Source organism: Pedobacter lusitanus (assembly GCF_040026395.1).
Classification (GTDB): domain Bacteria; phylum Bacteroidota; class Bacteroidia; order Sphingobacteriales; family Sphingobacteriaceae; genus Pedobacter; species Pedobacter lusitanus.
This window is the reverse complement of sequence record NZ_CP157278.1, coordinates 2595214-2652884: the sequence shown is the minus strand read 5'-3', so window position 1 is coordinate 2652884 and position 57671 is coordinate 2595214. Positions and strand designations below refer to the sequence as shown.

Genomic DNA, 57671 nt, shown 5'->3' with positions numbered 1-57671 from the left:
GGTATTGGAGCAAGGATATTTTTACCGATATTTGGTATGCTTGGAATTGATTACGGATTTCCGTTTGATAACATTCCTGGTGCAAATAACGGAGGTAAACAAAACTTCACATTTAGTATTGCTCAGCAATTGGGTGGATTTAATTAATAGAGAAATGAAAAAAGTTATTTTAATCGGGTTTTTAGTTTTTGCAGGATTTGGTGCATTTGCACAGAAGTTTGCTTATGTTGATACAGAATATATTCTTAAAAATTTACCTGAATATAAGTCTTCGCAAAATCAGCTGAACGTATTATCCCAGCAATGGCAAAAAGAGGTTGATGCTAATTTTACGGCAATTGATAAGATGTATAAAGCTTATCAGGCAGATCAGGTATTACTGACTGACGATATGCGTAAACGCAGAGAGAATGACATCATTGAAAAGGAAAAAGCAGCTAAAGAATTTCAGCGTCAGAAATTCGGACCTGAAGGAGAGCTTTTCCAGACCAGAGCAAAATTGCTTAAACCAATTCAGGATAAAGTAACTGGTGTGATTGCTGATCTGGCTAAAACCAAGTTCCTTGATTTTATCTTTGATAAAAGCAGTGAAGCAACAATGATGATTTATGCGAGTAGCAATTATGACCTGAGTAATGACGTTATTATCAGATTGGGTTATAAACCAAACACCGTAAAATAGGACACACCAAAATAAATTTTAAAAACAAATATTAAGAACAATAAAAATGAGAAAGTTAATTAACGTATTTTTTGTGGCAGCCGGTCTTGTGTTTACTGCTAATGTTGCTAGTGCTCAACAAAAAATTGCACATCTGGATTCTGAAGCTATTTTTGCTACTATGCCTGAAGCAAAAACTGCATCAGCTACATTAGAAACTCTTCAAAAACAAAAACAAGCTGAGATTGAGAAAATGAGAAGTGAGTATACTGTGAAGTATGAAGCTGCAGTTGCTAAAAACAAAACTCTAAGTGAGGCTAACAAAGAAACTGTAGGTAAAGAATTACAGGCTATGGGTGTTGAATTACAGGATATGGAAAAACGTATCGGTGAAGCAAGCCAGAAAGCTCAACAAGATATCGCTACTAAACAAGGTGAATTATTAGCTCCTTTAAACGCTAAATTCCAGACTGCAGTTAAAGCTGTAGCAAGAGAAAAAGGTTTAGCTTATGTTTTTGACAGCTCTGCACAAAATGGTGCAAACAACCTGTTAGCATGGGAAGGTGGTGACGATGTTACTGCTTTGGTTAAAGCTAAATTAGGTATTTCTGCATCAGCTACTGCTGCTCCTAAAAAATAGTATTTAAAAAATATTTAAATTGCGGCATCGGGTATTTCCCCGGTGCCGCTTTTTTTTGTCATGATAAATAAGAAATCTATAGGTGTTTTTGATTCGGGTTATGGTGGTTTAACGGTTTTTGAATCGATCGCTAAACAGTTGCCGGATTATAATTATATCTATTTTGGGGATAACGCCCGCGCTCCTTATGGAGATCATTCTTTTGAGACGATTTACGAGTATACACTGGATTGTGTGGAGTGGTTATTTGCTCAGGGCTGCCCGCTGGTTATCCTGGCTTGTAATACGGCTTCTGCAAAAGCATTGCGTACTATTCAGCAAAAGGTATTGCCGGTAAAGTATCCGGGTTATAGGGTGCTTGGGGTAATCAGACCTACTGCAGAGGTGATTGGTTCTTATACGGATACGGGCACGATCGGAGTCATGGGAACGCGTGGAACGGTTAACTCAGAGTCTTATCCGATAGAGATTCATCATCAGTATCCGCAGCTGAATGTAATTCAGCAAAGCTGCCCGATGTGGGTTCCTCTGATTGAAAATAATGAGCATGTCAATGAAGGGGCTGATTATTTTGTGAAGAAGTATATTGATAAGTTACTGGCACAGTCTGCTGATATAGATGCAATCTTACTGGCTTGTACGCATTACCCGCTTTTAGTGCCTAAGATGAAAAATTACCTTCCCGAAGGGATATCACTGGTTGCTCAGGGAGATATAGTCGCAGACAGTCTGGTTAGTTATCTGAACAGACATCCTGAAATAGAAAACCAGCTGACCAAAAATGGTGAAATGAGTTTTTACACTTCGGGTGATCATGTGGTATTTGATCATAATGCTTCTATATTCTTTTCTAAAAAAGTGGTTTCAACTCAGGTTCATCTGAATTGTAATCCTTAAGGGAATAAAAAACAGGAACAGCATAGTTACAAGCTACGCCCATCTGAAGGGATGGCCAATGCTTGTGACTATGCTGTTCCTGTTTTTATTCCTCCCAGCCTGTTTAACCTTTGAGTTGAAGCAGGCTTGGTTTATATTTCTATTGCTTACAGAATCAGGTTAAGGAGCATGTTTTGATTTTGATCAGCACGCTGATTTGCCCTGAGCAGATATAGTTGCTGACTTCTATGATGATCTTCTATGATGATCTTCCTGTTCGATTATGCCTGCTTGCTTCTTCAGGATGATGTTCTTTTCAGTCTTTAGATTCACATCTGGTCTGGCAATAGATCATATCCTTGCGCAGCTACCGATTCTGCTCTTGTTTAACTATAGTTTACCTTGTCTGACTATAGTTTACATGTTGCAGACTCTATTTTGCCTGATTCAGGAAAACGACCTCTGGTATTATAAGTTATACTCTAATGTATTCAGATAGTATTCCAATGTTCTGAACCTGGTTGTAGTTGCGCCAACTATGACTTTTTCATAATCAACAACCTGAGGGAAGCTATAGGCTAACTGATCCAGGACGTAAACTGTGCTTGACGGCTTATAAGGTTTGTTATAATCTGAGCGTGTCTTGTCTGGTGCCCAGCCGGTATTAACAAATTCCAGGTGTATATTATTAGCAGGGTCCAGCATGTAAGGCTCCCAGAAAGTCATAGTATTGGGAATACTGACATTGATTGTATTTGTCTTATTCAGCAAATCAGTTCCTGCTGCCGGTCCTTCATATAAGGAGACTGCTCTAAGGACTCTGGCATAGAAATAAAGATTATAGGCATGATAGGCAAATGCGTCTCTGTTTACATAGTCTTCAGTTTTTCCACCGGCAAACAGATTTACATTGAGTTGTGTGGTATATGCTTTTTTTACATGTGTAAGAATAGTCGCATCATTTAAGATATAACCTATATCGTACAAGAGATTCAGTCTGATGGTTTCCCAGTTATTCTTTCTGCTGGTATAACCTGAGGCATTGGTTATATAGTAGTTCGCAGTCTTTTTTAACCAGGCATCGATGGTAGTTTTACTGGCGTCAGGCACATTGGCTCTGATGATAGAGTAGGCTTCGAATATTTCGATAAAGGCAGCTTCAGTCGGGGTACTGGATGAAGGGGTGTTGACCGCGGCCCAGGCCAGTAAATTTGTTTTTGCCTTGTCCAGATATTTGGATGCGGTATCACGTCCGGGTGAGACTGCCCATTGTAAAGCAAGACATTTCAGTTCTGTACCCTGTGTACCAACTGCAGTAGTATTCGTTGTTTTGGTCAGTGCTGCATAGGCGGTATTAGTAATTAGTTTTTGGATTTGCACCTGGTTTGTACCCGCTAAATCTGTGCTGATTTTGTTTAGTCCGGCCGCACTGAAGACCAGATTTTTTGAATAGGTAAGGGTATCCCCGATACCTTGTGTTTTTGCAGATTGATCTGGAATTCCATTTTCATGAGCTGCTTCTTTTTTGCAGCCGGTAGCGCATACCGCTAATCCGATAACTGCAGAGTAAATTAATTTTTTCATCGTTCTTTTATTGTTAATTTGATACTGCAAAATCGCTGCATTTTAATTAGCTGAGAGGATGAAATTCTAATTAAAGAGGGGTGAAAATCTAAATATAGATGTTCTGCCGGCAACAAATAAAGCAGGACATGGGAACTGAGTTTTATGATTTCTCCGGATTTCGATTTTTTCCGGGTAAATTGCATAATCAGTAGTATAAATAATAAGAAGAAATTATGGCAAATGAAACCGGGAAACCGGAATTTTGGGAATCAGCTTTTGGCGAGAAACGGGAGATGTGGGGTCTTGAGCCATCAAAGTCTGCTGTATTGACAAAGGATTTTTTCGTTCAGCAATCAGTAAAAAATATCCTTATACCTGGAATTGGTTACGGACGGAATGCACAGATTTTTAAAGACAGCGGAATTACGGTTACCGGGATTGAGATTTCAAAAACTGCGATTGAAATGGCAGCGAGACATTATGGAACGGATATGGTTATTCATCATGGTTCTGTAACTGATATGCCCTTTGATAAGGATCGGTATGACGGGGTATTTTGTTATGCCTTAATTCATTTACTGGACAGTGAAGAAAGGAAAAAATTAATTCTTGACTGCTACAATCATTTGTCTGAAAACGGTTATATGGTTTTTACAGCTATTTCCAAAGAAGCCCATACTTATGGACAGGGCAAATTGATCAGCAAGGATCGTTACGAAATATTTGATGGGGTAAAGATGTTCTTTTATGACAGAGAATCAATAGAATCGGAGTTTAATAAGGCCGGATTATTTGAAATTATAGAAATCAGTGAAAGTCAGCCATTCTTTCTGATTAAGTGTAAAAAAAGGAATAAGAAAGGTTAAGGTGCCAACTAACAGATGTCCGCAGAATAAAAGATAGAGACCGTCTTTAAAGGTACAATCTTTGATTACCGTCATGTATGTTTTGAAATTTACCTGATGGAATCGGGAAAAAAATAAAATATATTAATGCGAAGAGCCTAGCGTTGCGTTGCCCTTTTCGGGCATAAGTAAATGCAGCTCGGGCATAATATGTTTTATTTTTTTTTCGATCCCTTACAGTACCCCCAAAAAACATACATTTCGCTGATGAAAGAATGTATTTTTAGCTAGGTTCTGATTTTTATTAAAGGTAAATTTGCGGCTCAAACCACAAAATAATGAGTGACCAGATAAAACACGAGTGCGGAATTGCTTTTATCCGTCTTTTAAAACCTCTCTCATACTATCAGGAAAAGTACGGAACAGCCCTTTACGGCCTGAACAAACTGTATCTTTTGATGGAGAAACAACACAACAGAGGGCAGGACGGCGCAGGAATTGCAACAATCAAATTAGATGTAAAACCAGGTCACCGGTACATTAGCCGTTACAGGTCGATGGCACAGAATGCTGTTGCAGATATCTTCGGTTATGTCCAGGGGAAATTCGCAGACATTCAGCATGAGACACCAGAACTGATGCAGGATGCGGAATGGCTGAAACAAAATGTAAGTTTCATAGGCGAGGTATTGTTAGGACACCTTCGTTACGGAACACACGGTCAGAACAGTATAGAAAACTGTCACCCTTTTCTTCGTCAGAACAACTGGATGACACGTAATCTTGTGATTGCTGGTAACTTCAACATGACTAATGTTGACGAACTGCTTGAGCAGCTATACGAACTGGGACAGCATCCAAAAGAACAGGCTGATACGGTTACTGTATTGGAAAAAATCGGTCACTTCCTTGATGATGAAAATCAGGAGCTTTTTGATACCTACAAAAAAGAAGGACTATCAAATGTGGAGATTACCGCTAAAATATCTCAAAACTTAAATATCGCAAATATTCTTACCCGTTCTGCTAAAAACTGGGATGGTGGTTATGCCATATCAGGAATTGTTGGGAACGGAGATGCATTTGTTCTGCGTGATCCTTCAGGAATCCGTCCGGCATTTTTCTACCAGGATGATGAAATTGTTGTGGCTGCTTCTGAGCGTCCGGCAATCCAGACTGCATTTAATGTAGGTATTAACAGTGTTCAGGAAATTAAACCGGGACATGCACTGATCGTTAAAAAAGATGGTACTGTAACACAAGAGGTTTTCAGAGAACCTCAGGAAAAAAGAGCATGTTCATTTGAACGTATTTATTTCTCCCGTGGTAGTGATGCAGATATCTATAAAGAAAGAAAACAACTGGGAAGATTACTGATTGACCAGATTTTGAAATCAGTTAATTCAGATCTGAAAAATACGGTTTTCTCTTTTATCCCGAATACAGCTGAAATCTCATTCTACGGTTTGGTAGAAGGATTACATAAACATATTAAAAAGATCCAGAAGGAGACGCTTATCGGGCGTAAAGAAACACTGACGGATACTGAACTGGATGAGTTATTATCTCTTGCACCACGTGTAGAGAAACTGGCTATTAAAGACGTTAAACTTCGTACATTCATTACCGCTGATGCTGACCGTAAAGAAATGGTTGCTCACGTTTATGATACTACGTATGGCGTGATCAAGAATCAGACAGATACTTTGGTGGCTGTGGATGACTCTATTGTAAGGGGAACTACACTGAAGCAAAGTATCATCAAGATTATTGACAGGTTACATCCTAAGAAAATCATTATTGTTTCTTCTGCTCCCCAGATCCGTTATCCGGACTGTTACGGAATTGACATGTCTAAATTAGGTCAGTTCGTAGCTTTTGAAGCAGCCATACAGTTGCTAAAAGAACGCGGATTAGCACATATTATTGAAGAAGTATATCAGAAATGTAAAGCTTCTCTGGCATTGCCTAAGGAAGAAATTGTAAATCATGTGAAAGATATTTACAGACCTTTCAAACAGGAAGAGATTTCTGCACAGATTACAAAAATCATTACACCTAAAGATACGGTTGCAGAGGTTGAAGTAATTTATCAGACACTGGATAATTTACATATCGCTTGTCCTAATCATACTGGTGACTGGTATTTCTCAGGTAACTACCCAACTCCAGGTGGAAACAAAGTTGTGAACAAAGCTTTTGTAAACTGGAAAGAAGGAAATAACCAGAGAGCATACTAACCGAGGTCAAAATATAGAAAAGCCGGTGCTGTTTGAGTACCGGCTTTTTTGTGGGGTTATTTCTCAGGACGTTCTTTTAAAACAGTTTCTAGGAGTCGATTTTAAAAGAGGAAAAACGTTTACTTTTGGTGAAAATGAAGAACCATTAGGCGGAGGAATTATAGATGAAGCTCTAATATAACTTTTATTGGGTTTTTAATTTGAGATGATGAACAAAGAAGAATTAAAGCAGAAGTTGGTTGAACTTAATATTAAATCAGAGTTTTATTCATTGGATGGTGAATCTTTGCCAGACCGGATAGTTATGAGTCAAAATTATGACAAATGGGATGTGTTTTATTTTGATGAAAGAGGGAATCGGGACGGTGAGAAAATTTTCTCTTCTGAAAGCGTTGCCTGTAACTATGTCTATGATCTTTTGATGAGACAGAAGGAGATTGAAAAGAAATATAACTAGCAAGCCCAGGCTTATTACTGAGGAGAAACTGAATAATTCATATTTAATAATTATACAAAAGCCGGTGCTATTTGAGTACCGGCTTTTGTATGGGGTAATAGTTTAATTGCTTTAGCGTTAGAGTAGTAATTATTTTAATTAAAATTTACCAATGAAACTAAAATATCTTTTACTTACAATTTGCTGTCTGTTGTTATTAACAGCAGTCAAAGCACAGGATGTGGCGAAGCCAGCCAGGACAATCCTTCAGGAAGCTTATCAGCAGGCCGCAAAAGAAAAAAAGAATGTATTTGTGATTTTCCATGCCTCGTGGTGTGGCTGGTGTCATAAGATGGACACAGCAATGAATGATTCAAGCTGTAAAAAGTTATTTAATGATAACTATGTGATCCGCCATCTTACAGTAATGGAACAAGACAAAAATAAAAGTCTTGAAAATGCAGGAGCTAAAGAACTACTGATCAAATATGGCGGAGATAAGTCGGGTATCCCTTTCTGGTTAGTACTTGATAAGGACGGTAAACTGTTAGCCGACTCTCAGATCAGACCTGATGGCGCATCTTTAGAGACAAAAGGATCGAATATTGGGTATCCGGGATCAGATGATGAAGTGGCTGCATTTCAGAGGGTCTTAAAAAAGACTTCTACACTAAGTGATGTGCAGTTGAATCTAATAGGAAAGCGTTTTCAGGAATTAAAAGGGAAATAAAAATTTATAACCCTTAAAAAAATAGTCCATAAAAAAGCCGGTACTGAAACAGCACCGGCTTTTTTATGGAATGATATTTCTCTCCCGGAGATTAGGTAATGATTATCGTTGGATCCCATTGGAAATAACCGTAAATCTGCTGTTTCTCTCCAGTCGAATCCAATTCATACAAGGCAAACTGAATCACATAAAGTTCACTTCCTTGTTCTCGTACTGTAGAATTATAAGAATAGAAGCTTACTCTTGTTGGAATGGCAGGAAGGCCATTGGGGATCTTTTCGTTAGGAACTACAGCACCAGATCTGATTACTTTATCGTAATTGAAGGTGTTGAATAAGTCAGGTTGATCTGAACCATAAGGTTTAATACCGTAGACAATTACAGCATCATCTGAGTTGTTATATGCTGACACACCTCTGAAGCAGACTCTGTCGTTAGGTGCAGCACTAAATGTAATATCTGCGGTCCCCTGTCCTCTGGTACCATTAGCACCTGTAGCTATTACATATTCTGACAAATGATCGATGGGAAATGGATTACTCTGTCTGTCGTTACGGGCATAATGTGATTTTACATAATCGGTATCGATGACAACAAGAACGTCAATAATGGTGGCAGATGATTTTAATTTTGACATGGTAAATGTTTTATGAATTGTTACCTACTCTGTATGGTTTTCGGCTTTCCCATTCATCTGCTATGATGCTTTCAGATGACGATGTAAAGGAAAAAAGAACAGGGAAAATAACAAAGAGTGCAAATACCGTCTTTTAAGATTAAGTATATTTACGTTTAAGATTATATTTTTCTTGAAAATACGCTTTGAAGAAGGCTCAGAGCCTGTGGGAATAGGGTGAAATCACCCTGTAATACTAACTGTAATATTTGATGGCTACTTCGATAAACAATCTGATCGCGAAAATGATGATGACACCACCGGCTATCCTGTTCAGGATTTTGATGTTTTTCTCCTTGATGCGGTATCTTAATTTGGCAGCATAATAGGTTTTGATAAAATCTACAAAGAGCTGTGTACACATCGCAACTACAAAGAATACTATTTTCTCAGCCATTTCGTAATGCAGCTGACCTGATACAATTCCACCTACCATAATCCAGAACATGAGTGTGGTTGGGGAGAGCAGACACATTAAGAATCCTTTGATAATATATCCGCGTTTGCGAACCTTGACAATTTCTGAGGTATCGTAATTGACCGTTACCTTATTAATCAGGTAATACAAACCAACACCTAAAAGAAAAAGACCTCCGATAATCCCGATGTACTGATTATAATCTGCATTATAATCCACAAACTGGGAACTGAAGATCGTTAGACTGATAAATATAATGTCACTTAGAATAACGCCGATAGCCAGAGAAAAACCAGCTTTAAAGCCCTTTTCAATACTGGTTTTAATCATGGAAAAGAAGACAGGGCCCGTTAAAAACGAAAACAAAATACCCGCACCAATCCCCTGTAATATTGCTTCAATCATTCAACTCACATATATTTGGCGCTAATATCTGATTTTAATTATAATACCCGCCTATTTTTTTTGCTTCATTTATTGTGTACACTATACACAATATTTTAATTATGTTTATGCCTTGTATTGTCGACACTAAGTATTGATAATATTGAAGACTATAATTACATGCAACAATCCTAAACACAGGAAAGTTTCAGACAACCAAAAAAAACTTGTATAATCAATGGAAAACCAAAAACAAAAAAACTATGGAACGGCGTTGTATTCCATCATCACCGTGTTCTTTTTCTGGGGCTTTGTGGCCGCATCGAATGGTATTTTTATACCTTTCTGTAAGTCGCATTTTAACCTCACACAATTTGAATCTCAACTGATTGACTTCACGTTCTATGGCGGGTATTTTATTGGTTCATTAATTCTATATTTTGCTTCTCAGGCAAGTAAAGTCGATATTCTTAATAAGATAGGCTACAAAAAGGGAATTATCCTGGGACTGATTATTTCTGCTGGTGGTGCTTTACTGATGGTGCCGGCAGTTCATTCGGGATCATTCCTGTTTATTTTAGTAGCATTTTTTGTTATTGCAATAGGCTTCTCTTTACAGCAGACTGCTGCGCAGCCATTTGTGGTAGCCCTGGGTGCTCCTGAGAGCGGCACACACCGCTTAAACCTTGCTGGTGGAGTAAATAACTTTGGTGGTTTAATGGGACCGGTTATTGTAAGTCTTGTCCTTTTTGGCTCTGCGAGTGATGCAGTAGCTAAAACGGTTGAAATCTCATCAATTACTACTTTATACTATGCTTTATCGGGATTGTTCTTATTGGTGGCCGGTTTTTATGCCATCACTAAATTACCGGAAGTAACCAGTAAAGAAACTATGGAAGCGAGTCCAAAATCTAACGGGCCTCTTTTAATAATCATTCTTGGATTCTTAATGGTACTTGCTGCAAAACCTTTAGCTGGTTTAACCAGTCTGCCGGAAGCAAATTTTGTATATTCTTCTCTGGCCATTATTGTAGGGGCATTGATTTTTGTACTGCTTAAAAAGAAAGAGAACGGAAATCAATGGGGTGCAATGCAGTATCCTCAGCTGATTATGGGTATGATCGCGATTTTTACCTATGTAGGGGTTGAGGTAACTATTCAGAGTAACCTGGGTGCTTTACTTCATTTGAAGGAATTTGGCGGTTTTCCGGAATCTGCTATTAAACCTTATATCGCTTTATATTGGGGAAGTATGATGATTGGCCGCTGGACAGGTGCTGTCAGTGCTTTCAATCTGTCAAAAATGGCTAAAAACATATTAACTGTTATTGTTCCTTTTGTTGCTTTCGGAGTAATCCTTTTAGTGAATCACTTTACAGGTACAGATGTTGGTAATTTATATATCTATGGTGTTTGTGTCGCGATACTGATTGTTGGATTTTTCCTTGGTCAGGAGAAGCCAGCCAAAACACTGGCTATTTTTGCCACTTTAGGTGTACTTTGTATGCTGGTTGGTTTGATGACGACAGGTGAGGTAGCTACGTTTGCATTTATCAGTGGTGGTCTGTGCTGCTCAATTATGTGGCCTTCTATTTTCGCATTATCTATTACCGGATTGGGAAAATATACAAGCCAGGGGTCATCATTCCTGATTATGATGATTTTAGGTGGTGCTATTCTGCCACCGGTACAGGGACAATTAGCGGATACACATGGTATCCATCATTCTTATATTATCCCGCTGTTTGGATTTGTTTATCTGATATTCTTTGCATGGAAAGTGAGTTCGGTATTGAAGAGACAGGGAATCGACGTAGAACATATCGAAGCAGAAGGAGGCCATTAATTTTATGACAGTTAAACCTGGTTTTAATGATATTTATATGAATCTGGCAGTAGATCTTGCTGCCAGATCTCATTGTGTAAGGGCACAGGTAGGTGCAGTGCTGACAAAGGATACCCGGATCATTTCGATCGGATACAACGGGCCACCGTCCGGTACCCATAATTGTGACGAAGAATGGCCTGATCACGGTTGTGAAAAAGACTCCAGAGGCAGCTGCTCGCTGGCACTTCATGCTGAAGAAAATGCAATCCTTTATGCGTCCAGAAACGGATCTAAAATTGAAGGGGCTACGTTATATACTACGCTTTCTCCGTGTATTGCATGTGCGCGTTTAATCTTGTCGTCAGGGATAAAAATTGTTTACTTTAAAGATTCATATGCAGCTTATAAAGGGCTGCCAAGTGATGAGGGTGTGGATTTCTTAAAAAGATTCGGTGTTGAAGTGAATAAATACTAACTTTGGCCATGCTAGAAAAAATCATCATTATCGATTTTGGATCTCAATTCACACAATTGATAGCCCGCAGGGTGCGTGAGCTAAATGTTTATTGCGAAATACATCCATTTAATAACATTCCGGAAACCTTATCAGATGTTAAAGGTATTATCTTTTCAGGTAGCCCGTATTCTGTGCGTCAGGAAGATGCACCTCAAATAGATTTAACACGTTTTCATCAGAAATTTCCGGTGCTGGCTGTTTGTTATGGTGCACAATATCTTGCGCAGCATTCAGGTGGTGAAGTTCAGGCTTCTTCAACCCGTGAATATGGCAGAGCGAATCTGAATTTTGTTCAGTCGGATAATAAATTATTAAAAAATATAGGTTTAAATTCTCAGGTTTGGATGTCACATGGTGATACGATCACTGTTGTTCCTGAAACTTTTGAGATCATAGCAAGTACTGATAGTGTAAAAGTTGCCGGTTTCCATGTGAAAAATTCGGATACTTACGCAATTCAGTTCCACCCTGAAGTAACACACAGTACTGACGGAAAACAATTACTGGAAAACTTCCTGGTAGATATTTGTGGTTGCAGTCAGAACTGGACACCAGATGCTTTTGTTGAAACTACGATTGCAGAACTGAAAGCAAAACTGGGTGACGATAAAGTTGTTCTGGGGCTTTCCGGCGGTGTGGATTCGAGTGTTGCAGCGATCTTACTGCATAAAGCTATCGGTACTAATCTTCACTGTATTTTTGTAGATAACGGCTTACTGCGTAAAGATGAGTATGAAGCTGTTCTGGAGCAATACAAACATTTAGGTTTAAATATTAAAGGTGTTGATGCCAAGGATCGTTTCTTAAGCCAGCTTGCTGGTATTAAAGATCCTGAACTGAAACGTAAAGCTATAGGCCGTGTATTCATCGAAGTATTTGATGATGCAGCGCATGAAGTACAGGATGTAAAATGGCTGGCACAGGGTACTATTTACCCTGATGTAATTGAATCAGTTTCTGTAAAAGGCCCTTCGGCAACAATCAAGTCTCACCATAATGTGGGCGGATTACCGGATTTCATGAAACTTAAAGTAGTGGAACCTCTGAATACTTTATTTAAGGATGAAGTGAGAAGAGTAGGTAAGTCATTAGGTCTGGAAGACTTTATCTTAGGCCGTCACCCTTTCCCGGGACCAGGTTTAGCGATTCGTATTCTGGGTGATGTCACTGCAGAAAAAGTAGCGATCCTTCAGGAAGCTGATGCGATCTATATTAATAATCTTAAAGAAGCTGGTTTATACGACAAAGTATGGCAGGCAGGAGCAATATTCCTTCCGGTGCAATCTGTTGGTGTAATGGGAGATGAGCGTACTTACGAAAATGTAATCTGTCTGCGTGCTGTTGAGTCCGTTGATGGAATGACTGCTGACTGGTGTCATTTACCTTATCCGGTTCTTGCGAAAATTTCTAATGAAATAATCAATAAAGTAAAAGGCATTAATAGGGTTGTATATGATATTAGTTCAAAACCACCTGCAACGATTGAGTGGGAATAGATTCTGGTGTCTGATATTTATTTGTTTTTGTCTGGCAGCCTGTTCGCCAAAGACAAGAACAAATAAGTCACCTAAAAAAGAAACAGGAAAAAAAGAAGACAAAAAAGATTTGGCATCAGAGAAGAAATTCACTGAAGCCAATATCTCTTTGCTGATTCCGCTTAACCTGAATAGTGCAAAAATTAAGTCTGGCAGTAAAGCTGAACTTGAAAAATCTGCTATGGCCATTGATTTTTATCAGGGCTTTAAAATGGGAGTCGATTCTGCGGCTGCAACGGGTATGAACTTTAAAGTTAAAGTGCTGGATACCCGTGATAATAATGTTCAGATTACTTCTTTAATCAAATCAGGACAGATTACCGGTACCAATTTAATTATCGGTCCTGTATTTCCTGATGGTGTTAAGTTTATTACCAATTATTCTATAGCGAATAACGTTCCGATAGTATCGCCGCTGGCTGCTACACATCCCAATGAATTTAATAATCCCAATCTGATTTCTGTTGTCAATAATATTGACCTGCATGCGGATAAAATCGGGGACTATATCAGAAGGGAGTATGATCCGGGAAAAACTATTGTCGTTTTAATTGATCCTAAAAAGACTGGTGATGAAGTATTGGGTAATCCTTTACGTGATTACTTCCAGAAGGGCAGGGGAACACGTTATACTTTTCAGGAGTATAGTTCTGTATTTACCCTGGAAACTAAAATGATTCCGGGCAAACAATATGCAGTAATGATCTCTTCTTCGGACAGAGCTTTTGTTGTAGGAAGTCTGGACAAGCTTGCCAAAATGAAAAGTGCTGGTAATGCGATTGAACTATTTGGCCATCCTAATTGGGTTAAACAGAATTACAATACTGAAAAGCTGCAATTATTACGTACCAAAATTACTTCTTCGTATTGGGTAGATTATAAAAGCAGGGCGGTAATCAATTTCGTGAGAAAGTATCGTCAGCTTAATAAATTCGAACCTGGTGAATATTCTTTTAAAGGTTTCGATATCGGCTTTTTCTTTGGTCAGCTTTTCGCTGAACATGGGGCCGGTTATCTTAAACATCTGACCACAGAAAGGTATGATGGCCTGGGGAATTCTTTCCGTTTTGTAAAAGATGAGAAATTGGGCTATATTAATAATAGCTTATTCCTTTTGGAATATAAAAACTACACTTTAGATCCAATTGAGTAAGTTGTATCTGCCGAAAATCAACAGACACTAAATGAAATTAGAATATCAGATACGTTCCTTTGAGGATGTCTTTAAGCAATATGATGGGGTTTTACCTTTGCACAGATTTCTGTTTACTTATTTCAAACAGCACAAGCAAATGGGCTCTTCAGACAGACGCTGGGCAACCAGGTATCTGTATAGCTATTTCCGTTTAGGCCAGGCGTTAAAAAAGGAAAAACAATTATTGCGTCTTGCTATTGCAGATTTCCTGTGTAATCAAACTGAAAGTCTGGTTATCAATGAATATCTGCCGCAGTTTAAAGAGCAGATGCTTTTACCTGTACAGGCAAAATTAAAACTGATTGAGGATGCTTTTCCTAAATTTAAGCTGACTGATGTTTTTTCTTTTGGTGCTGAGTTGTCGGAAGGGATAGATCTGACGGAGTTTCTCCAGTCTTTTTTTATTCAGCCTGATTTATTCCTGCGGATTAAACCTGCACATCACCAAAAGATCTTTGATCTGCTGGTTGCAGCTGAAGTTGCGGTCAGGGAAATCAGTGATCAAACGCTGGCCCTGCCTAACGGAACAAAGCTGGAAAAACTATTACCTGAGGACCAGTATTATCAGGTGCAGGATTTATCTTCTCAGAAAACAGGCGAATTCTTCGCTCCAAAGACTTATGATTACTGGTGGGACTGTTGTGCTGCCTCTGGCGGAAAGTCTCTTCTGCTTCATGATATGGAGCCTAAAATCGAATTACTGGTTAGTGATGTAAGAGAGAATAGTTTGCATAATCTGGATGAGCGTTTTCAGGCTGCCGGCATTAAGAAATATCATAAAAAAGTTCTTGATCTGTTACAGAATAATGAACAGGACTTACATGATTATGAGTTTGACGGGATTATTCTGGATGCACCATGTACCGGATCCGGAACCTGGGGCAGAACCCCGGAAATGCTGGTTCACTTTGATGCGCACAGAATAGATTATTTTTCTAAACTGCAGAAAGGTATTGCCGAGCGTGTGGTGAAATATCTTAAACCTGGTAAACCTCTGATTTATATTACCTGTTCTGTATTCAAAAAGGAAAATGAAGATGTCATCGCTCATCTTACCGGAAATTTGCCACTAACTCTGGAAAGTATGCAGAGTATTACGGGGTACAGTGATAAAGCTGATACGATGTTTGTCGCAAGGCTGATTAAAAAAGATTAGGTTTTTTTTACTAAAGTTATAAAGGGCCATCTGTTAAAGACGGCCCTTTTTTAATAGTCTGATTTTTATAAATACGGACTATAAGCCTGTATTACTTCTGAACAGTTTAATAGCGATAGCCAGTAAGATTACTCCAAATGCCTTTCTCAGTACGTTTAATCCGGACTTTCCGAAAAGCTTCTCTAAACGCTCAGTATTTTTAAGCACGATATAAACGAACATCATATTAATCAGAATTCCTACGATAATATTCTGGGTTGCATATTCAGTTTTTAATGAAAGCAGGGTCGTCATGGTTCCGGCACCGGCGATAAGTGGGAAAGCCAATGGTACAATAGAAACTGTCTCGGGTGCATCTTCATGAAAGAGGGTCAGTCCGAGAACCATTTCCATGGCAATACAAAAAATTACCAGGGAACCTGCAATAGCAAAAGATGCGACGTCAAGGCCGATAACTTTTAACAGGGTTTCTCCGACAAAAAGGAAAATAATCATCAGACAGGTTGCCACAAGGGTTGCTTTTTCTGATTCGATATGACCTGCTTTACTTCGCAATTGAATAACCACGGGAATAGCACCTAATATATCAATGATAGCGAACAAAACCATTGAGGTGGAGAGTATTTGACTTAGATTGAATTCCATGGTATATTTTTGTGTAAATGTAAAATGAATATAACAAAAAAGCCACTTATAAGTGGCTTTTTTGTTATATTCATTTTAAGGAAAGCTTACTTTGATAAGCTGTTATGATAGTCATTTCTGATTTTACTGTGTTTTTTACTGTAAGCATAGTAAATGACTACACCCAGTGCCATCCAGATAGCTAAACGCTCCCAGCTAACAATAGGTAATGAGGCCATCATCAGTACACATACCACAATACCTAATATAGGAATCAAAGGAACCCATGGTGTGCGGAAAGGTCTTTCCAGTTCCGGATTAGTTTTTCTTAAAATCAATACACCGATACAAACCAGCGAGAAGGCAAATAAAGTACCTATACTCACCATATGGCCTAAATCAGAAACAGGTACGAATCCTGTGAAAATACTTACAAAAACCATGAAAACCAGATTGGTTTTCCAGGGGGTCTGATTTTTTGGGTGAAGTTCAGAGAATATTTTAGGTAATAAACCATCTTTACTCATACTGTAGAATACACGGCTTTGTCCTAACAGCATCACCAGGATTACCGAAGTATAACCTGCAAGAATGGCAATCATTAAAAAGCGGTTTAAGAAAGTATATCCTGTTTGTGCAAAAGCTGTAGCAACTGGTTTGGCATCACCTGCAAATTTGGTGTAGTTTTCCAGTCCCGTCATTACATAAGAGAATAATACATATAATAAGGTACATACAACCAGCGAACCGATAATACCAACCGGCATCCCTTTTTGAGGGTTTTTAGCTTCCTGCGCTGCTGTACTTACGGCATCAAAACCAATAAAGGCAAAGAAAACCACACCTGCACCCCGCAATACACCACTGATACCGAAATGTCCGAATTCATCACTCGAAAAGAATTCAAAGAAACCTTTGGTTCCTGCTTTTACAGCTTCTTCGCCTGCGTTAACAGGAATAAACGGATGATGATTGGCAGGATTAATGAAGCTCCATCCTAAAGCAATAAATATCAATACCACTGATACTTTTACAATTACCAGAATGTTATTTACAGCAGAAGAGTCTTTGGTTCCCTTCATCAGTAACAGAGATAACAGAATGACAATTACAATGGCAGGGATATTAACAATACCACCTTCCCAGGGACCATGTAAAAATTTCTGCGGAAACTCAATACCAAACTCTAATAGAAATTGTGAAAAGTACTGTGACCAGCTGGAAGCTACTGTAGCAGCACTTAAAGCATATTCGAGTACTAAATCCCAGCCAATAATCCAGGCCATAAATTCTCCCATAGTAGCATAAGAGTAAGTATAGGCACTTCCGGCAACGGGAATCATAGAAGCAAATTCTGCATAGCAAAGACCTGCGAAACCACAACCTACTGCAGCAATGATAAAGGAAAGTATGACAGCTGGTCCGGCATTATCAGCCGCTGCGATACCTGTAAGGGAAAATAATCCTGCACCAATAATAGCACCAACACCCAGGGCTACCAAATTGAAACTGGATAGGGAACGTTTTAGTGTGCCCTCACCACTCTCATTTGCCTCAGCTAATAGTTGTGGGATAGATTTTTTAAATAACATAAATTAGTTTGATAGTTAAGATTGTTTTGTTTTTGGGAATAGGGTTAATTCAATCTCAAACCTAATTAAAATATATTAAAAAATAAAAGGGATTCTCGTTGAAAATCCCTTTTATTCAATATAATTAACTATTAACTTTTTGTCTTTCACGCAGATAGCATTTATATGCTGGCGATGGCCCTCTGCGATCAGGCTTTTATGGGTTTGAACCTCTTTTATGCCTGATTTCTGATTTTACTGTGTTTTTTGCTGTACGCCAGGTAAATGATTACGCCCAGTGCCATCCAGATAGCTAAACGCTCCCAGCTAACGATAGGTAATGAAGCCATCATCAGCACACAAACGATAATACCCATGATAGGAACCAGTGGAACCCATGGTGTACGGAAAGGTCTGTCCAGGTCAGGATCTGTTTTTCTTAAGATCAGTACGCCGATGCAAACCAGTGAGAAGGCAAATAAAGTACCGATGCTCACCATATGGCCTAAGTCTGAAACAGGAACAAAACCTGCAAAAAGACTCACGAAAACCATAAACGCAAGATTGGTTTTCCATGGTGTCTGGTTTTTAGGATGCAGTTCTGAAAATACTTTTGGTAATAAACCGTCTTTACTCATGCTGTAAAATACACGGCTTTGACCTAATAACAGGACCAGGATAACTGAGGTATAACCAGCCAGGATCGCAATCATTAAAAAGCGGTTTAAGAAAGTATATCCTGTTTGTGCAAAAGCTGTAGCAACTGGTTTGGCATCACCTGCAAATTTGGTGTAGTTTTCCAGCCCTGTCATTACATAAGAGAATAATACATATAATAAGGTACACACAACGAGTGAACCGATAATACCAATAGGCATTCCTTTTTGTGGGTTTTTAGCTTCCTGTGCTGCAGTACTTACGGCATCAAAACCGATAAAGGCAAAGAATACAACTCCTGCTCCACGTAAAATACCACTGATTCCATAATGTCCGAAATCATCACTTGCAAAGAATTCAAAGAAACCCTTGGTTCCGGATTTTACTGCTTCTTCACCTAAGTTAACAGGTACAAACGGATGATGATTGACAGGATTGATGAAACTCCATCCCAGAGCTATGAATATCAATACTACTGATACTTTTACAATTACCAGAATGTTATTTACAGTTGAGGAGTCTTTGGTACCTTTCATCAGTAACAGTGATAACAGACACACAATTATTATTGCGGGCAGATTGACAATACCGCCTTCCCAGGGACCATGTAACAGGTTGGTCGGGAAATGTATACCGAATTCCAGCAGAAACTGCGAAAAATACTGTGACCAGCTTGAGGCTACGGTAGCCGATCCCAAAGCATATTCGAGTACTAAATCCCAGCCAATGATCCAGGCCATAAATTCTCCCATAGTGGCATAAGAGTAAGTATAGGCACTTCCGGCAACGGGAATCATAGAAGCAAATTCTGCGTAACAAAGACCTGCGAAACCACAACCTACTGCAGCGATGATAAAGGAAAGTATAACAGCTGGTCCGGCATTATCAGCCGCTGCGATACCTGTAAGGGAAAATAATCCTGCACCAATGATAGCACCAACGCCTAAGGCTACCAGATTGAAGCTGGTTAGGGTACGTTTTAAGGTGCCCTCGCCACTTTCATTAGCCTCGGCTAATAGTTGTGGGATAGATTTTTTAAATAACATAGATTAGTTTGATCGTTAAGTTGTTTTATTTTAGAGTAAGGTTAGTTCAAACCAAACCTAACTAAAATATATTAAAAAATAAAAGGGATTATCGTGGGAAATCCCTTTTATTCAGAACAATATATGGCTTAATCAGGGGTGAACAAGGGTGTCTGTTACGTTTTTAACTGTATCTATTTTGATTTTTCCTTTAGAATCTGTCGATTTACTGATTTGTATTTCTTTTCTGATCTCTGTTGTGCCGGGATTGCTGATTCCGACAGCGATATGAGGGGCAATAATCAATGAAACAATAGACATCAGCTTGATAAGGATATTCATTGACGGGCCTGAGGTATCTTTAAAAGGATCTCCTACAGTATCTCCTGTTACGGATGCTTTATGAGGATCTGAACCTTTATATTCCATTTTCCCTGCAACCATAACTCCTTTTTCAAAGGATTTTTTTGCATTATCCCATGCTCCGCCTGCATTGGACTGGAATATTCCCATCAATACACCAGAAACTGTTACTCCTGCAAGTAATCCTCCCAATACTTCTGGTCCAAAAGTAAAACCAACAATTATAGGGGCAATTAAGGCTATTGCTCCGGGAAGCATCATCTCGCGGATAGAGGCCTCGGTTGAAATAGCTACGCATTTTTCATACTCAGGTTTAGCTTTATACTCCATGATCCCTGGAATTTCTTTAAACTGTCTCCTCACTTCCTGTACCATAGCCATCGCTGCACGGCCTACCGCGGCAATACACAAGGAAGAAAAGATAAAAGGAATCATGCCGCCTACAAATAACCCGGCAAGGACATTTGCTTTATAGATGTCAATAGCTGTAATACCTGAAATTCCTGCGAATGCAGCAAAAAGTGCAAGAGATGTCAACGCTGCTGAGGCAATCGCAAAACCTTTTCCCGTAGCAGCTGTGGTATTTCCTACTGCATCCAGCATATCTGTTCTTTCTCTGACTTCTTTTGGCAATCCACTCATTTCTGCAATCCCGCCTGCATTATCAGCAATCGGTCCGAATGCGTCAATAGCCAGTTGCATTGCTGTAGTAGCCATCATACCGGCTGCGGCAATGGCCACGCCATAGAAACCGGCAAAATAATAAGAGGCATATATACCGGCAGCAAGTACCAGAATCGGTAATACTGTAGACTCCATCCCTACTGAAAGACCACCAATAATATTGGTTGCATGACCTGTTGAGGACTGCTGGATAATAGAGTTTACCGGACGATTGCCCATAGCGGTATAATATTCTGTAATCAGACTCATTAGTGTACCTACAAGCAGGCCGATTAATATCGCATAATAAACAGATAAAGATGTGAATTCAAAGCCACGGATAGACATGACCGGAGGTAATAACCAGCGAACGGCAAAAAATGAAGCAATAGCTGTCAGTACTATTGATAGCCAGTTACCTATGTTTAAAGCACTTTGTACGCTATCAGTTTCTTTGGTAATTTTAACAAACAGGGAGGCAACGATAGAGAATACCAGTCCCAGACCGGCAATCAGCATAGGCAGTAATACCGGGGCCATCCCTCCAAACAGGTCTTTAGAAACAATTTCCTGTCCCAGAACCATAGTTGCCAGAATTGTAGCTACATATGAACCGAATAGATCGGCCCCCATACCCGCTACGTCACCAACGTTGTCACCAACGTTATCTGCGATGGTCGCCGGATTCCGTACATCGTCTTCAGGAATTCCTGCTTCTACTTTTCCAACAAGGTCGGCACCTACGTCAGCTGCTTTGGTATAAATTCCTCCGCCAACTCTGGCAAACAGGGCAATACTTTCTGCTCCTAATGAAAAGCCTGCCAGAACTTCTATAGTCTTTTTTAATTCGGCTGTTGATGCCGGCGCTCCTGGATGTACAAATGTATGATACAAAATAATAAATAAGGTTCCTAAACCCAGTATAGCTAATCCGGCAACGCCAAAGCCCATTACTGTACCACCTCTGAAAGAAACTTTTAATGCCTGCGCTAAACTTGTTCTGGCTGCCTGTGTGGTTCTGACATTAGCCTTGGTAGCGATACGCATTCCTAAATAACCTGCAAAGGCTGAAAATACTGCACCTATTAAAAATGCTATAGCGATTATCGGACTGGAGTGAATCGGGCTGGCGGCACTGCCGGTCAGAGTGCCGGACCATGCGAGTAATATGCCGGCAATAATTACAAAATAACTGAGAACTTTCCATTCTGCTTTTAAAAAGGCCATAGCTCCGTCTGCTATATAACCTGCAAGTTCATTCATGTTTTTGTCTCCTGCTTCCTGCCGGGTAACCCAGGCACTTTGGAAGGCCATAACCAGTATCCCAATAAGGCCAAATAGGGGGATGAAGTAAATTAAATTCTGCTGTAAAAAAATCATATGTTGTTTAAATTTGGTTTCTCGGGTAGATGGCACATTATGTCGTTATACAAAATAAAGAGAGTTTCTGACATTGCCAAATTAATCGTGTAAGGCTGAGATATTTACAATATAGTTGTGCCGAGGTATTTTAGCATAAATTGTTTTGATAATTTAAATATATTAGCGATTACAAACCATCCGTAACGGATTAAAAAAATCAACCAACCAAACCAAAAATGAACAAAGAAATTCAGGATTCCTCGTTTAAGAGAGAACTTGGCCTTTTAGACGGAACCATGCTTGTTGTAGGCTCCATGATCGGCTCTGGTATATTTATAGTAAGTGCTGATATTGCAAGACAGGTAGGCTCTGCCGGCTGGCTCATCCTGATCTGGGTACTGACCGGACTGGTGACTGTAGTTGCTGCGGTTAGCTATGGCGAACTGAGTGCCATGTTTCCTAAAGCTGGCGGACAGTATGTATATCTTAAAGAAGCTTATAATAAACTGATCGCATTTTTATACGGGTGGAGTTTCTTTGCTGTGATACAGACGGGGACAATTGCAGCAGTAGGAGTAGCTTTTTCTAAATTTGCAGCCTATCTCTATGAACCTTTAAGTGATACCAATATATTATATAGTATAGGGTCTTTTCATTTGAATGCGGCTCAGCTGGTTTCTATTGTGACCATTATTCTGCTGACTTACATCAATAGCCGTGGAGTGAAGGATAGTAAAATGCTGCAGACCTTTCTGACCATCATCAAGATATTCTCTTTACTGGGATTAATTGTCGGAGGGTTTTTGATTGCTGCAAATACTGAAGTCTGGAACGCAAACTGGGCGGATGCCTGGAATACAAGAGCGTTTGATGCCCAGCATGGTTCATGGGTATCTATTGGTGGTACTGCCCTGCTTTCGGGAATTGCGGCTGCAATGGTAGGATCTCTGTTTTCAAGTGATGCCTGGGTTGGCGTAACTTTTATTGCCGGCGAGATCAAAAAACCTGAGCGTAATGTAGGACTGAGTTTGTTTTTCGGAACTTTCATTGTGAGTGTAATTTATATTTCTGCAAATCTGATGTATATCTCTGTAATGCCTTTAAATGAGATTGCTTTTGCAAAATCTGACCGTGTTGCGGTGGCTGCCGCTCAATATATTTTTGGAGATGTAGGTACGATAACTATTGCAGTTATGATCATGATTTCTACTTTTGCCTGTAATAATGGTTTAATTATGGCCGGGGCAAGGGTTTATTATACCATGGCTAAGGATGGGCTGTTTTTTAAGAAAGCAGCTGAACTGAATAAATCCAGTGTACCGGGGTGGGCTTTGTGGTTCCAGTGTATCTGGGCGTCTTTTCTGTGTCTGACCGGGAAATACGGGGACTTACTGGATTATGTGGTCATCATTGTCATGATCTTTTATATTCTGACTATTTACGGAATTTTTATCTTAAGAAAAAAACAACCTGATACTGTTCGTCCTTATAAAGCCTTTGGTTATCCGGTTTTACCTGCTTTGTATATGATCGTTGCTGCAGCGATCTGTGTCGCCTTGCTGATAACCAAGTTTAGTACTTGCGGCTGGGGAGTGTTAATTATGCTTGCGGGTATACCTGTCTATTACTTTTCTAAACCTAAAGAGGGTATTCAATAAGTTATACCAAAAAACTTAATCCGGTCTGATCAGGATCATTGTCATCCCGGATTAAGTTTTTTGGTATTAATGTCGTTTTGTGCGCTAAAATATTTAGAAGTTGCTTAAATTTAGATGATAATATTATTTACATCTTCCTAAATCAGCAGGCATGAAATTTATATGGACTTTAGTGTTTGTTTTTTCTTCTTATCATCTTTTTGCACAGCGGATAACGGGTACTGTTATTGATAAAGACACCCGGATGCCGATTGAAAATGCTACCATTACAACGAGTTACGGAATTGTCTTTACTAACCTTAAAGGTGATTTTGGCCTTTCGAATATTAATACGGGAGATGTGGTTAAGGTTAGCCGTGCAAATTACGTTACTTATTATTTTACACTGAAGTCTGATAAAGGAAATATTATCGTTCCCCTTGACCCGGTTCCTCTTATTTTGCAGGAAGTGAAAATAGAGGCTAAAAATAAATATGAGTTTGATTCTTTGCGAAACAGGCAGGATTTTCGGTCTGTATTTGCCTACAGGAAGCCGAAAATACAGAATATACTGATTTCAAAATCGGGATATGTCAGGTCTCCGCGTTTCGCTGACCGGAATGTGAATACCTATAGCACAGCTGCCATAGCTGGTATTGATGTGCTGCAATTTATTAATTTACTGGGCAAGGATAAAAATCCGACATCGAGACTGCAAAAGTCATTGCTGGCCAGTGAGGATAATAATTATGTGGATAAAGTATTCTCAAAATCAAAGATTTCCCGTATTACCTCTTTAAAAGGGGATGCACTTCAACAGTTTGTTAATAAATACAGGCCATCACGTACCCAGGCAGAAGAAATGTCTGATTATGAAATGATCATTTATATTAAGAAAAGTTATAATGAGTTTATTAAGGGTGGCAAAAATGAGAATTTGCCGGCTTTGATTAAATAGCTGAAGCAGGTCTTTTCCTCCAGATGTTGCTTTCCTGTGGCTTGAACTTTAAATTAAAAGGTGTATTTTTGCAAAAAAATAAAAATAAGCAATTTGGGAACTCCATTAGATTCAGGCATAAAAGGTTATAATAATTACGGTACTCACCTTAAGGAGAAGTATAAAGGACAGCGTGTGTTCAAAGTGATTGTTGACGGCGGGTTTACCTGTCCGAACCGTGATGGCAGCAAAGGCTATGGAGGATGTACTTATTGTAATGTAGATTCTTTTACACCAGAGCTTTCCAGAAAGTTACCTACCATCAGGGAACAGCTGGAGCAGGGGATGGAGCGTGGGAAAGGCTTTTATAAGGCGGATAAATTCATTGTCTATTTTCAGCCCAATACCAACACTTATGCACCTGTACATTATCTGAAAATGATGTACGATGAAGCATTGTCTATTAACAGTGAAGATGTTGTTGGCTTCTCAGTGGGGACCCGTCCTGATTGTATTGATGCAGAAAAGGTCGCATTGCTTGAAAGCTATACTGATCGTTTTGATGTGGATCTGGAAATGGGAATGGAATCTATTTATGATGAAACCTTAAATCAGATCAACAGAGGATGCAGTCATGGTGAATTTGTAGAGGCGGTAAAATTACTCGATAACAGTAAATTAGATCTTTGTGTGCATACGATTTTTGGTTTTCCATGGGAAACTGAAGAAATGATGCTTGAATATATTCATGAAATTAACAGATTCCCGAAAATCAAGTTTGTTAAATTTCACCATCTTCATATTGTTGAAGGATCTATTATGGGTGCTAAATACAAGAAAGAACCTTTCAAATTATTTACACTTGAAGAGTATACTGATCTCTTGTGTAAGTTGATTCCTTTGCTGAGACCGGATATAATTATTCAGCGTCTGTTTGGTATTTCTGACTGGGATTTATTGATTGCTCCGAACTGGGGATTAAATAAATCGTCTATTCAGACTTATATTGATAAGGAAATCGAAAAAAGAGGGATTGTGCAGGGGTCGGCCTATGTGCCTGCTGTTGCTATAGTATAATCCCCAAACAATTCAATTGTCTTCTGTTTTCTGAAATTAAAGATCTGCTGTAATTTGCGGGCTACGAACAGCCTGTTGGCTATATTTCCGAAAAATCCGAATGGTAATCCATAGGTAAGTATATCTGTCATCTCCACACCGCCAGGTATCTGTTTAAAGTGGTGCTGATGGTGCCAGAATTTATATGGACCAAAACGCTGCTCATCAATAAAATATTGATAATCATTTACCTGAGTAATTTCTGTCATCCAGTTTAATTGAATGCCTGCCACTGGTGATACCTTATAGGTAATAATCATTCCTGCATACATCTTCTGATCATGCTGCATAGGCGAAGTGACTGTAAAAGCCATTTCTTCCGGAGTGATTTTAGCCAGGTTTGCCGGAGAGGAAAAGAAATCCCAGGCTTCGGACAAAGTTATGGGAAGAAATTGAGAGAATTTGAGATGGAAGGCTTTCATATGTATTCTGATCAGCAAAGATGCAATCTACTTATAAACAGTTTAAAAATTGGTTGTTAGTAATTTTTATCATAAAACTGAAGAAAAACGATTATGATATATTTTTAATGTGTTTTTTGAATTTATTTTAAATTATTACTGGTGTTTTTGTGTTAAAATTCGAATAATGAATTTTTATTACTTGTTTTTGTGAATTTTTGTTGATTTTAATGTGATTCGTATTGTCGTTTTTGTATTTATTGGTTGTTTGTGTTGTTTTTTATTGAATTTTATTGTTATTTTTATGATAAATCAACAAATAAACCAATAAAAACATAAATTATATGAGTAAAGTACTATTTAAACAGGTTGTTCCATTCATTATTCTTGCGATTGTTTCAATCGCAGCGCTTTTTGTTCCGTTACATGCTGATTTTGATGCGGGAAAATACAATGCGGCTGATATTGCATGGATTTTAGTAGCTACGGCCTTAGTGTTTCTGATGACACCAGGTCTTGCTTTTTTCTATGGTGGTATGGTTCACAGGAAAAATGTGATCTCAACTATGATTAAAAGTATAGTGTCTGCGGGTGTAATCAGTGTATTATGGGTGACGGTCGGCTTTAGTCTCGCCTTTGGCGAAAGTATTCATGGTCTGATAGGAAATCCGTCTACTTTCCTGTTTTTTCAGGGGGTTAATTCCGGGCCGGCATGGAGTCTTGCGCCAACGATTCCATTAACCTTATTTGCATTGTTCCAGTTGATGTTTGCTATTATTACTCCTGGGTTAGTCGTGGGAGCTGTTGCCGAACGTATTCGTTTTACCTCTTATATTCTGTTCATTGTTCTGTTTGCTATTTTTGTTTATTCGCCACTGGCACACTGGACATGGCATCCTGACGGTATCCTGTTTAAAATGGGGGTACTGGATTTTGCCGGTGGAACTGTAGTGCATATTTCGGCTGGTATGGCAGCGCTCGCAGGAGCGCTTGTACTTAAAAGAAGAAAAGTGCACCAGGATCATCAGGAAATTCCTCCTGCAAATATTCCTTATGTATTAATTGGTACAGGACTTTTATGGTTTGGCTGGTTTGGATTTAATGCTGGTTCGGCATTAGGAGCAAACAGTTTAGCTGTATCTGCTTTTGCTACAACAAACATAGCTGCCGGTGCTGCTGGTCTTTCCTGGATGTTTTTTGATGTGTTAAGAGGGAAAAAACCTTCTGTGCTTGGCTTTTGCATAGGTGCGGTAGTTGGACTTGTAGCTATTACTCCCGGAGCTGGTTTTGTGGCTATTCCACATAGTATTTTTATTGGTGTTGCTGCAGCGATTATTTCTAATCTGGCAGTGATGTGGAAATCTAAAACCAGTCTTGATGATACACTGGATGTATTTCCATGTCATGGTGTTGGTGGAATTGTTGGGATGTTACTGACAGGTGTATTTGCGACTAAAACAGTAAATCCAGCGGGTGCTGATGGATTGTTCTACGGGAATGCGGATTTCTTTTTAACACAATTAAAAGGAGTGCTGATTGTAGCTGTATTTAGTTTTGTAGTGTCTTTTCTGATTTTTAAACTGATTAATGTCATTCAGCCTATTCGTGTAACTTCTGAAGAGGAAGAAGAAGGGCTTGATGCAAGTCAGCATAATGAGAAATATACTCAGGGTACTTTGATTGTCGCTTCAACCGGACTTGAAATGGAGCAGTCTCCATTAGTCTGAGCTGACTATACCTTTTGCATGCAACCAACCTAACCAACCCATATGAAAATTAGATCTTTATTCACGCTTTCTGCCCTGACCATGAGCGCTGCCACGTATGCTCAGGAAACGACCACATCAACGCCGCTGCAGATTTCCGGATCGGCTGATGTTTATTACAAGTATGATTTCTCCGGAAAGCCGAATATTGGGACGAGCTTTGCGAATGATCAGAACTCAGTATCAATTGGAATGATTGATCTGGCTTTAAAGAAGACAACAGGAAAGGCATCTTTTGTAGGAGAGTTATCTTTCGGGCCACGGGGACAATATGGTTCAATTCCTAACGGCGAAGGAGAGACGGGAAATGCTGACAATTCTTTTCATATTCAGAATTTGTATATGTCATACGCTGTTACTGGTAAGTTATCCGTAACAGCAGGATATATGAGTACATTTATTGGTTATGAAGTAATTGTACCTACAGGTAATTTCAACTACTCCACTTCTTATCTGTTCACAAACGGGCCATTTCAGAATGCAGGTATAAGAGCCAATTATGTTTTCTCTCCGAAAATTGCATTAATGGCGGGATTATTTAATGACTGGAATGTCTATAAAGATGTGAATGGAGTTACACATTTCGGCGCCCAGCTTACTGTTGTTCCTGCAGATGGATGGACTGCTTATCTGAATGTTTTAACTGGAAAGGCAGCCGGAGCTACAGGAACGGGGACAATCTACGATTTGACTACGGCCTACCAGGTAACTGAAAAGGTTAAGATCGGTTTAAATGCAGCTGATTATTCCGTAACTAATCAAAACGGGGGGTATAGCGGAGCTGCACTTTATTTACAGAATGCCTTTACCACAAACTTTTCATTAGGTCTGAGGGGAGAATATTTTGAAACAAAGGATGTTCCTGAGCTAAAAGGTTCGAACGTTAAGTCTGTTACTTTAACGGCTAACTTAAAAGCTGGCGGATTGACTTTTATTCCGGAGGTTAGATTTGATAATGGTTCTACTACCCGGTTTGTTAAGAATAATCTTGATCCTACAAAGAGTGCTTCTCAATTTTCATTAGCTGCGGTATATGCATTTTAAATTCAACTATTCTTTTGAAAAGCATCAGGCTGGAAGGCCTGGTGTTTTTCTATTACTGTTACTGCTGACGGTTTCATTAGCTTCAACTGCACAAATCAAAAAAACAGGAGAAGTCCTGGAAAAAGATGAAAGAGGAAAATATATCCATTATGAAGTGATTACCGGAAATTCTGTGCCGGTTGACTCTTTGATTTACAGGGCGAAATTGTTTTTTAAGCAAAAAAAGCTGACAGGGATAAAATCTGACAGTACATTTTTTGAGAGAAGTGGCAGATTTATAATTAATAAAACGGCATTTGTATTATCTCATCCCTCTGGTGAATTATGGTATAATCTTACTTTTGAAATTAAAGGAGAAAAATACAGATTCTGGCTAACGGATTTTGTATTTATTCCTTATCACCGGGATCGCTATGGCAATTTTGTGCCTTCAACAGTTAAAGGGTCACCGCTAGAAAAAAGCCCGGGTAAATTAAACGCGGGAGAGTGGTCTTTTTATGTGAGTGATGCGGGCCGACAATCGGCTGCCTTTGCTGCTGAATTCAAAGAATATCTGTCTGCAGTGCAGCAAGCCAAACCGCTTAACAAACCCGCTGGTACAGTTTCTACTAAAAGCTGGTAAGCCGGTTTTGCTAATGAACCATTTTATCTGCACAGGTTGAGCTGGCAAAAGCCTCTGGTTTAGCTTTGAAAATAAACCCCATACTTAGAATATAACCCATAGCCTCATTCAATGCTTTATTGGATTTGAACATCGGATTGGTATTGATGTCTGCATGAACTTCCAGATCTACATCGTATAGATCAAGCAGATCACATACCGCATAAGCTGTTTCTATGGATTTCTGTACTTCGATCAGCATTCTTTCCTTGATACTCATCTTTTGCGAGGTTTTTTCCTGGTGGATATACATAAATCCTCCATGTTGTTCTCTCAATAAAACAATCACTGTAGCAAAATCTGTGAATGCACCTTTTACCTGCGAATCTGTACCAACGCATACTTTAAGATGATAGCCATTTTCGGTTTCTCTGATAATCGCTTTTTCTACTTCTTCTAAAATCGGCAAGTGGATTACTTCGCCATTGAATTTTTTCCAGGTCATACGTTATTGGTGTTAGATTAACAACCCGTATTCAGGTTTCCTAAAATTAAGGTGATTATGTTAAAGATACATTAATTATTTGTTGTTTATTTGCTAACAATCAGATAGTTGTCAACAGTTAGACTATGCTTGTGTGAATTGGTGTAATTTCTTTAATACATAAAAATTAAAACAATATGTAATAAAACAGGTTAATTAAACTATAGCATGGTAAATAAAACAATTATAGTTTCTAATCGATTACCCGTAAAAATTGTTGAAGAAAATGGGGAGTATCTCCTGAGTCCAAGTGAAGGAGGGCTTGCTACCGGTTTAGGATCGGTATATAAAAAAGGAAATAATATCTGGATAGGCTGGCCGGGAATTGAGATTCCGCTGGAAAGGCAGCAGGAAGTGACTGAAAAGCTTGCTGCTTTGAATCTGATTCCGGTATTTTTAACTCCTGATGAAATTAATCTTTATTACGAAGGTTTCTCCAACGAAGTTTTATGGCCGGTTTTTCATTATATGGTTACCTATGCCCATTTTGAACAGGTATACTGGGATTCCTACCAAAAGGTAAACGGTAAGTTTAAAGATGTGGTTACTGCTCATCTTAATGAAGGGGATACGATATGGATACATGATTATCAGCTTTTATTGCTTTCCGAACGTATCAGGAATATACAGCCCCATGTGACGATCGGTTTTTTCCAGCATATTCCTTTTCCTTCTTATGAAATGTTTCGTCTGATTCCCTGGAGGGAAGAATTAATTAACGGAATGTTTGGAGCAGATTTACTGGGTTTCCATACATTTGATGATGTGAGACATTTTCTGAGTGCAGCTTCACGTATATCTGCTGCAAAAATATCAGATAATGTAATCACTTATAAAGACAGGCAGCTTGTTGTAGAGGCTTTCCCTATGGGGATAGATGCTGGTAAATTTGAGAACCTTGTTCATGATCCTGTTGTAGCAGAGCATGTCATCTCTCTGAAGGAAACGATGCATAACTGCAAAGTTATTTTAACAATTGACAGGCTGGATTACAGTAAAGGGATATTGCAGCGTTTGCAGGCTTATGAATTATTGCTGGAGACTCATCCTGAATATGCCGATCGGTTATCATTGTATATGATTGTTGTTCCCTCAAGGGATACGGTTGCGCAATATAAAGAACTAAAGGATCAGATTGATCAGCTGGTGGGAAATATCAATGCCCGCTTCAGAACTTTAAACTGGTTGCCCGTCCATTATTTTTACCGTTCTTTTCCTGTTGAGTTTTTATCTGCATTATATAGTACTGCAGATATTTGTCTGGTTACACCTATGCGTGATGGAATGAACCTGGTCAGTAAAGAATATGTGGCTAGCAGAACAGATAATACGGGGGTACTTATTTTAAGTGAAATGGCTGGAGCCTCCAAAGAACTGAATGATGCATTGATCGTAAATCCCAACAATATTGGTGAGGTGATGAGAGCGATTGTAGAAGGACTCAATATGTCTGTTGAGGAGCAAAGGGTACGGATGTCCGTGATGAGAGGGATTGTCAGGAAATTTGACATCTATCTCTGGGTAAAGAATTTTATGGATAAATTGGAAGAAGTTAAACATATGCAAGAATCACTATTAACCAAACATGCTGTAAGGGCAATAAAAGAACAGATTGCAGCAGCTTATAGTAAAGCTGCTGACAGATATATATTCCTTGATTATGATGGTACGCTTGTTGGTTTTAATGGTGATATCAATAAGGCATCGCCTGACGAAGAATTATACCGTATACTCAGACAGTTAGCTGCTGATCCCTTAAATAGGGTCGTTATAGTGAGTGGACGCAGGCATGAAACGCTTGAGGAATGGTTTGGGCATCTGAAAATAGATCTGATTGCAGAGCATGGTGCCTGGCAGAAACACTATCAGCAGGAATGGAAATCTTTGCCCTTACTTACTGATCAATGGAAACAGGAGATCAGAACAGTACTGGATACTTATACCGACCGTACTCCAGGCTCTTTCACTGAAGATAAAAGTTATTCACTGGTCTGGCATTACCGCAAGGCTGAAGAAGGTCTTGGAGAGCTCAGAGCTAATGAAATTACCAATCATCTTGCAGCAACTGTTGCAGATAAAGGCTTACAAATGATGCCGGGTAATAAGGTCATAGAATTTAAAAATATAGAAGTTAATAAAGGTAAGGCTACTTTAGCCTGGTTGCATGACCAGCATCCTGATTTTATCATTGCTTTAGGTGATGATCATACAGATGAGGATATTTTTAAGGCACTTAAACCAGAAGACTATACCATTAAAGTTGGCAGCAATATTTCTGCAGCAAGATATTATTTAAGAAATTTTCAGGAAGTCCGTGAGTTTCTGAAAATGTTATCAGAAACATCGCAGGCTTCCTCAAAATAATAGTTGATAAGCCTGTGCTCTATAAGAAAACAGGCTTATCCAGTTTAATAGCGATTCTATGCGCGGCATTCATCAGTCCGACATGACTGTAGGCCTGCGGGAAATTTCCCCATTGACTGCCGTCGTTTTCATCTACATCTTCTGCGAAAAGATCAAGATGATTGCCATAACCAATGAGCAGCTCAAACTCTCTGACAGCATCATCCAGGCGGCCTACTATGGCCAGAGCTTCTACATACCAGAATGCACAGATCAGAAAAGTTGTTTTAGGCTTGCCAAAATCGTCTGTATGACGGTAACGGTAAAACAGGCCATTTGCACCTTTCAACTCCTGTTCTAAAGCAATCAGGTGATCTTTTGCGCGCTGGGAACCGGAGTCAAGGTAATTCATCAGTATCAACTGCAAAGTGCTTGCATCGAGATGGGCACTGCCAACTGCATGATTGTATACTTTCCTTTCCGGGTCATAGCAAGCTTCAATGTGAACTGCGGCACGATCAATAAGCTGCCCTGCCCGTTCCTCAAACTCTTTGTTACCAATTGTCCTGGCCATTTTTAACGCGGCTTTGGCACCTGCCCACTGAAACAGGTTCGTATAACAATGCATATTGGCAAGATTCCTGAATTCCCATATACCAGCATCTTTTTCATCTATGGTGCGCTCAATTTTTGTCAGTAAATAATCAAGCCATATAGCAGAATCTTTGCGTTCGCTGAATACAAACCTGTTATCTGTATATAAAGGCAGCATAGAGATTAATACCTGTCCGTAAATATCGTTTTGGATATGTTCGTATGCCTGATTTCCAACACGTACAGGTTGATTGCCCATATAACCTTTTAAGTTGGTCAGGATACGTTCTGTCAGCACACGTTCGCCGGCAATACCAAAAAGAGGCTGATAACGCTTATCATCTCTGAAAGAAATATCTGTGATATAGTTGAAATACCGTTCCATTTCTTCAAAATGACCTACGTGATTCAGAGAAGTGATTACATAATAGGTATCCCTCATCCAGCAATAACGGTAGTCCCAGTTGCGGGTGCTTCCCGGAGATTCCGGCAGGCTGGTTGTGCTGGCTGCAATTATAGCACCGGTATCCTCATATTGGTGAATTTTCAGGACTAATGCCGAACGGATAACCAGTGACTGATGAAAACCTGCTATTGTGGAGTGTTTAATCCATGTTCGCCAGTATTTTCTTGTTTCAGTGAGGAATCTTTCGGCGGTACTTTCAATCGGTGCATTTAAATCATGCCCGTAAGTAAGTATGAGGTATTTAGTGTCATTCAGCGCAAAATGTCTTTCATCCTCAATATATGAAAGTGAAATATTTGTACTTAACTGCATGTCATTTTCATCTCCGGTAAAATGGATATGATTACTTCCTCTTGAGCCCTGTTGTTTTCCTTCACCATAGTTGAAAACCGGATTACAGCTAACTTTAATCCTTGGATTACCTTCAAGAGGTTCAATTTTACGGATTAACATCAGTGGCTTATAGAAGCGTTCATGCTGATAGAATCTTGGTGCAAAATCGGTAATCCGGTATTTCCCTTCTTCATTGGTGATTACAGTACACAGAATATTAGTATTTTCCATGTAATATTGTTCAGATGCATATTCACCGTGGGGGAGGATAGAGAATTCTCCGCCCTGCTCTTTGTCAAGTAGTCCGCCAAATACGAAAGAGCTGTCAAATCTTGGCCAGCATAACCAATCAATATTAGTGTTTTTGTTAATATGAGCGAGGAAGGCACAGTTCCCGATTATCCCTGTTTGATAGGTATGTCTGTCCATTTATATGTTTTTGTGATGTGTATTAAATCATTTGATATTAATAGAACAAATTATCACCCTAATTGTTGACATAAAGAAAACTGGGGGCACCTGTAACAGATAATTTTGCACAGATAATCTGATTAGAATAGTATATTATTTATTACATTTATGAGTATAAGGATGATACTATTGCACAGTTGCCAATCGTTAAATTCTATAAAAAACCGAATCCTCATTTAAAGCTATTAAAGATGAAAACAGAACTGTTGAATGAATTCTTCTTACTGCAACAAAGCAGATCTAATGCTAAATATCTTGATATTCTGGAGGAAAGGATTTATTCTCCGATTCAGAAGGCGAATAATAAAGTGACTTCCTGGATGACCAGAAGAGGAACGATGTTGATGAAGCTGGAGAAGAATGCGCAGCTGCGTATGAATAAAATCAGAAAAAAGTTCCTGAAGTATTAAATATCCGCTGTACGCTATCTTTGTTTAATTCCCTTATCTTTGCCATATGATGGTAGAAAAGGTATTGGGTAATTTAAAAATCACTTCTTTAAATGAAATGCAGCAGGCTTCTATCGCTGCTACAGACAGTGGAAAAGATGTAGTTTTGCTTGCACCAACAGGTTCGGGTAAAACACTTGGTTTTTTATTACCTGTTTTAAAAAAATTGAATACTGCCACAAAAGGGGTACAGGCATTGGTATTAGTTCCTTCCAGAGAACTTGCTTTACAAATCGAACAGGTATTTAAGCAAATGGGTACTGGTTTTAAAGTTAACTGCTGTTATGGCGGACATCCGGTAAAAACCGAGAGAAATAATTTTGAACAGCCTCCTGCTTTGCTTATTGGTACACCAGGGAGAATTGCTTATCATTTGAGAAAAGAAAACTTTGATGAATCATCTATTACTACTTTAGTTCTGGATGAGTTTGATAAAGCACTTGAATTTGGTTTTCAGGAAGATATGGCTTACATAATTGGTACGTTGCGATCACTAAAACAGCGTATGCTTACTTCTGCAACACAAATGGAAGTTATTCCTGAATTTACCGGTCTTAAGTCTCCTGCAGAGATCAATTTTCTTAAAGATGTTAAGGTTGCACCAGATTTGAAACTGAAAAAGGTGATGACCACTGCTGAGGATAAGCTGGACACGCTGTTTGAGCTGATCTGTAAAATCGGAAATAAAACTACGCTTCTTTTTTGTAATCACAGGGAAACTGTAGATCGTATCAGTGACCTGCTTATTGATAAAGATCTTGCGCATGATATCTTTCATGGCGGAATGGAGCAGGATGAAAGAGAACGGGCTTTATTAAAATTCAGAAATGGAAGTATTAAAATATTAATTACTACAGATCTGGCCTCACGCGGACTGGATATTCCTGAAGTAGAATATATTATTCACTACCAGTTACCCTATACGGAAGATGCCTTCTTACATAGAAATGGTCGTACTGCCCGTATGAATGCCAAGGGAACTGCTTATTTGATTATGACTGAGGAAGAAAAGTACCCGTTTCTGAAAAGTGATATAGAAATTGAAAAATTAAAAGGAAATTATCAGTTGCCAAAAGATAGTCAGTGGCAAACTCTGTATATCGCTGCTGGTAAAAAAGATAAGGTGAATAAAATTGATATCGTTGGCTTACTGCTTAAAAAAGGCGGGTTAGAGAAAGATGATGTTGGATTAATTGAAGTCAAAGATCAAAGTTCATATGTTGCTGTAAAACGTAATATGGTCCATAAGGTCCTTGCAGCTCTGGCCAACGAGAGAATAAAAAATAAGAAAGTTAAGATAGAAGTAGCGATGTAATTATGAGCAACAACGACATTTTAAAGAAACTTCGCGTAGCGCTGGAGTTGAATAATGAAGATATTATTAAGATCCTTGAACTGGTAAATTTTAAAGTAACCAAAAGTGAATTGGGGTCATTTTTCAGGAGTGATGATCATCCTAATTTTAAACCATGCGGTGATCAGATCCTTCGTAATTTTCTCAATGGATTAGTGATCTTTAAAAGAGGTCCAAGAGTCGGGAAACCGACTCCTCCAGCTATTGATTAATTAGCTTTGATTGCAAAATCCCGGGAATTTCCCTGTATTTTTTGAAATTGAGTTAATTTCCTCGAACAAACAGTTATACTTGTGAAATGAAGGCTTAATATTGCCTTCTCACAAGGATTGCATTTTTGAAAATGGCCAATAGGATTGCATGACGAATGATTAGATTTTTGAATTTTCCTGGAAATTTGGGTCATTTAAAATGCATAATTTTATTCCATGCCTTTATATTGCTGTGTTCCTATACTGTTAAGGCGCAAACCACACACAGATTAACAGGAACAGTAATTGATTCTTTAAAAGATGTAGTGTCAGGAGCTGATGTTTTTATCATTGCAGATAAGGACACGCTCTCTTCGATTACCAATACCCACGGCAGATTTATTTTCTCAGGTTTTAAAGCTGACCGGATTTCTCTTCTGGTTATGAGTGTGGGCTTTAAACCCTATACCAGATCTTTTCAGTATAAGGAAGGACAGCAAAATATGGATCTGGATATGATTGTCCTTGATCTGGAGTCAAACCTGCTTGATGAAGTTGTAATCAACGGGAGAGATAAGCCTATAAAATTTAAAAAAGATACGATTGAATATAATGCTTCTTTTTACCAGGTCTCTGAAAATGACAGGGTAGAAGATCTGCTGCGGCAATTGCCCGGTATCGAAGTTGATGAGCATGGGAATACCACAACTATGGGTAAACCCCTGCAGAAACTAAGAGTAAACGGAGAAGACTTCTTTACAAGTAATGTCAAAGATTTTATCAGTCAGCTTCCGGCCAGCGTGATAGACAAAGTGGAGATTATTAATGATTTCGGGGATGAAGCTAATTTTACCGGAATGAAAACTGGAGAACCACAGAAGATGCTGAATCTGGTAACCAAGGCCGGGCAAAACCGCGGAACTTTCGGTAATGCCCTTTTGAGTGGGGGTACAAATAAGCGTTATGGTCTGCAGGGCAATGGGAATTTATGGGAGGGGAGTCAGCAGATTGGGTTTAGCAGCAGTTCAAATAACACAAATAATGAAGCCGGTGTAAATACTGCAGTAGCAGCTGGCGTCAACTACAGAGATAAACTGTCTACTGGGGTTACCGCAAGTGCAGGTTATAATTATACCTATAATAAAAACTTATCACAGCAGTTGAATTCAACTGAAACTGTTACTACCGAAGGAACAATCAAGAATGACTCGAAATCAGCTGCTAAATCAGCGGATAACAACCACAATATCAATTTTAACATACAATCAATTGCAAACAAAAGTTATTTTCAGGCTTCTCTGGGTGGGTCTTTAGCTATAAAGAACAGAGACGGAGATATATTTTCAAAGCAAACAGGACTTATCCTGCAGGACTTGCAGAGCGCCAGCGGATCTAATACCAAGACGCCTAATCTGAATGGTAATTTTGTCTGGGCAAGAAGTATGGAGAAGCCAGGAAGAAGTATGTCTGCGGGTGTCGTGGTAAGTAGTGGAATCAATCAGGTTAGCGATGATCTGCGGAATAAGATTAGTTATTATGATAAGCATACCAGTCAATTGGTAAAAGATTCACTAGTAAACCGTTTTGTAGACACCGAAAACCGGACAAATATGGTTACTGCAGATTTCAGATATAGTGAGCCTTTAAAATCCCGCAGTGACTCATCAGTTAAAAGAAATATTGATTTTTCCTATTTCTTCTCTCTGAGCAAAACCAGAAATAGTTTATACACAAAGGTTGATAATAGTACCGGCAGAACCAGCGTTGTAGATTCCCTGAGTTCTATATACTCTTCCTCATTTATGTTTCAGCGGTTTGCGATAAGTTATCGTTATCAGGCGGAACGCCTTAATTATAGTCTTGGAGTAACTGCACAACCAAGTTTACTTACAGGGCAATACGCCGGAAATGAAGATAGGATCAGTCATTTTGAACTCAATCTTTCACCTATTGTTAATCTGAGTTATAATCTGTCAAATTGGGATAATGTAGCTTTTGTTTATACAGGGAGCAGTACGGCACCTGATTTTTATCAGCTGCAGCCAGTTCCGAATATCAGTAATCTTCAGAATGTTATCATTGGTAATCCAAATCTGAAATCAAGTTTTACGCACTCAGGAAATCTGAGTTATCAGCACACCGATGAACAGAATGGCTCTACCCTGCAACTGGCGCTAAATGGATCTGTTGTAGAAGACCAGGTAGTTAGTAATGTTGTCCTTATCAAAGATACTTTGAATAGCTTAAAACAAGAGACGCATTATGCAAATGCAAATGGTGCATATTTGATAGGGAGTATGTATTCCTATTCCCTGCCTTTTTCGAAGAATAAATTCAATGCAGAACTAAGAGGCACATTTGATTATATCAATATGATCTCTTATGCGAATAATGATCTGAATCAGAATAGGAATATCAATTTTTCACAAACACTGAAATTGAGGATGAATCAGCGCAGACTGACTTTATCAACTTCGGCAACTTATACCTATAGCAGCAACCGTTATTCTATTGAATTGCTCAAACTGAGAAATATTGAGACCTGGCAATTTAACTGGAGCGGCCGTGCTTTTCTGAATAAGAATTTTTCGCTGAATGCGGATGTTTCAAAAAGGATTAACTCTGGTTATTCGCTCACGGTAGCAAATCCATTGCTGATTAATCTTAGTCTGGAGAAAATTTTATTTAAAAACAGACAGGGTACTGTCTCTTTACAGGCTTATGATTTGCTGAACCAGGGTAATAACCTGGTTAGAAGTATATCTGATAATTCGATTACCGATAGTCGGTATAATCAAATTACCAGATATTTCCTCGTTAGCTTTAATTATCGCCTTCAGAATTTTGGTCATAAAAAGACCAGGTAAAAGAAGTCGCTTAACTTAGCTTTTTATATCTTATTCTGTGTGGTGTAACATCACCCAGACGTTTCTTACGGTTTTCCTCGTAATCACTGTAATTACCTTCAAAGAAGTATACCTGTGAATTACCTTCAAAAGCCAGAATATGTGTACAGATACGGTCTAAGAACCATCTGTCGTGACTAATCACTACTGCACAACCACCAAAGTTTTCCAATGCTTCTTCCAGCGCACGTAAAGTATTAACATCAATATCATTGGTCGGCTCATCCAGCAGTAAAACATTTGCTCCTTTTTTCAAAGTGATGGCAAGATGTACCCGGTTACGTTCTCCACCTGATAATACAGAAACTTTTTTCTGCTGATCACCTCCGTTGAAGTTGAACTTTGAAACATAGGCACGTCCGTTTACTGCCTTGTTGCCTAACATAATATTGTCGAGTCCGTCAGTAATGTTTTCGTAAACTGTTTTGTTCCCGTCAAGGTCATTGTGCATCTGATCGACATAACCTAAGGCTACAGTTTCACCTACTCTGAAAGTTCCTTCATCTGGTGTTTCCTGTTCGGTGATTAAACGGAAAAGAGTTGTTTTTCCAGCTCCGTTAGGGCCGATAATACCCACAATTCCAGCCGGCGGCAGAGAGAAACTCAGGTTTTCAAAAAGTATCTTATCTCCATATGATTTGGTTACGTTATTAGCTTCAATAACGACATTACCCAATCTCGGACCTGCCGGAATAAATAATTCCAGTTTGTCTTCTCTTTCTTTAGAATCCTCAGAAGCTAGTTTGTCATAATTTGATAAACGTGCTTTAGATTTGGCATGTCGGGCTTTTGGTGCCATACGTACCCATTCCAGCTCACGCTCCAGTGTCTTCTGACGTTTACTTTCAGTTTTTTCTTCCTGTGACAGGCGTTTTGCTTTCTGATCTAACCATGAAGAGTAATTACCTTTCCATGGAATACCTTCTCCGCGATCCAGTTCAAGAATCCATCCGGCAACATTATCAAGGAAATATCTGTCGTGGGTTACCGCAATTACAGTTCCTTTGTAATCTTTCAGGAATTGCTCCAGCCAGTCGATACTTTCTGCATCAAGGTGATTGGTCGGCTCATCCAGTAATAAAACATCTGGTTCCTGTAATAATAAGCGGCACATAGCCACACGGCGACGTTCTCCTCCTGATAATACCCCAATTTTGGTGTCAGGATCAGGGCAGCGCAGTGCATCCATTGCACGTTCCAGTTTATTATCCAGTTCCCATGCATTTACTGCATCAATCTTATCCTGCAGTTCGCCTTGTTTAGCCATCAGCTTATCCATTGCATCTGCATCTTCATAGACTTCGGGTAAACCAAACTGCTCATTGATAGCTTCGTATTCTTTTAAGATAGCAGTAATTTCTGCAACACCTTCTTCCACAACTTCACGAACGGTTTTATTCTCATCCAGTTCTGGCTCTTGTGCAAGATAACCTACTGTATAACCTGGTGAAAATACAACCTCACCCTGAAATGCTTTGTCTATTCCTGCAATGATTTTTAAGACAGATGACTTACCTGATCCGTTAAGACCAATAACACCAATTTTGGCTCCGTAGAAAAATGAAAGGTATATGTTTTTTAATACTTGTTTTTGAGGGGGGGTAAATCTTATTTACTCCCGCCATTGAAAAGATTATTTTTTCGTCTGACATAATTGGTTTTTAATATGCTATGCCTTTAAAAGGCTTTTATTGATTGTTAATTCTACGTTCCGTTTCTCCGTCCTGATGCGGTGCGGCGGTCACAAAGATAAACAAGGTAAACCCATTAAAAAATTGTTTGTCAGATATAAGCTTGAATTTATCTTTTAATTATTCTGCACGTGGTACATCTTCCAGAGCGTAATAAACTTTTAAGCCTCTTTCTTTTGCAATTCTGACATCTTCATCTGCTCCCTTTGAAGCACCTTCAAGCCGAAGAACAGCATCACACTTTAAAAGTAAACGGTGGGCTACAGGATAGAGAATTTCTTCATAAGCTTCATCACCAGGTTTAGTCGAGCCTGCCAGGTGAAGTAAAGGGAGTGCAACCCATTCACCAATTACTGGAATATGCCCTAGTCTGAATAAGGGTAATGCCGCTGCTTCTAATTTACTTAGGTTTTGTTGCATTAATTTAGGATCGTCATTTGTTCCGCTGCGGTAAGGACCTGCTATAAGTATTAACATATCTTTTTTTTATACAAAAGAAGTGAACAGAAGAGTTGAAAAAAATAAAGTAGTTTAAGAAATTACTTTTTGTGTTTATTAGCCCGGATCATACTTAAAAATTCTGGGGTAATACCAAGATACGAAGCAATCTGTTTTTGGGTAATCTGTCTGATTACCTGGGGATATTTATCCCTAAAGATCTGATAACGTTCTTCGGCAGGAAGAGAAAGATTTTGTATAGTCCTTAGCTGCTCTCTGATATAAGCGTTTTGAAAGATTATGCGGAAAAACGTTTCAAATTTAGGTATCCTGATATATAGGTTATCAAGGCTTTCTTTTGATAGCTGCAGAATGATACTTTCTTCTATCGCCTCAATAGTCAGCATTGCTGGTTGTTGATGAATAAAACAAAACATGTCGGTTATCCACCAGTCGGTAACAGCAAACATAATAGTTGACTGCTTACCTGTTTTATCAGGATAATAAGCTCTTAAAATACCGGAATCTACAAAATTGATATACTTACAAATTTCTCCCTGCTGAAGTATCAGTTCCTTTCGGGAGACTTTTCGCGGTTTTAAGAACGAAATGAAATGATCAGTTTCTTCCTTATCCAGTGAAATATGTTTGGCAATGTTATTTAAAATATGATTATACAATGCGATTTTAATTAAAGGATAAGTCAGGGGAATTAATTCTTTGTCAAGAATAGTGAAAATTTAATAAAATGACTGTAAAGTTTAATATTTGTATATAAGCTGTATATGATGTAATCCTGATGAAATTTTTAGAGATTTGATGCGTTAGATATAAATTAACGCCTAATTATGGAACAATACATCTATGAAGATGAATACCGTGGTCAAAAAAGAAAACTATTAATCCTGTCCGGAGAAGATGGCTCTGGTTACAGAGTGTTTTTACAAGCTAAATTTATTGGTTTAATCTGTCCTGAGGTCAATAAGGACATTGTGATTTGGCGAACAGATTACGATATATTGAAACCGATTGTGCGAAAAATTGGGGAATGGATTGAGAAATCGAATTAATGACTGCCATTTTGTTGCTTTTAACTCAGTGTAACTAACAAAATGACAGGTAGTTTATGGCACAATAATCATTACATTCCGGGGACAATTCTCCCAAAAGGGAAGAAGCCGGCTTTGTTAATGATTATTTAAAGTACTTTAGAACATATTTTATTTTTCTAAGACAAATAAAATAATATTGCGATTAGTGTCAAAACTTAGTAAGTTTAGTGGAATAAGATCATTAACGAAATCTATCCTCTGCCATATGGCGTAATTGTTGATAAAATAAATCATATAGGTGACGCTTATTTATAAAACATTTTTATAGTTTAGGGGCGTTGCGTTTAAGAAAAGGTATATATGGAAGCTAAATTTTCACCACAGGTAAAAGACGTGATTTCGTTTAGCAGGGAAGAAGCCCTGAGATTAGGTCATGATTATATAGGCGCTGAACATCTTTTGTTAGGTCTGATTCGCGAAGGCGATGGAATGGCTATCAAAATATTGAAGTCGCTGGGGGTTGATACATCTAAATTGCGCCGCTCAATAGAGGAGGCAGTAAGAGGTACTTCCAGTGTTACGGTTAATCTGGGAAATATCCCTTTGACCAAACAAGCCGAAAAAGTATTAAAAATCACTTATCTGGAAGCCAAAATTTTCAAGAGTGATTTAATAGGAACGGAGCATTTGCTGTTATCTATCCTTCGTGATGATGATAATATCGCATCTCAGATATTATTACAGTATAGCATCAACTACGAAATCTTCAAACAGGAAGTGGAAGTAAATAAAAATGGTTTCAGAGATGAAACTCAGGGTAGCGCTTCTACAGGTGGTGATGATGATTATCGTGAAGAAGAAAGCTTCAGCAGTCCAAAAAAAGTTTCTGATATAAAATCCAAAACTCCTGTTCTGGATAATTTTGGAAGAGACCTGACAAAAGCTGCAGAAGAAGGTCGTCTGGATCCTATTGTAGGTCGTGAAAAAGAGATTGAGCGTGTTTCTCAAATCCTTTCCCGCCGTAAAAAGAATAACCCTATTTTGATTGGTGAGCCAGGTGTGGGTAAATCAGCAATTGCTGAAGGACTTGCATTGCGCATCGTTCAGCGTAAGGTATCAAGAGTATTGTTCAACAAACGTGTAGTGACGTTAGATCTTGCTTCTTTAGTAGCAGGTACTAAATATCGCGGTCAGTTTGAAGAACGTATGAAAGCAGTCATGAATGAACTGGAGAAATCAACTGATGTAATATTATTCATTGATGAAATCCATACTATTGTTGGTGCTGGTGGAGCTTCTGGTTCGCTGGATGCTTCCAATATGTTCAAACCTGCTTTAGCCAGAGGTGAAATACAATGTATTGGTGCAACTACTCTGGATGAATACCGTCAGTATATAGAGAAAGATGGAGCCCTGGATCGTCGTTTCCAGAAGGTTATGATTGAGCCTGCTTCACCTGATGAAACTATTGAGATCCTGAACCGTATTAAAGAGAAGTATGAGGAACATCATGGTGTTACTTACACAAATGAGGCAATAAATGCCTGTGTTGCGCTGACTACCAGATATATCACTGACAGATTCCTTCCGGATAAAGCTATTGATGCTCTGGATGAAGCTGGTTCAAGAGTTCACTTAACTAATATTCATGTTCCGGAAAATATCATTGATATTGAGAACAAGATTGAAAATATTAAGGTTGAGAAAAATAAAGTTGTAAAAAGCCAGAAATATGAGGAGGCTGCAAAACTAAGAGATACAGAGAAAAATCTTTTAGAAGAGCTCGATCGTGCAAAAACTGAGTGGGAAGCCGAAACTAAAACTAAACGTTACACTGTAACTGAGGATAATGTTGCTGAGGTTGTTTCTATGATGACTGGTATTCCTTTACAACGTGTTGGCCAGACTGATAGTGTGAAATTGCTGAATATGTATGACACTATTGCTACTAAAATTATTGGTCAGGACGATGCGATCAAAAAATTAAGTAAAGCTATTCAACGTACAAGAGCAGGATTAAAAGACCCTAAAAAACCTATTGGTTCATTTATTTTCTTAGGTCCTACCGGTGTTGGTAAAACTGAGCTGGCTAAAGAACTTGCAAGATTTATGTTCGACAGCGATGATTCACTGATCCAGATCGATATGAGTGAGTACATGGAGAAATTCGCTGTATCACGTTTAGTGGGAGCGCCTCCGGGATATGTTGGTTATGAAGAAGGTGGACAGTTAACTGAAAAAGTACGTCGCAAACCATATGCAGTTATCTTATTGGATGAGATTGAGAAAGCTCACCCTGATGTGTTTAATATTCTGTTACAGGTATTGGACGAAGGTCAGCTGACTGATAGTTTAGGTCGCAAGGTCGATTTCAGAAATACTATCATCATTATGACTTCCAATATTGGTGCACGTCAGCTTAAAGATTTCGGTCAGGGTATTGGTTTCTCTACCAATGCAAAAACGAATCAGGTAGACGCTCATTCAAGAGGTGTAATTGAGAATGCATTGAAACGTGCTTTTGCTCCTGAATTCCTGAATCGTGTTGACGACGTAGTTGTATTCAATACTTTAGGTAAAGATGAGATCTTCAAAATCATTGATATTGAACTTAAATCTTTATTTGGCAGAGTACATAACTTAGGTTATGAAGTGAAATTAACTGATGTGGCAAAAGATTTTATTGCTGACAAAGGTTTTGACAGTAACTTCGGTGCCCGTCCGTTGAAACGTGCTATTCAGAAATACCTGGAAGATCCTATTGCTGAGGAAATCCTTAAAGGTGAAATCAATGATGGGGATATACTTGAAATTGATTACAATAAAGAAACTGATCTGATTGTAGTTGAAAATAAGAGCCCTGGTAAGAAGAAGAAAAAAGAAGAAGGAAGTATAGAGTAATCACTCCAATACGGAAATATAAAAGGCTGCCTCTAAAGGGCGGCCTTTTTACGTTAAAAAGCTTGACATGCAATCCCAGACTACGCCCATCTGAAGGGATGGCCAATGTCTGGGATTGCATGTCAAGCTTTTTTATTCTCCGGTTAGGCCTTTCCTGTAGAGAGAAGCAATTATATTTATGGTAATTAATCGGATTACTTGGTGGGGTTTGGAAAGACTAGGGGTGGGGGTTGTGGAAAGACTAAATGGAGAAATTAGGAAAATGTGGATTGTAAGACCTTAGGTAATTCCTCTATTTAAGGTTTTAGATTGAGAGGATAATAAAGTTCCTGGCCCCTTTCAAACAAGATATAATCTTCTTATCTGGCTTAAAAGCTAGAACAGACTTAACTGAGGTTTGGGTATATGGAACAAACTTGAGTTGAGATGTACTCTTTTAACATTTAAGTGATTGATTCTGCAGTGTAGTCTGAAGGTGTCTTGAATGAGTTTTGCAATATTACCTTCGCCTCTCATTCTATCGCCAAAACGGCTGTCATTGACCTGTCCACCATGACAGGACTGTATCATATGCCATACCTTGTCAAAACGATCCGGGAAATTCTGACGTAGCCAGTCTTCAAAAACTGAACCTATAGCGCCATTTAGTCTTACAATAGTATAACCGGCACTTTCTGCTCCACAGGAGGCAATTGTCTTCAGAATAGCCGGGATTTCATGATCACTCAGCCCCGGGACTAGAGGGGCTACCATTACACCGGTTGGAATACCGGCTTTACTCAGCTCTTCCACTACTTTTAGTCTTTGTCTGATTGTTGTAGTACGTGGCTCCATTTTTAATCTCAGCTTTTCATCCAGACTGTTAATAGACAGGTAAACCAGACAGAGATTTTGTTTGGCCATTTCCTGCAGGATATCCAGATCACGTAAAATCAATGCATTTTTTGTAATCATCCCTATAGGCTGTTTGTAATCCAGTGCAATTTCCAGCAATTGTCTGGTTAACTTAAACTCACGTTCAGCAGGCTGATAACAGTCTGTATTGCCAGATAGGGAAATCGTTTCTGCATTCCAGCCTTTGCGGTCCAGAAATTTTTTGAATAGCTGCGGCGCATCTTTTTTAACAATGATTTTTCTCTCGAAATCCAACCCTGCACTGAAACCCCAGTATTCATGCGAGTTCCTGGCATAACAATAAATACAGCCATGCTCACAGCCCTGATAAGGATTCAGGGAATAAGCCATCCCCACATCAGGGCTAGCCACTTTATTGACAATTGACTTTGATTTGCCAATAATAAAGCTTGTTTTATGGTTTTCATTTTCCCAGTCATCGATTCCTTCACTATGTTCTTTGACATAGGAATGATTCAGAAAATGATTATGAGGATTAAATTGTGCACCCCTTCCTTTCAGGTATTGGTCTTCCGGCTTTTCAGATGAAATCATCTTTAAAATTACTAATTTTTTTAGTAATTAAAAAGAAAGATTATCTTTTATTTAGTGGGATATAATCCATGGGGACCATATCTCCAATTTTTTCGTAGGCCCAGAAACCTTCGAATAGGATGGCTTTTGAATCGTGTATTGCACCATTTGGATAGAAACTCACCGGCCCTTTAAGCATACTGACTACTGAAATCTGATAATTTGGAACTGTGAGTGGCCGCATGATATAGTGACCGGTATTGGAATAGGCATTACTTTCTTCCTCTCTGGTATACATAATATAAAGTTCATCCTTATAATTGATGGTTTTCATATTAGGATATATACTTTTAACCAGGGTATCAGTTGCCACTCCTGACATATCCAGGGTAGTGAATTCTTTGGGCATCTCATATAAACGCTGCATCATCAGCAGTGAATCACTAAAGACAGAGCCAATAGCACTTGCGCCATGCACTTTCTTCATCAGCCTTGCTTTGGTAGCTGCAATATAACTATCAGGCGGACGGTTAGGATTTTTTGTTTTAATGCGCTTGTAAATGATGAATCCATTCTCTTCTACTTTATTCTGATACAGAGACTGGAAGAAGTGCTGCGGCGAGCCTGCATAAGCAATTTCCCTGTTATTTAACCAGGTTCTTCTTTTGCGGCCCGAACCTTTCAGGTCTTCAAATACCGGCAGACCGGAAAAATAGACTATCCTCGTATTGTAATTGTATTCAAAGAGATTAAGCATATATTTTAGCCGATAACCCAGTGCTTTATTCTCAACCACCAGAAATTCGTTGGTCGTGACACTGAGAACTTTTGCATCGCCATCATATTTGATATATAATACCTGCGGATTCAGAATCTTGCATTTTGCAGAATTAGGTGTTCTGCCAATAAAAAAGTCTTCAAATAATTTAAGATTTTTCTCCCGGTCCGGATCAGCTCGGATAACTACCTCATTCAATTGAATAGTATTCTCTGATAAGACAATGGTGATATTGACAGATTTATCTGAAATGATGACACTTTTACTGTAGGGCAGATAACCAATCATTTGTACTACTACCTCATAAGAGCCTGGTTTTATCTTGGCCAGAGAGAATTGTCCGTCCTGATTGGTGACTGTAGCTGTCGTATATCCACTCAGGTAGATACCTGCTCCTGGAAGAGTCTCTCCCTTTTTGTCCTTAACCTGTCCACTTATCGAATACAGATTTTGTGCATGTGTGTGCAGGCAGAAAAATAAGAATAATACTGTCCCAAAGAGATATTTTATCATGAAGCTAATTTAACTGATCTGCAGGTTATTTTGTAATAAAAATAGCCCTTTAAGGGCTATTTAAATGTTAAAAAAATAAAGATCTAGGGCTGTGGATCGACACCTAAACGGGTCAGGACTTCATCACTGACACCTGTGGATGAATAACCACCATCATGAAAAAGATTTTGCATCGTAACCATACGTGTGAGATCCGAAAATAAAGTAATACAATAGTCCGCACAAGAGGCTGCATCAGCATTTCCAAGCGGAGACACTGCATCTGCAAAATCATAAAAATCACCAAAACCTTTAACCCCTGTACCAGCCGTTGTTTTAGTTGGTGACTGAGATACCGTATTGATACGGACTTTCTTTTCAATTCCATAATGATAACCAAAGCTCCTGGCAATAGACTCCAGCATTGCTTTAATGTCTGCCATATCCGTATAAAAAGGGTAGGTTCTTTGCGCAGCCATATAACTAAGTGCTACCACACTGCCGCCTTCATTAATCGCATCCAGCTTTTTGGCTACTGCCAGCATCTTATGAAATGATAGTGCTGATACATCAATTCCTTTTTGAAAATAATCATAGTTTAACTCAGTATAAGGGATTTTTTTACGGATGTTGACACTCATTCCTATAGAATGCAGAACAAAATCAATTTTACCTCCTAATATTTCCTGAGATTTTATATACAAATTAGTCAGGTCTTCTACGCTGGTCGCATCTGCAGGAATAATCTGTGAATTCGTTTTTTCTGCAAGTTTGTCAATCTCACCCATTCTCATAGCGATAGGAGCGTTGGTTAAAACAAATTCCGCCCCTTCTTCATGGGCTTTTTCTGCAACTTTCCAAGCAATGGAATTCTCATCCAGGGCACCAGTAATGATACCTCTTTTACCTTTTAATAAATTATACATATTGATGTGTTAGTGTTTGCTCATTAACCCGCTTAACATCGGGGTAAAATTCAAAAAAAAAGGGAATATTCACCTTAGTTTTTAAAACTCAGTAAATCCTGCGCATTTTTCAGTGCTGATTCTCCGGGGTTTTTACCGCTTAACATTTCGGCAATAGCCAGGATACGTTCCTGAGGATTGAGTCTGCGGATACCAGTAGTAGTCCGTTCTGATTCTTCTTTTTTATAAACGAAATAATGTGCTTCACCTTTGGCTGCAATCTGAGGAAGATGTGTAATACAGATCACCTGCATATTTTGCTCCAGTTCTCCGATTACATCACCTACACGTAATGCAGTTTCACCAGAAATACCAGTATCAATTTCATCAAAGATTAAAGTTGGGAGTGAAGTATGTTTTGATATGATCGATTTTATAGCCAGCATCAGACGGGAAAGCTCACCACCAGATGCGACTTTACCAACCGGTGCTGGTGCCTGTCCTGCATTTGCAGAAAACAGCAGAGAAATCATATCCTTTCCATCTTTGTTTAAATTCTCAACTACAGTTTGTTCAATTTTAATCTTTGCATTGGGCATACCCACGCGAACTAATATTTCGCCTACCTGTTTCTGAGCAACGTTAATCGCCTTGGTGCGGTTTTTTGATAAAGTATCCGCTATTTTTTCCAGTTCAATTTTTAGCTTATTGATAGCGATAATCAAACGTTCTATTTCTTCATCACTGTTTAAAAGGGTATTCAGGTTATCAGAAAGTTCATTTTGGATAACCAGTAACTCATCAACAGAAGTTACCCTGTGTTTTTGTTGTAAGGTATAAATGGTATCCAGTCTGGTATTGATTTCATCAATCCTTGCCGGGCTGAAAACAATATTTTCTTCCAGTACCAGTGTTTCCTGGGCGATATCTTTAATTTCTATCATCGCAGAGCGCAGACGTTCATTAACTGCACTGTATGATGGATTAAATTTCTCTATGGCCTGAATCTGACTGATCACTTCTTTTAAGATAGGAAGTACTGCCGTTTCTTCACCAGCAAGCAGCATATGGCCATTTAATAAACCTCTTTTAATGCTCTCGGCATTATTTAATGCCTCCATTTCGATTTCGAGCTCACCCTGTTCACCTGGTTGTAAGTTTGCACTTTCCAGTTCATTGAATAAGAACTGCTCGTAATCCTGTTTGCTTCTTGCTTCATCGGCAGAGGTCTGCATATTGATCAGCAACTGAAGATTCTTTTTATATTCCCTGAATTTTAATCTGTACTCGGTAAGCAGCGGTAAATGATCAGATAAAGTATCAACTACTGATAGCTGGAATCCCGGATCATTGACTTCGGATGTGGCATGTTGTGAATGAATATCAATCAGTTTTTCTCCAATTTGCTTCATTACTGCCAGCGTTACCGGGGTATCATTAATAAAAGCCCTGGACTTACCATCAATAGAGATTTCTCTTCTCAGTATACTTTCCTGCTGATAATCCAGATCAAACTCTTCAAAATAAGGTTGTAATCCAGAACCTGAAAGCTTAAACTGTCCCTCTATCACACACTTTTTTGCCTGATTGAAAAAGTACTTTGTTTCTGCCCGCTGCCCTAAAATTAAAGACAGCGCACCTAACATAATAGATTTTCCTGCACCAGTTTCGCCAGTGATGATATTTAAACCTTTGTCAAGTTCCAGATCAACACTATCAATCAGTGCATAGTTACGTATAGAAAGTTTCTGTAGCATATTTGATGCTAAATTATGAAAACTTAGTCATTTGATGTTTATTCTTTTTTAACAAAAAAACGGCAGAAGATTTTTCTCCTGCCGTTGTGGTTATTTGTGTATTAAGGCTTTAGGGAATATTAATGTTTTTATCCTTTAATTATCTTTTTTGAGCTCTTTTGCTTTCAGCTTTTCTACATCTTCATCAAATTTCTTTTTCAATGCCTGATATTCTGCTGTTTGTTTAAGTTTCCGCTGATCTTCAGTTTCTTTGACGATGATGATTTTTGAAACATTATTAGAATTAATATTTTTTATCCTTTCTCTGAATTCAGGAGCGCTGACCATTTTTTGAGCATTCATAGCGGTTAATACGATTTCTCCCTGTAATTTTTTAAGTCTTTCTCTCTGAGCCGGTGAATCATATTTAGCTCTCATTTCTCTGGCCATTTTCTCCCATTTGGCACGTTCTTTAGTATTATCATATTTGGCCTGCATTTCAGCAGCATATTTTGCCCATTTAGCTTTCTCTTCAGGAGAATTGAATTTTTTCTCCAGTTCTGCCCCTCTTTTTTCCAGTTCTGCGCCTTTTTTCTCCATGCTGGCAGTCATGCTTGCCAGTTTACTTTCATCTGAAGCCAGACCGGCTATGACCATGTCTCTTACATCTGTAGCAAAATTCGCTATGGAAACCGTTACCTTAGGGCTCAGAACAGAATCAATTCTGATATTCAGCTTATCAGCCGGAATGTTTATATGATTTAAATAAGTTGTCTTGTATACATTTGGGCGGTCTGGGCTAAGGATGGTGGTGTCCAGACTGAAATCCTTAGTTGAATCTCCATTTTTATGGACAATAATTATCCTTTTTAGTTTCTTTTTTGAAGTATCTGCAGGGAGTTGAACTGAAGGTACTGTTACAGTTGGAGTTGCCAGTGATCTGACAGATTTTTTCGGTTTCTCACTTTTAGCCGGACTGATCCATGCCAGTGAAGCTATTGTTGCTATAATCAATGTAACAGCAAATAGCTTTTGTTTTGAATTCATATAGTTCGTTTTCATATCTGTGATTCTTTTAATCCGTTGATAGAGATGTTGATTTTTCCCCGTAGCTGCCAATGCGAATAGTGGCGATGTTTTATCGGTGAGTAATTCTACCTGAAGCAGGGCATGAGCATAAGTAAGTGGCGTATTGGTTAGGGTAACCACCAGGTCGTCGCAGGCATGTTCTCTTTCGATGTCTATGAATTTCCCTGTCAGCCACACAAAAGGATTGAAGAATAATATAGTATCAATCATAGTTCTGATCAGATTGAACAGGTAATCATTTCTTCTGATATGTGAGAGTTCATGAATAAGAATGGCTTCTACATGTTTCATGTCCATCTGCGCAGCTAAGGCTACCGGAAAGAGTACAACGGGTTTAAAGAAACCAATTACAAGCGGGACATTTACATGATCTGATAAATGGAATGATACATTTTTGCTGATAACCATCTTTTTGACCATGTTCTCAAAAAGAGTTTTCCATTCTTCCGGAATACTCAGACGTGCCGCTTTTTTGAGATCCTGTATTTTACGGTATCCTTTAAAAAGGATAATAGATTGTACGGTCAGACCAGCACCGTAAAATAAAACAAGGAAAGGAAATATTTTCTCTGCATAATTGATGACCGTTAATGCCAGCGGGGAATGATCAGGCTGAGCAGGCTGACCTATAGTATTAACTATTGTACTGTTTTCTGACGGCCATTTAAATACCGTAAAGAATGTAATCGCAAAAGAGATAAATATAATGACGTTGGCCAGGTAAGCCAGGTTGTATTTGACTTTTGCTTTCAGCTGAAATACACGAATCTGACTGGGAAGGAGTAATGCATAAATAATTGCTGCCTGCCACAACGAATGTAAAATGCTCCATCCGGTTGCCTGTATGAGATTGTTTAATAAAGCTTCCATATCTTATTTATGATCTAATTCATTTAAATATTTCTTTATCGCTTCTATTTCATCTTTGCTTGAGGTGTGGTTGCCCAGTGCCTGCATCACTAATCTTGCGGCTGATCCGCTAAAGGCATTATCAATTAATCTGGATACCAGGTGTTGCTGTGTTTTCTCCTGGCTGGCCAGTGCACTGTAGATATGAGTCTTTGAACTGGTGTCTCTTCTGACCAAGCCCTTTTCATGCATAATCTGCATAATTTTTAGGGTAGTTGTATAACCGGCTTCTTTGTTAAGCGTAAGTATTTCGTGAACTTCCCTGACTGTACAGTTCCTTTTCTCCCATAAAATCTGGAGTATTTCCAGTTCGCTCTCCGTTGGTTTTGCTGTAGTTTCTGACGACATATTTCATTTACGAATTGTTTCGTATTACTAATGTACGAATATATTCGTATATCCAAAATATATTTTTAGAAAAATAAATCAGCGTAGGAGGATTGTTTTTTAAATAGCTAGAGACCCTTTTTCAGAATTTCGTATTTGCTGATATTAGCCGGGTCAATCTCACTAAGCAGATTATAAGCCTGTATTTTGTCCTGGGTATTTCCTGTGGTCAGGATATTGACCATTTCCTCTGCTTTGGTGGCAAGGTATACGTTAGGGAAAATTGAACCCAGTTTCTGCTTATCCATTTGCTTCAGGTCGGGTAAAAATCCCATTAGCATCTGACAGCCTTTTGTTGGGTTTTCCTGGATACGGTCAAGTGTATTGGTATGATAGTTATAGATGAATATTCTCAGATCTTCAAAACTTTTGTCCAGCAGATTTTGATTTAACCAGTATCTGTTACGCAGACCATCATAAGCTTTCCAGCCACTGTTTCCTGAGACCTGTGCAACATTCAGAATATTCTGCGCTTTCAGATAGTAGGGTGTTCCACCCAGTTTGCTGAAACTATCTTTATCTAATCCGATGATTGTATAGGCATAGTAGGAGAGTAATGAACTCAGGTTACTCAAAAAATTCTGATCAGAGAAATTTACAGGTTCGCCTTCATTATAGTTGAAATCGAAATTTTTATCACTCAGATTGAGCAGAGTGCTATTATAGGAGGTGCCAAATATAGGTCTGCTGGTTTGTATCTGCGCATCTGCTTTATAAGAAGAACTTCCGTCCCAGGCACTGATCGTAATCACAAGATTACTTTCAATTCTTTCCTGAGGCTGATAAGTTTCGTTACTCCATTTATTGTTATTGAGAAAATCACGGACAGTATTCTGAATCAGCTCTATGTTCTTCTTATTCATGTTTGGCACAGTAGGAGCTGTGACCGTTACCCTTGTATTTAACTCCTGGCCAGAACCAGTTAAGAAAAAGAAGAGTGAAGCGAAAACTAGAGAAGTGATTTTTTTCATGCCTGGCGCAGCTTTAATATTTCAGTGCAAATATCTTTGGCAACTTCAGTTTTTGATTTTACTGTATATACCGTCTTTTCTAAGCACTGATTAAAGATAGTAATTTTGTTGGTATCTTTTTGAAAGCCTGCACCCGGATCATTCAGAGAATTGAGAATAATCAGATCAAGATTCTTTTTGACCAGCTTGGCTTTTGCATGTTCCTCTTCATTATTGGTCTCCAGTGCAAAACCGACAAGAATCTGATCTTTTGTTTTGGTCTGACCTAAGGTGGCCAGAATATCGATAGTCTTTTTCAGTTCGATACTGAATTCTTCAGTCGCTTTTTTGATTTTTTGTGAAGCTACATGAACAGGGGTATAATCGGCCACTGCTGCACTCATTACAGTGATAGCACTATCCTGAAAATTACTTTTACAGGCTTCGAGCATTTCGGCTGCGGTAGTTACATTGATTCTGTTTACATGTTGTAAACTTTTTTCTGCGGTTGGTCCGCTGATCAAAGTTACCTCTGCACCTAAACGCGCCATTTCATCGGCAAGGGCGAAACCCATTTTTCCCGAAGAGTGATTTCCTATAAAACGTACAGGGTCTATCGGTTCGTAAGTAGGGCCGGCAGTTACCATCACTTTTATACCTGACAGGGGGAGATCTTTTTTGATTGTGTCAGTAAGGAAGGCAACAATTTCTTCTGGTTCTGCCATTCTTCCTTCGCCATATAAACCACTGGCAAGCTCGCCGCTATTTGGGGCGATAATCGTATTAGCGAAACTTTGCAGCTTTTCTATATTGACTTTTGTACTTTCATGTCTCCACATATCCAGATCCATTGCCGGAGCATAAAAGACAGGACATTTTGCAGAAAGATAGACGGCACTAAGCAGGTTATCACAAAGACCATTGGCCATTTTACCAATTGTATTTGCACTGGCAGGGGCGATGACCATATAATCTGCCCACAGTCCTAATTCGACATGATTACTCCATACTCCGGTTTCCTCTTCGAAGTATCTGGTGTAAACAGGATTTTTTGATAGGGTGGCAAGTGTGAGCGGTGTAATGAAATTTGCCGCATCTGCAGTAAGAATTACCCTGACGTTTGCACCAGCTTTAATCAGTAATCTGACTAGTACTGCTGACTTATATGCTGCAATACTGCCGCAAACGCCAAGGATGATATTTTTATTTCTGAGCATGGTTTATTAATGCAAATGTTTATGCGATTTAATACCTATGCAAAATTTATTGTGAATCTTTAGATGGATTTCTGTGGTAAATTTTATCATTCAGAAATTCATCAATCGCAATAAGGCTTGGCTTTGGCATGCGCTCATAGTGCTTGCTGATTTCAATTTGTTCCCTGTTTTCGAAAATCTCTTCCAGGTTATCATTAGAAGAAGCAAACTCAGCTAATTTGCCATGTAACTCCTCTTTCATGTTATTTGAAATCTGATTAGCCCTTTTAGAAATAATCACTAAAGACTCATAAATGTTGTTGGTCTTCTGATCTAAATCATTTACATTTCTTGTTACCGTAGTATTTGGTATTGCGGGTTTATTCGTATTCATTATGGCTTGGGGGTTTTAATCGTGGTAGTATCTTTTTTCGCATCTTTTTCCATTAATGCTTTATATTTTGCAGTTAATTTGGCATCCTGTGCCATCAATTGTTTTGCACTCGCTATTCCGTCTTCGCTATTCGTTTTCAGTGTTTTCACTTCTGGAATATACTTGCTTTCAGGATGAGCTTCAATAAATTCATTTGCATAACCAATTGCCTCGTTATATCTGTCTTCCTGACGGAATGCATAACTGTTTTTAGCATATGAATACTGTGATTTAACAATCAGCAGGTCCATTTCTTCTACATATTTAATATCCGGGAAATCGATTTCTGCATTTTTCAGCGCAATAACAGATGATTTGTAGTAAGATAAATCGTATCCACCCAAATCATAATATAGTCTTGCATTGGTATAAGCTTTTAACTCAAGTTTTGCACGCAGATCAGTAATATACTGACTTGCCTGAGCAACACGCTCACTCTTAGGATATAAGTTGATGAACAATTGCAGGGCATCGATTGCTTTATATGTGTTTTCCTGTTCTAATGTGTATTCAGGAGAATCCAGGTAATAGCAGTAAGCACCCATATATCTGCATTCTTCAGCATTTTTACTTGTTGGATATGTATCCGCGAAGTATTTGAACTGATAACGGGCAGTTGTATAATCCTTTAGTCTGTATAAGGTATAAGCGTAGTAGTAATTCAAATCCTCTGCTTCAGTTCTTCCTCTATATTTCTGAGAAAGATCTTCAAATAAGATAAGGGCTTTTGAATAATCCTTCTTGTTATATAGTTTTATTGCCTCCTGGTATTTTTTGGCTACATCATTGCTCAGCCTGATTTTTTCAAAACGGCTTTTGCAACCTGCAATACTCAGGGCAATAACGGTAAAACTTAGTATAAAAACGTGTTTAATTTTAAACATTGTGCAAAGATAAGTTAATAATACGATAACGTCAATTAAAAATAATCGACCGCTAAGCTAGATAAAGCCTTTTTATAAGTCAAGCTGTTAACATATTTTAACAAATAAATTCTCCGGATACAGTAAGCCTGTGTGACTAATAGCCGAAATAAAGCGTGAAATGGCTGTTTTTGGGGATTTAATTTGGCTATAGATCTGGTTCCGCGGGTTTATTTATCCTGTAGAAGGGGATCTGAAATTTTATTGGGCGTTCTTAATTTATAAGGTATTGCCGGCCCTAAGATGGGTAATTTTGTTTGGGTGAAAGGGAGTCAGCTGTTTTTATATAGTATATATAGTGTATGCAGATTAAGTTATGTAACTCTTAAAGGAGGAAAGTGTGAAGGGTGTTTGTGGTCCGGGTTGGTATAGGGTTGGTATACCCCTGGGGTATACCAACCCTATACCAACCCGGAAGTCTTATTGGGCCGTGAGCTGACTTGTTGTTATCTGTGTGCATTGAACAAATCTGTTAGATGTGTGCTATAAAGAAATGGTCATCTGGCTGGAGTATATATATCATGACCGGTATTAGATTGTATTGTTTGGGTTGGGTAGGTGTTGTGTGGCCTGTTGAAGTGGTATTGAAGTAGCCTTGAACTGGGGTTGAACTGGCCTGGGCTACTTCAAGGCTAGTTCAACCCGTACCACAAGCCCTGTCATATCGAAGTTGTCCCGGGATCAGTTGAGATTGAATGTTGAAATTGTGGTGATGAGAGGTGAAAGGGCAGGTCTATGTGATGTAATTGTGCGATTTGAGAGCTGCGATTGCTTAGTTAACCGGGCTGATGCTGCTGTTAATCGGTGTAATTGGACTTCATGCTGTTGTTAAATACTGCACTATTAAGGCTTCATTGAAGGAAAGCTGATCGCTCTGCTGCTGCTGCTGAAAATAGTTTACGGTATTTTGGGTTGATAATCATGTAGTTAAAGGAATGATACAATTAATAGTGTGTTAATGTTTGGATAGCGGCATAATTTTCCTACTTTTGCATCCCGCTTCGGAGGAAGGGAAACAGTGAAAAGGATATGGAGAGGGTGCAAAAACAGAGATTGGTTGAGTTTGAAGAAGGAATAAAAAACTTCAAAAATAAAAAATAAAAAGCTTGACAAATTAAAAAAGATTTCTACCTTTGCAGTCCCAACAAAAACGGGAAGCTTTACAACGGATGTTGACAAAGCAATAACAACAAGATTGAAACGATGAGAAGCTGGAAAAGACCTTAAGAACATTAAGACTTG

Annotated in this window: 48 protein-coding genes and 1 pseudogene (1 of these 49 running past the window's edge); 26 read left to right on the top strand and 23 right to left on the bottom strand. The window is 38.7% G+C overall.

Going from position 1 to position 57671, the window contains the following annotated elements:
* The 4 genes in view from bamA to murI are tightly spaced (at most 60 nt apart) and all read left to right on the top strand, a layout consistent with a single transcriptional unit that may run on beyond the window.
* Window positions 1–147, top strand: the final stretch of a protein-coding gene (gene bamA / locus PL_RS11195) for an outer membrane protein assembly factor BamA (RefSeq protein ID WP_041882756.1). The gene continues 2412 nt to the left of window position 1, outside the view; 147 of the gene's 2559 nt are visible here — the last part of the coding sequence; the start codon falls outside the window, past its left edge; the stop codon is at window positions 145–147.
* A 7-nt stretch (window positions 148–154) separates the two neighbouring features.
* Complete coding sequence (locus tag PL_RS11190) at window positions 155–682, top strand: OmpH family outer membrane protein (protein WP_041882776.1); 528 nt, start codon at window positions 155–157, stop codon at window positions 680–682.
* Window positions 683–728: 46 nt separating this feature from the next.
* Complete coding sequence (locus tag PL_RS11185) at window positions 729–1301, top strand: OmpH family outer membrane protein (protein WP_041882757.1); 573 nt, start codon at window positions 729–731, stop codon at window positions 1299–1301.
* A 60-nt stretch (window positions 1302–1361) separates the two neighbouring features.
* Window positions 1362–2198, top strand: coding sequence for a glutamate racemase (gene murI / locus PL_RS11180; RefSeq protein ID WP_041882758.1), 837 nt, complete (start codon window positions 1362–1364; stop codon window positions 2196–2198).
* 447 nt (window positions 2199–2645) lie between these two features.
* On the opposite strand, the gene PL_RS11175 is transcribed toward murI, so the two are convergent.
* A complete protein-coding gene (locus tag PL_RS11175) occupies window positions 2646–3761 on the bottom strand; it encodes an alginate lyase family protein (protein WP_052496336.1) in 1116 nt (371 codons plus the stop codon).
* A gap of 215 nt (window positions 3762–3976) precedes the next feature.
* On the opposite strand from PL_RS11175, the gene PL_RS11170 reads away from it, so the two are divergent.
* The 4 genes from PL_RS11170 (at window position 3977) to PL_RS11155 (ending at window position 7994) form a co-directional block, all read left to right on the top strand.
* A complete protein-coding gene (locus PL_RS11170; protein WP_041882759.1) occupies window positions 3977–4609 on the top strand; it encodes a class I SAM-dependent methyltransferase in 633 nt (210 codons plus the stop codon).
* Between the two features lie 317 nt (window positions 4610–4926).
* Window positions 4927–6828 carry a class II glutamine amidotransferase gene (locus PL_RS11165; RefSeq protein ID WP_041882760.1) on the top strand — a complete coding sequence of 634 codons (1902 nt, stop codon included), beginning with the start codon at window positions 4927–4929 and terminating at the stop codon, window positions 6826–6828.
* 205 nt (window positions 6829–7033) lie between these two features.
* Window positions 7034–7285: a hypothetical protein gene (locus PL_RS11160; protein ID WP_348621699.1), complete on the top strand. Its 252-nt coding sequence runs from the start codon at window positions 7034–7036 to the stop codon at window positions 7283–7285.
* Between the two features lie 151 nt (window positions 7286–7436).
* Entirely contained in the window at window positions 7437–7994 is a 558-nt protein-coding gene (locus PL_RS11155; protein ID WP_052496337.1) for a thioredoxin family protein, read from the top strand.
* 91 nt (window positions 7995–8085) lie between these two features.
* Here PL_RS11155 and PL_RS11150 read toward each other — a convergent pair whose 3' ends face one another.
* On the bottom strand, window positions 8086–8631 hold the full coding sequence (locus tag PL_RS11150; RefSeq protein ID WP_041882762.1) for an inclusion body family protein: 546 nt from the start codon (window positions 8629–8631) through the stop codon (window positions 8086–8088).
* A 235-nt stretch (window positions 8632–8866) separates the two neighbouring features.
* Complete coding sequence (locus PL_RS11145) at window positions 8867–9493, bottom strand: LysE family translocator (RefSeq protein ID WP_041882763.1); 627 nt, start codon at window positions 9491–9493, stop codon at window positions 8867–8869.
* Window positions 9494–9710: 217 nt separating this feature from the next.
* On the opposite strand from PL_RS11145, the gene PL_RS11140 reads away from it, so the two are divergent.
* Genes PL_RS11140 through PL_RS11120 form a run of 5 tightly spaced genes read left to right on the top strand, consistent with a single transcriptional unit; the run spans window position 9711 to window position 15703 of the window.
* Window positions 9711–11318, top strand: coding sequence for an MFS transporter (locus tag PL_RS11140; RefSeq protein WP_041882764.1), 1608 nt, complete (start codon window positions 9711–9713; stop codon window positions 11316–11318).
* 4 nt (window positions 11319–11322) lie between these two features.
* A complete protein-coding gene (locus PL_RS11135) occupies window positions 11323–11775 on the top strand; it encodes a deoxycytidylate deaminase (protein WP_052496338.1) in 453 nt (150 codons plus the stop codon).
* Between the two features lie 8 nt (window positions 11776–11783).
* Window positions 11784–13313: a glutamine-hydrolyzing GMP synthase gene (guaA, locus tag PL_RS11130; RefSeq protein ID WP_041882765.1), complete on the top strand. Its 1530-nt coding sequence runs from the start codon at window positions 11784–11786 to the stop codon at window positions 13311–13313.
* Window positions 13270–14505, top strand: coding sequence for a hypothetical protein (locus tag PL_RS11125; RefSeq protein WP_052496339.1), 1236 nt, complete (start codon window positions 13270–13272; stop codon window positions 14503–14505). Before guaA ends, PL_RS11125 begins: the two co-directional genes overlap by 44 nt.
* A gap of 31 nt (window positions 14506–14536) precedes the next feature.
* The gene (locus tag PL_RS11120) at window positions 14537–15703 is read left to right on the top strand and encodes an RNA methyltransferase (RefSeq protein WP_041882768.1); all 1167 of its coding nucleotides are present in this window, start codon (window positions 14537–14539) and stop codon (window positions 15701–15703) included.
* A 78-nt stretch (window positions 15704–15781) separates the two neighbouring features.
* On the opposite strand, the gene PL_RS11115 is transcribed toward PL_RS11120, so the two are convergent.
* The 4 genes from PL_RS11115 to PL_RS11100 form a co-directional block, all read right to left on the bottom strand.
* The gene (locus PL_RS11115) at window positions 15782–16348 is read right to left on the bottom strand and encodes a MarC family protein (protein ID WP_041882769.1); all 567 of its coding nucleotides are present in this window, start codon (window positions 16346–16348) and stop codon (window positions 15782–15784) included.
* Window positions 16349–16434: 86 nt separating this feature from the next.
* A complete protein-coding gene (locus PL_RS11110) occupies window positions 16435–17919 on the bottom strand; it encodes an amino acid permease (RefSeq protein ID WP_041884345.1) in 1485 nt (494 codons plus the stop codon).
* Window positions 17920–18134: 215 nt separating this feature from the next.
* The gene (locus PL_RS11105; RefSeq protein ID WP_041884347.1) at window positions 18135–19601 is read right to left on the bottom strand and encodes an amino acid permease; all 1467 of its coding nucleotides are present in this window, start codon (window positions 19599–19601) and stop codon (window positions 18135–18137) included.
* 132 nt (window positions 19602–19733) lie between these two features.
* Window positions 19734–21986: a sodium-translocating pyrophosphatase gene (locus tag PL_RS11100; RefSeq protein WP_041884348.1), complete on the bottom strand. Its 2253-nt coding sequence runs from the start codon at window positions 21984–21986 to the stop codon at window positions 19734–19736.
* Window positions 21987–22204: 218 nt separating this feature from the next.
* Between PL_RS11100 and PL_RS11095 the strand changes: the two genes are divergently transcribed.
* The 3 genes from PL_RS11095 (at window position 22205) to PL_RS11085 (ending at window position 25619) form a co-directional block, all read left to right on the top strand.
* The gene (locus PL_RS11095; RefSeq protein ID WP_041884350.1) at window positions 22205–23626 is read left to right on the top strand and encodes an APC family permease; all 1422 of its coding nucleotides are present in this window, start codon (window positions 22205–22207) and stop codon (window positions 23624–23626) included.
* Between the two features lie 151 nt (window positions 23627–23777).
* Window positions 23778–24563, top strand: coding sequence for a hypothetical protein (locus tag PL_RS11090; protein ID WP_041884351.1), 786 nt, complete (start codon window positions 23778–23780; stop codon window positions 24561–24563).
* 93 nt (window positions 24564–24656) lie between these two features.
* Window positions 24657–25619 carry a TIGR01212 family radical SAM protein gene (locus PL_RS11085; RefSeq protein WP_041884354.1) on the top strand — a complete coding sequence of 321 codons (963 nt, stop codon included), beginning with the start codon at window positions 24657–24659 and terminating at the stop codon, window positions 25617–25619.
* Here PL_RS11085 and PL_RS11080 read toward each other — a convergent pair.
* A complete protein-coding gene (locus PL_RS11080) occupies window positions 25592–26080 on the bottom strand; it encodes an SRPBCC family protein (protein ID WP_041884355.1) in 489 nt (162 codons plus the stop codon). The two genes, PL_RS11085 and PL_RS11080, sit on opposite strands and share 28 nt — an antisense overlap.
* Before the next feature lie 323 nt (window positions 26081–26403).
* Here PL_RS11080 and PL_RS11075 point away from each other — a divergent pair, with 323 nt between their 5' ends.
* From PL_RS11075 to PL_RS11065, 3 genes are read left to right on the top strand one after another with little or no spacing between them, the layout of a single operon-like run.
* A complete protein-coding gene (locus PL_RS11075; RefSeq protein WP_041884357.1) occupies window positions 26404–27786 on the top strand; it encodes an ammonium transporter in 1383 nt (460 codons plus the stop codon).
* 42 nt (window positions 27787–27828) lie between these two features.
* Window positions 27829–28869 carry a porin gene (locus tag PL_RS11070; RefSeq protein WP_087149097.1) on the top strand — a complete coding sequence of 347 codons (1041 nt, stop codon included), beginning with the start codon at window positions 27829–27831 and terminating at the stop codon, window positions 28867–28869.
* Complete coding sequence (locus tag PL_RS11065; RefSeq protein ID WP_052496474.1) at window positions 28859–29491, top strand: hypothetical protein; 633 nt, start codon at window positions 28859–28861, stop codon at window positions 29489–29491. The genes PL_RS11070 and PL_RS11065 overlap by 11 nt, the downstream gene beginning before the upstream one ends.
* Before the next feature lie 10 nt (window positions 29492–29501).
* Here PL_RS11065 and PL_RS11060 read toward each other — a convergent pair whose 3' ends face one another.
* Window positions 29502–29975, bottom strand: coding sequence for a ribonuclease H-like YkuK family protein (locus PL_RS11060; protein WP_041884358.1), 474 nt, complete (start codon window positions 29973–29975; stop codon window positions 29502–29504).
* 207 nt (window positions 29976–30182) lie between these two features.
* Between PL_RS11060 and PL_RS11055 the strand changes: the two genes are divergently transcribed.
* The gene (locus PL_RS11055; RefSeq protein ID WP_041884359.1) at window positions 30183–32378 is read left to right on the top strand and encodes a bifunctional alpha,alpha-trehalose-phosphate synthase (UDP-forming)/trehalose-phosphatase; all 2196 of its coding nucleotides are present in this window, start codon (window positions 30183–30185) and stop codon (window positions 32376–32378) included.
* 19 nt (window positions 32379–32397) lie between these two features.
* Here PL_RS11055 and PL_RS11050 read toward each other — a convergent pair whose 3' ends face one another.
* On the bottom strand, window positions 32398–34179 hold the full coding sequence (locus PL_RS11050) for a glycoside hydrolase family 15 protein (protein WP_041884361.1): 1782 nt from the start codon (window positions 34177–34179) through the stop codon (window positions 32398–32400).
* 233 nt (window positions 34180–34412) lie between these two features.
* Between PL_RS11050 and PL_RS11045 the strand changes: the two genes are divergently transcribed.
* From PL_RS11045 to PL_RS11030, 4 genes are all read left to right on the top strand, one after another.
* Window positions 34413–34631 (top strand): hypothetical protein, encoded by a 219-nt coding sequence (locus tag PL_RS11045; RefSeq protein ID WP_041884363.1) that lies wholly within the window; start codon window positions 34413–34415, stop codon window positions 34629–34631.
* A 46-nt stretch (window positions 34632–34677) separates the two neighbouring features.
* On the top strand, window positions 34678–35985 hold the full coding sequence (locus tag PL_RS11040) for a DEAD/DEAH box helicase (protein ID WP_041884364.1): 1308 nt from the start codon (window positions 34678–34680) through the stop codon (window positions 35983–35985).
* 2 nt (window positions 35986–35987) lie between these two features.
* Window positions 35988–36236, top strand: a complete 249-nt coding sequence (locus tag PL_RS11035; RefSeq protein WP_041884366.1) for a DUF1456 family protein — start codon at window positions 35988–35990, stop codon at window positions 36234–36236.
* Window positions 36237–36463: 227 nt separating this feature from the next.
* Window positions 36464–39082, top strand: coding sequence for an outer membrane beta-barrel protein (locus PL_RS11030; protein ID WP_160292137.1), 2619 nt, complete (start codon window positions 36464–36466; stop codon window positions 39080–39082).
* A gap of 10 nt (window positions 39083–39092) precedes the next feature.
* On the opposite strand, the pseudogene ettA reads toward PL_RS11030, so the two are convergent.
* The 3 genes and pseudogenes from ettA to PL_RS11015 all read right to left on the bottom strand — a co-directional run bounded on the left by ettA (window position 39093) and on the right by PL_RS11015 (window position 41930).
* A pseudogene (gene ettA / locus PL_RS11025) lies at window positions 39093–40773 on the bottom strand (energy-dependent translational throttle protein EttA).
* Between the two features lie 159 nt (window positions 40774–40932).
* On the bottom strand, window positions 40933–41289 hold the full coding sequence (locus PL_RS11020) for a DUF4406 domain-containing protein (RefSeq protein WP_041884369.1): 357 nt from the start codon (window positions 41287–41289) through the stop codon (window positions 40933–40935).
* 62 nt (window positions 41290–41351) lie between these two features.
* The gene (locus PL_RS11015; protein ID WP_041884372.1) at window positions 41352–41930 is read right to left on the bottom strand and encodes a Crp/Fnr family transcriptional regulator; all 579 of its coding nucleotides are present in this window, start codon (window positions 41928–41930) and stop codon (window positions 41352–41354) included.
* 168 nt (window positions 41931–42098) lie between these two features.
* On the opposite strand from PL_RS11015, the gene PL_RS11010 reads away from it, so the two are divergent.
* Both PL_RS11010 and PL_RS11005 read left to right on the top strand, forming a co-directional pair.
* Window positions 42099–42320 carry a hypothetical protein gene (locus PL_RS11010; protein WP_041884373.1) on the top strand — a complete coding sequence of 74 codons (222 nt, stop codon included), beginning with the start codon at window positions 42099–42101 and terminating at the stop codon, window positions 42318–42320.
* Between the two features lie 342 nt (window positions 42321–42662).
* Window positions 42663–45203 carry an ATP-dependent Clp protease ATP-binding subunit gene (locus tag PL_RS11005; RefSeq protein WP_041884374.1) on the top strand — a complete coding sequence of 847 codons (2541 nt, stop codon included), beginning with the start codon at window positions 42663–42665 and terminating at the stop codon, window positions 45201–45203.
* A gap of 375 nt (window positions 45204–45578) precedes the next feature.
* Here the strand turns inward: PL_RS11005 and PL_RS11000 are convergent, their stop codons facing one another.
* The 10 genes from PL_RS11000 to PL_RS10955 form a co-directional block, all read right to left on the bottom strand.
* A complete protein-coding gene (locus PL_RS11000) occupies window positions 45579–46652 on the bottom strand; it encodes a PA0069 family radical SAM protein (RefSeq protein ID WP_041884376.1) in 1074 nt (357 codons plus the stop codon).
* Window positions 46653–46692: 40 nt separating this feature from the next.
* A complete protein-coding gene (locus PL_RS10995) occupies window positions 46693–47922 on the bottom strand; it encodes a carboxypeptidase-like regulatory domain-containing protein (RefSeq protein ID WP_041884378.1) in 1230 nt (409 codons plus the stop codon).
* Window positions 47923–48005: 83 nt separating this feature from the next.
* Window positions 48006–48827: an enoyl-ACP reductase FabI gene (locus PL_RS10990; RefSeq protein ID WP_041884379.1), complete on the bottom strand. Its 822-nt coding sequence runs from the start codon at window positions 48825–48827 to the stop codon at window positions 48006–48008.
* Between the two features lie 74 nt (window positions 48828–48901).
* Window positions 48902–50563 carry a DNA repair protein RecN gene (gene recN, locus PL_RS10985; RefSeq protein WP_041884381.1) on the bottom strand — a complete coding sequence of 554 codons (1662 nt, stop codon included), beginning with the start codon at window positions 50561–50563 and terminating at the stop codon, window positions 48902–48904.
* A 135-nt stretch (window positions 50564–50698) separates the two neighbouring features.
* Window positions 50699–52501: a M56 family metallopeptidase gene (locus PL_RS10980; protein ID WP_348621684.1), complete on the bottom strand. Its 1803-nt coding sequence runs from the start codon at window positions 52499–52501 to the stop codon at window positions 50699–50701.
* Between the two features lie 3 nt (window positions 52502–52504).
* Window positions 52505–52888, bottom strand: a complete 384-nt coding sequence (locus tag PL_RS10975) for a BlaI/MecI/CopY family transcriptional regulator (protein WP_041884382.1) — start codon at window positions 52886–52888, stop codon at window positions 52505–52507.
* A 107-nt stretch (window positions 52889–52995) separates the two neighbouring features.
* Complete coding sequence (locus tag PL_RS10970) at window positions 52996–53898, bottom strand: DUF4835 family protein (RefSeq protein WP_041884384.1); 903 nt, start codon at window positions 53896–53898, stop codon at window positions 52996–52998.
* Complete coding sequence (gene coaBC, locus PL_RS10965; RefSeq protein ID WP_041884387.1) at window positions 53895–55094, bottom strand: bifunctional phosphopantothenoylcysteine decarboxylase/phosphopantothenate--cysteine ligase CoaBC; 1200 nt, start codon at window positions 55092–55094, stop codon at window positions 53895–53897. Before coaBC ends, PL_RS10970 begins: the two co-directional genes overlap by 4 nt.
* A gap of 46 nt (window positions 55095–55140) precedes the next feature.
* Window positions 55141–55467, bottom strand: a complete 327-nt coding sequence (locus tag PL_RS10960) for a DNA-directed RNA polymerase subunit omega (RefSeq protein ID WP_041884388.1) — start codon at window positions 55465–55467, stop codon at window positions 55141–55143.
* The gene (locus PL_RS10955; protein ID WP_348621681.1) at window positions 55467–56390 is read right to left on the bottom strand and encodes an outer membrane protein assembly factor BamD; all 924 of its coding nucleotides are present in this window, start codon (window positions 56388–56390) and stop codon (window positions 55467–55469) included. The genes PL_RS10960 and PL_RS10955 overlap by 1 nt, the downstream gene beginning before the upstream one ends.
* Window positions 56391–57671 lie beyond the last annotated feature (1281 nt).

Excerpts from the sequence above, each read along its gene's own strand:
- PL_RS11060 (WP_041884358.1), bottom strand. The coding sequence starts at position 29,975 with ATGACCTGGAAAAAATTCAATGGCGAAGTAATCCACTTGCCGATTTTA.
- PL_RS11155 (WP_052496337.1), top strand. The coding sequence starts at position 7,437 with ATGAAACTAAAATATCTTTTACTTACAATTTGCTGTCTGTTGTTATTA.
- PL_RS11010 (WP_041884373.1), top strand. The coding sequence starts at position 42,099 with ATGGAACAATACATCTATGAAGATGAATACCGTGGTCAAAAAAGAAAA.
- coaBC (WP_041884387.1), bottom strand. The coding sequence starts at position 55,094 with ATGCTCAGAAATAAAAATATCATCCTTGGCGTTTGCGGCAGTATTGCA.
- PL_RS11055 (WP_041884359.1), top strand. The coding sequence starts at position 30,183 with ATGGTAAATAAAACAATTATAGTTTCTAATCGATTACCCGTAAAAATT.
- PL_RS11175 (WP_052496336.1), bottom strand. The coding sequence starts at position 3,761 with ATGAAAAAATTAATTTACTCTGCAGTTATCGGATTAGCGGTATGCGCT.
- PL_RS11095 (WP_041884350.1), top strand. The coding sequence starts at position 22,205 with ATGAACAAAGAAATTCAGGATTCCTCGTTTAAGAGAGAACTTGGCCTT.
- PL_RS11105 (WP_041884347.1), bottom strand. The coding sequence starts at position 19,601 with ATGTTATTTAAAAAATCTATCCCACAACTATTAGCCGAGGCTAATGAA.
- PL_RS11145 (WP_041882763.1), bottom strand. The coding sequence starts at position 9,493 with ATGATTGAAGCAATATTACAGGGGATTGGTGCGGGTATTTTGTTTTCG.
- recN (WP_041884381.1), bottom strand. The coding sequence starts at position 50,563 with ATGCTACAGAAACTTTCTATACGTAACTATGCACTGATTGATAGTGTT.
- PL_RS10975 (WP_041884382.1), bottom strand. The coding sequence starts at position 52,888 with ATGTCGTCAGAAACTACAGCAAAACCAACGGAGAGCGAACTGGAAATA.
- PL_RS11140 (WP_041882764.1), top strand. The coding sequence starts at position 9,711 with ATGGAAAACCAAAAACAAAAAAACTATGGAACGGCGTTGTATTCCATC.
- PL_RS11120 (WP_041882768.1), top strand. The coding sequence starts at position 14,537 with ATGAAATTAGAATATCAGATACGTTCCTTTGAGGATGTCTTTAAGCAA.
- PL_RS11075 (WP_041884357.1), top strand. The coding sequence starts at position 26,404 with ATGAGTAAAGTACTATTTAAACAGGTTGTTCCATTCATTATTCTTGCG.
- PL_RS11125 (WP_052496339.1), top strand. The coding sequence starts at position 13,270 with ATGATATTAGTTCAAAACCACCTGCAACGATTGAGTGGGAATAGATTC.
- PL_RS11050 (WP_041884361.1), bottom strand. The coding sequence starts at position 34,179 with ATGGACAGACATACCTATCAAACAGGGATAATCGGGAACTGTGCCTTC.
- PL_RS11110 (WP_041884345.1), bottom strand. The coding sequence starts at position 17,919 with ATGTTATTTAAAAAATCTATCCCACAACTATTAGCTGAGGCAAATGAG.
- PL_RS11190 (WP_041882776.1), top strand. The coding sequence starts at position 155 with ATGAAAAAAGTTATTTTAATCGGGTTTTTAGTTTTTGCAGGATTTGGT.
- guaA (WP_041882765.1), top strand. The coding sequence starts at position 11,784 with ATGCTAGAAAAAATCATCATTATCGATTTTGGATCTCAATTCACACAA.
- PL_RS11165 (WP_041882760.1), top strand. The coding sequence starts at position 4,927 with ATGAGTGACCAGATAAAACACGAGTGCGGAATTGCTTTTATCCGTCTT.
- PL_RS11080 (WP_041884355.1), bottom strand. The coding sequence starts at position 26,080 with ATGAAAGCCTTCCATCTCAAATTCTCTCAATTTCTTCCCATAACTTTG.
- PL_RS10960 (WP_041884388.1), bottom strand. The coding sequence starts at position 55,467 with ATGAATACGAATAAACCCGCAATACCAAATACTACGGTAACAAGAAAT.
- PL_RS10970 (WP_041884384.1), bottom strand. The coding sequence starts at position 53,898 with ATGAAAAAAATCACTTCTCTAGTTTTCGCTTCACTCTTCTTTTTCTTA.
- PL_RS11070 (WP_087149097.1), top strand. The coding sequence starts at position 27,829 with ATGAAAATTAGATCTTTATTCACGCTTTCTGCCCTGACCATGAGCGCT.
- PL_RS11115 (WP_041882769.1), bottom strand. The coding sequence starts at position 16,348 with ATGGAATTCAATCTAAGTCAAATACTCTCCACCTCAATGGTTTTGTTC.
- PL_RS11100 (WP_041884348.1), bottom strand. The coding sequence starts at position 21,986 with ATGATTTTTTTACAGCAGAATTTAATTTACTTCATCCCCCTATTTGGC.
- PL_RS11000 (WP_041884376.1), bottom strand. The coding sequence starts at position 46,652 with ATGATTTCATCTGAAAAGCCGGAAGACCAATACCTGAAAGGAAGGGGT.
- PL_RS10980 (WP_348621684.1), bottom strand. The coding sequence starts at position 52,501 with ATGGAAGCTTTATTAAACAATCTCATACAGGCAACCGGATGGAGCATT.
- PL_RS10955 (WP_348621681.1), bottom strand. The coding sequence starts at position 56,390 with ATGTTTAAAATTAAACACGTTTTTATACTAAGTTTTACCGTTATTGCC.
- PL_RS11040 (WP_041884364.1), top strand. The coding sequence starts at position 34,678 with ATGATGGTAGAAAAGGTATTGGGTAATTTAAAAATCACTTCTTTAAAT.
- PL_RS11160 (WP_348621699.1), top strand. The coding sequence starts at position 7,034 with ATGATGAACAAAGAAGAATTAAAGCAGAAGTTGGTTGAACTTAATATT.
- PL_RS11135 (WP_052496338.1), top strand. The coding sequence starts at position 11,323 with ATGACAGTTAAACCTGGTTTTAATGATATTTATATGAATCTGGCAGTA.
- PL_RS11045 (WP_041884363.1), top strand. The coding sequence starts at position 34,413 with ATGAAAACAGAACTGTTGAATGAATTCTTCTTACTGCAACAAAGCAGA.
- PL_RS11065 (WP_052496474.1), top strand. The coding sequence starts at position 28,859 with ATGCATTTTAAATTCAACTATTCTTTTGAAAAGCATCAGGCTGGAAGG.
- PL_RS11005 (WP_041884374.1), top strand. The coding sequence starts at position 42,663 with ATGGAAGCTAAATTTTCACCACAGGTAAAAGACGTGATTTCGTTTAGC.
- PL_RS11035 (WP_041884366.1), top strand. The coding sequence starts at position 35,988 with ATGAGCAACAACGACATTTTAAAGAAACTTCGCGTAGCGCTGGAGTTG.
- PL_RS10995 (WP_041884378.1), bottom strand. The coding sequence starts at position 47,922 with ATGATAAAATATCTCTTTGGGACAGTATTATTCTTATTTTTCTGCCTG.
- PL_RS11170 (WP_041882759.1), top strand. The coding sequence starts at position 3,977 with ATGGCAAATGAAACCGGGAAACCGGAATTTTGGGAATCAGCTTTTGGC.
- PL_RS10990 (WP_041884379.1), bottom strand. The coding sequence starts at position 48,827 with ATGTATAATTTATTAAAAGGTAAAAGAGGTATCATTACTGGTGCCCTG.
- PL_RS11020 (WP_041884369.1), bottom strand. The coding sequence starts at position 41,289 with ATGTTAATACTTATAGCAGGTCCTTACCGCAGCGGAACAAATGACGAT.
- PL_RS11150 (WP_041882762.1), bottom strand. The coding sequence starts at position 8,631 with ATGTCAAAATTAAAATCATCTGCCACCATTATTGACGTTCTTGTTGTC.
- PL_RS11185 (WP_041882757.1), top strand. The coding sequence starts at position 729 with ATGAGAAAGTTAATTAACGTATTTTTTGTGGCAGCCGGTCTTGTGTTT.
- murI (WP_041882758.1), top strand. The coding sequence starts at position 1,362 with ATGATAAATAAGAAATCTATAGGTGTTTTTGATTCGGGTTATGGTGGT.
- PL_RS11090 (WP_041884351.1), top strand. The coding sequence starts at position 23,778 with ATGAAATTTATATGGACTTTAGTGTTTGTTTTTTCTTCTTATCATCTT.